Genomic DNA, 55,339 nt, shown 5'->3' with positions numbered 1-55,339 from the left:
CGAAAGGCGACCATAGGATGACCGACGACGACGGCAGGCGGCGCATCCGTCGCGCCCTGATCAGCGTGTACGACAAGACCGGCCTGGTGCCGCTGGCGCAGGGCCTGCACGAGGCCGGGGTCAGCATCGTGTCCACCGGTTCGACGGCGAAAACCATTGCCGGTGCCGGTGTTCCGGTCACGCCGGTGGAGGAGGTCACCGGGTTCCCGGAGGTGCTCGACGGCCGGGTCAAGACCCTGCACCCGCGGGTGCACGCCGGGCTGCTGGCCGATCAGCGCAAGCCCGAGCATGTCTCGGCGCTCGCCGATCTCGGGGTCGAACCCTTCGAACTCGTTGTGGTGAACCTCTACCCGTTCACCCAGACCGTGAACTCCGGCGCCGGGGTCGACGAGTGCGTGGAGCAGATCGACATCGGTGGTCCGTCGATGGTGCGGGCTGCGGCGAAGAACCATCCGAGCGTCGCGGTGGTCGTCGAACCGCTCGGCTACGATGGCGTGCTGGCCGCGGTGCGCGCCGGCGGTTTCACCCTCACCGAGCGGAAGAAGCTGGCGGCGTTGGCTTTCCGGCACACCGCCGAGTACGACGTGGCAGTGGCGTCGTGGATGGAGTCCGTGCTGGCCCCCGAGGAGGGCGGCTCGGCCGCACTGGCGCCGTGGTTCGGCGCGACGTTCCGCCGCACGGCGGAGCTCCGGTACGGCGAGAACCCGCACCAGCAGGCGGCGCTCTACAGCGATGACGGTGGCTGGCCGGGGCTGGCGCAGGCCGAACAGCTGCACGGCAAGGAGATGTCCTACAACAACTACACGGACGCGGATGCGGCGTGGCGCGCCGCGTTCGACCACGAGGACATCTGCGTGGCGATCATCAAGCACGCCAACCCGTGTGGCATCGCGGTGTCGTCGGTGTCGGTGGCTGATGCCCACCGCAAGGCCCACGAATGCGATCCGCTGTCGGCGTTCGGCGGCGTCATCGCCACCAACACCGAGGTCAGCGTCGAGATGGCCGAGACGGTGGCGGGCATCTTCACCGAGGTCATCGTCGCGCCCGCCTACGAGCCGGGCGCGGTCGAGGTGCTGCGGGGCAAGAAGAACATCCGCATCCTGGTGGCGTCCGAGCCGCAGCCCGGCGGCACCGAGTTCCGTCAGGTCAGCGGTGGCCTGCTGGTGCAGCAGCGCGACGCCGTGGACGCGCCGGGCGACGACCCCGCGAACTGGACACTGGCCACCGGCACGCCCGCCGACCCCGCCGTGCTGGCCGACCTGGTGTTCGCATGGCGCACCTGCCGGGCGGTCAAGTCCAACGCGATCGTCGTCGCCAAGGACGGCGCCACGGTCGGCGTCGGCATGGGTCAGGTCAACCGCGTCGATGCCGCGCGCTTGGCGGTCGAGCGCGCCGGGGATCGCACGCAGGGCGCCGTCGCGGCGTCCGACGCGTTCTTCCCGTTCCCCGACGGGCTCGAGACGCTGATGCGGGCCGGCGTGACGGCCGTGGTGCATCCCGGTGGTTCGGTGCGCGACGACGAGGTGACTGCGGCCGCGGCCGAGGCCGGGGTGACGCTGTACCTGACCGGGGCGCGTCACTTCGCGCACTAGGCGGGCCGACGTCGGCGGCGAGCGTGCGCAAAATGCCAGCGTGGCGCGGTGTGTTGCGGACAGACACGCCCGCTCGCGCAGAACAGTCGTAGCGTGGAGTGGTGACATCACCTAACGACCTTCCCCGTACCGTCGGTGAGCTGCGCGCCTCCGGGCATCGCGAGCGCAGCGTCAAGGCCGAGATCCGGGAGAACCTGCTGGCGGCGTTGAGTTCGGGCGCGACGGCAGAGCAGATCTGGCCGGGCATCCTCGGCTTCGACGACACCGTCATCCCTCAGCTGGAACGCGCGCTGATCGCCGGCCACGACATCGTCCTGCTCGGCGAGCGCGGCCAGGGCAAGACCCGGTTGCTGCGCGCACTGAGCGGTCTTCTCGATGAATGGACCCCGGTGATCGCGGGCGCCGAACTCGGCGAGCACCCCTACAGTCCGATCACGCCGGAGTCGATCCGGCGGGCCGCCGACTCGGGTGAGGACCTGCCGATCAGCTGGCGCCACCGCAGCGAGCGCTACACCGAGAAGCTCGCCACGCCCGACACCAGCGTCGCCGACCTGGTGGGCGACATCGACCCGATCAAGGTCGCCGAGGGCCGCAGCCTCGGTGACCCCGAGACCATCGCCTACGGGCTGATCCCGCGGGCACACCGCGGCATCGTCGCCGTCAACGAGTTGCCCGACCTGGCCGAGCGCATCCAGGTCGCGATGCTCAACGTGATGGAGGAGCGCGACATCCAGGTCCGCGGCTACACACTGCGGCTGCCGCTCGACGTCCTCGTCGTCGCCAGCGCCAACCCCGAGGACTACACGAACCGCGGCCGCATCATCACCCCGCTCAAAGACCGGTTCGGCGCGGAGATCCGCACGCACTACCCGCTCGAACTCGACGCCGAGGTCGGCGTGATCTCCCAGGAGGCGCACCTGGCTGCCGAGGTCCCGCCCTACCTGCTGGCCATCCTGGCCCGGTTCGCGCGGGCGCTGCGCGAATCCACCGCTATCGACCAACGTTCCGGCGTCTCGGCCCGCTTCGCCATCGCCGCAGCCGAGACCGTCGCCGCGTCCGCGCGGCACCGCGCCGCGCTACTCGGCGAACAAGACCCGGTGGCGCGCGTCGTCGACCTCGGCACCGTGATCGACGTGCTGCGCGGCAAGCTGGAATTCGAGTCCGGCGAGGAGGGCCGCGAGCAGGCGGTGCTCGAACATCTGCTGCGGCGCGCGACGGCCGAGACGGCCCAGCGGCTGCTCGGCGGCATCGACGTCGGCCCGATCGTCACCGCGGTGGAGAACGGCTCGCCCGTGACGACGGGGGAGCGGGTGTCCGCCCGCGAGGTGCTCGCCGCGCTGCCCGAGGTGCCCGCGGTGGCCGAGATCCAGCGCCGCCTCGAGGCGTCCTCGGAAGGTCAGCGGGCCGCCGCGATCGAGCTGGCGCTCGAGGCGCTCTACCTGGCCAAGCGGATCGACAAGGTGTCCGGAGAGGGCGAAACCGTCTATGGCTAAACGACTATCGCGTTACTCGCGATACACCGGCGGGCCGGATCCGCTGGCGCCGCCGGTCGATCTGCGCGAGGCGCTGGAGGCCATCGGCCAGGACGTGATGGAGGGCACGTCGCCACGGCGAGCGCTGTCGGAGTTGTTGCGGCGCGGGTCGAAGACCATGCCGGGCGCGGACAAGCTGGCTGCCGAGGCCAACCGGCGGCGACGGGAGTTGCTGCAGAACAACAACCTCGACGGCACGCTCGCCGACATCAAGAAGCTGCTCGACGAGGCCGTGCTCGCCGAACGCAAGGAGCTGGCCCGCGCGCTCGACGATGACGCCAGATTCGGAGAGCTGCAACTGGATTCGCTGTCGCCGTCGCCGGCCAAAGCGGTGCAGGAGCTCTCCGAATACGAGTGGCGTTCGCCCGAGGCGCGCGAGAAGTACGACCAGATCAAGGATCTGCTCGGACGCGAGATGCTCGACCAGCGGTTCGCCGGCATGAAGGAGGCGCTGGAGAACGCCACCGACGAGGACCGTCAGCGTGTCAACGACATGCTCGACGACCTCAACGAGCTGCTCGACAAGCACGCCATGGGTGAAGACAGCCAGCAGGACTTCGAGAACTTCATGGCCAAGCACGGCGAGTTCTTCCCGGAGAACCCGCGCAACATCGACGAGCTGCTCGATTCTCTGGCCAAGCGGGCGGCCGCCGCGCAGCGCTTCCGCAACAGCCTCTCCGAGCAGCAGCGTGCCGAGCTGGACTCGCTGGCGCAGCAGGCGTTCGGTTCACCCTCGCTGATGAACGCGCTGAACCGGTTGGACGCCCACCTGCAGGCGGCCCGGCCGGGGGAGGACTGGGACGGTTCGCAACGGTTCTCCGGCGACGATCCGCTGGGCATGGGGCAGGGCGCGCAGGCGCTGGCCGACATCGCCGAGCTCGAGGAGCTCGCCGAGCAGCTCTCCCAGAGCTATTCGGGCGCCACGATGGACGATGTCGACCTCGACATGCTCGCCCGTCAGCTCGGCGACGAGGCCGCCGTGAACGCACGTACACTGGCCGACCTGGAACGCGCGCTGATGAATCAGGGTTTCCTGGACCGCGGCGCCGACGGGCAGTGGCGGCTGTCACCCAAGGCCATGCGGCAGCTCGGTCAGACCGCGCTACGCGATGTGGCGCAGCAACTCTCGGGTCGGCACGGCGAACGCGACACGCGGCGGGCCGGCGCGGCGGGGGAGCTCACCGGTGCGACGCGGCCCTGGCAGTTCGGCGACACCGAGCCGTGGAACGTCACCCGCACACTGACCAATGCGGTGCTGCGCGAAGCCGGTACGGGTACCCGCACGGGCAGCATCAGCCTCACCGTCGACGACGTGGAGATCTCCGAGACCGAGACCCGCACCCAGGCCGCGGTCGCGTTGCTGGTCGACACGTCGTTCTCGATGGTGATGGAGAACCGCTGGTTGCCGATGAAGCGCACCGCGCTGGCCCTCAACCACCTCGTCAGCACCCGGTTCCGGTCCGACGCGTTGCAGATCGTGGCGTTCGGCCGCTATGCGCGCACCGTGACCGCCGCCGAACTGACCGGTCTGGAAGGCGTCTACGAGCAGGGCACCAACTTGCACCACGCGCTGGCGCTGGCGAGCAGGCACCTGCGGCGGCACCCCAACGCGCAGCCGGTGGTCCTCGTCGTCACCGACGGTGAGCCGACCGCGCACCTCGAGGACTTCGACCGCAATGGAAGTCCTGCTGTGTTTTTCGATTACCCGCCGCACCCCCGCACGATCGCGCACACCGTGAAGGGTTTCGACGAGGTGGCGCGCCTCGGTGCGCAGGTGACGATCTTCCGGCTCGGCAGCGATCCGGGGCTCGCGCGGTTCATCGACCAGGTGGCCCGGCGGGTGGGCGGCCGTGTCGTGGTGCCCGATCTGGACGGTCTCGGCGCGGCGGTGGTCGGCGACTACCTGGGGTCGAAGCGACGCCGGTGACCGGATGGGCGCAGCTCAGGCGGTGGACTTGCGCTTCTTGCGCTTGACCGCGACGCTGCCCCACAGCGCGAAACCGGAGATCCGCACGCACGGCGCACCGGGTGACCCCTCGCCGTCGATGTTCTGGTCGAAGCTGCCCATCACCGCGATGCCGCGCAGATCGACGTTGACCTCCGGCGGCACCAGGATGGTCTGCCCGCCCATGATCGTGTAGCACCGGATCTCGACGTCGTGCGCGGTGAAGTCGGCGTACCGCAGGTCGATCACCCCGCCGCCCCACAGCGCGAAGGTGGTCAGCCGGTTCGGGACGTTCCAGCGGCCGCGGCGCTCGTAGCCGCTCAGGATCGCCAGCAGGGTGCTCGACGGCGCGGGCCGGCAGGTGCCGCCGCGACCGCGGGTGACCGCGCCCGGAAGGTCGGCCGACAGGCGGTCCAGCTCGTCGTAGGTCTGTGCCGCGTACGCCTTGGCCAGCCGGTTCTCGAATTCGGTCAGGCCGATCTTCCCGGTCGCTGCGGCATCGGTGAGCAGCTGCGCCACCTGGATACGGTCGGTGTCCGCAGCCCGCACCGACCTGCTCCGGGACGCAGGACTACTCATTGTGACCCTTTGCTGTTCGCGCATCCGCACATCGCCCACCAGGCTACGACGATCGTCGGCACATGCAAGCGCCTTGGCCAAACTGTGAGGTGTCAGCCGACCCAGCGCGGCGGACGCTTCTCCAGGAACGCGAGCATGCCCTCGCGGGCCTCGTCGGAGACGAACAGCGCGGCCGAACGCGCCGTCAGCTCGTCGGCCCGCCGGTCGAAGTCGGCCAGGATCGCCGCGGTGGTCAGCGCCTTCGATTCGGCCAGGCCCTGCGGAGAGCCCAGCGCGACAGCGGCGGCCAGGTCGGCCACCGCTGTGTCGACATCGTCGGCGGCGACGGTCACCAGCCCGATCTGCGCGGCGACGTCGGCGCCGAACTTCTCGCCGGTGAGGAAGTACCGCCCGGCGGCGCGCGCCGTCAGTTTCGGCAGCAGCGTCAGCGAGATGATCGACGGCGCCACCCCGATCCGAGCCTCGGTGAGCGCGAACGTGCTCGCCGGGCCCGCCACCACGATGTCGCACGCCCCGACCAAGCCGAACCCGCCGGCCCGCACGTGCCCGTCGATCGCGCCGATCACCGGCATCGGCGACTCGAGAAGGCGGCGCAGCAGCCGCGTCATCTCCCGGGCGCGGTCGACGGCGAGCTCGGACGGGTCGCGGCCCGCGGCCTCGCTGAGGTCGGCGCCGGCGCAGAACGTGCCGCCGGTGTGCCCGAGCACCACGACTCGCACGTTCGGGTCGGCGGTGGCCTGGTCGAGTCCGGCGTGCAGTTCCCCGACCAGGGCGGTGGACAGTGCGTTGCGGTTGTGCGGCGAGTCGAGGACCAGCCGCGCGACCGCACCGTCGCGCGAGTAGGCAATGAGTGGCATCAGTAGGACCGGGGCAGCCCGAGGGACGTCTGGGCGATGAAGTTGAGCACCATCTCGCGGCTGACGGGAGCGATGCGGGCCAGCCGCGACGCCACCAGCACCGACGCGATGCCGTACTCCTTGGTCAGCCCGTTGCCGCCGAAGCACTGCACGGCCTGGTCGACGGCGCGCACCGACGCCTCGCCCGCGGCGTACTTGGCCATGTTCGCCGCCTCGGCGGCACCCACGTCGTCGCCGGAGTCGTACAGGCCGGCGGCCTTCTGCATCATCAACTTCGCCAGCTCGATCTCGATATGGTTCTGCGCCAACGGATGCGACAGGCCCTGGTGCGCGCCGATCGGCGTCTTCCACACCTGCCGGGTCTTGACGTAGTCGACCGCCTTGTCGATCGCGAAGCGGCCCATGCCGACCGCGCTGGCGGCGCCCATGATCCGCTCGGGGTTCAACCCGGCGAACAGCTGGGCGATCGCCGCGTCCTCGGACCCGACCAGCGCGTCGGCGGGCAGCCGGACCTCGTCGAGGAACACCTGGAATTGGAACTCGGGGCTGACGATCTCCATCGGGATCTTGGTGTACGTGAACCCCGGGGTGTCGGTCGGCACCACGAACAGCGCCGGCTTCAGGTTGCCGGTCTTGTGGTCGGCCGTGCGGCCGACGACGAGCACCGCCTGGGCCTGGTCGACGCCGGAGATGTACACCTTCTGGCCGGACAGGATCCAGTCGCTGCCGTCGCGGCGCGCGGTGGTGGTGATGCGGTGGGAGTTGGAGCCGGCGTCGGGTTCGGTGATCGCGAACGCCATCGTGATCGTCCCGTCGGCGATGCCGGGAAGCCAGCGCTTCTTCTGGTCCTCGGTGCCGTACTTGGCGATGATCGTGCCGTTGATCGCGGGGGACACCACCATCATCAGCAGCGCCGACCCCGCCGCGGCCATCTCCTCCATGACCAGGCTGAGCTCGTACATGCCGGCGCCCCCACCGCCGTACTCCTCGGGCAGGTTCACCCCGATGAAGCCGAGCCGGCCCGCCTCGGCCCACAGCTCGTCGGTGTGCTGCCCGGCGCGTGCCTTCTCCAGGTAGTAGTCCTGCCCGTAGTTCGCGGCCATCGCCGCGACCGCCTTGCGCAGGGCCTGCTGTTCCTCGGTCTCGATGAATCCGGTCATGGAGCCTCTCCTGAATCGACGCGCGCCAGCACGGCGCCTACTTCCACCTGCGTTCCAGCGGTGACGTTGAGTTCGGCCAGCACCCCGTCGGCGGGCGCGGCGATGGTGTGTTCCATCTTCATCGCCTCGAGCCAGACCAGCGGCTGCCCCGCGGTGACCGTGTCGCCGACGGCGGCGCCGATCCGCAGCACCGAGCCGGGCATCGGGGCCAGCAGGGAGCCGTGCGCGACGGCGTCGGCGGGATCCGGGTACCTCGGCAGCGCGACCAGATGCACCGAGGAGCCCGGTGAGTCGACGAACACGTCGTCTCCGTATCGGGCGACGTGAAACGGCCGGTCGACCGCACCCACGGTCAGCACCACCTGCTCGGGTGTCGCCGACACCAGCGCGATGTCGTCGTGACCGGTGATCCGCACACCATCGCGGGTGAAGCGGTAGATCACCTCGCGGGTCTGGCCGTCGTCGTCGGCGTAGCTCTTGGCCTGCCCGGCCGACGCGAGATTGCGCCAGCCGCTGGGCACTCCGGCGAAAACTGTTGCGGTGGATCGGTTGTGCGCCGCATCGGCCAGTGCGGCCGCGACGGCCGACAGGCGCACCGTCGCGGCGTCGGTGACGGGCGCGGCGAGCGCGTCCAGCCCGTGGGTGTCGAAGAACGCCGTGTCGGTGGCGCCGGCGAGGAACGCCGGGTGGCGCAGCACATTGACCAGCAGGTCGCGGTTGGTGCGCACGCCGTGCAGCCGGGTGCGGGTCAGCGCGTCGGCCAGCAGCGCCGCCGCCTGGGCGCGGGTCGGCGCCCAGGAGATCACCTTGGCGATCATCGGGTCGTAGAACACCGAGATCACCGAGCCGTCGACGACCCCGGAATCCAGGCGCACCCCGACCCGGCCGGTCGAGCCGAACTGCGTGCTCGCCGTCGGGACGTCGAAGCGGTGCACGGTGCCCGCCTGCGGCTGCCAGTTCTTGGCGGGATCCTCGGCGTAGAGCCGCGCCTCGACCGACGCGCCGGTCGACACCGGCGGCTCCGGATCCAGTGGGGCGCCGTCGGCGACCGCCACCTGCAGTTCGACCAGGTCCAGACCCGAGGTGAGTTCGGTGACCGGATGCTCGACCTGCAGCCGGGTGTTCATCTCCAGGAAGAAGAACGCTCCCTCGTCATCAGCCATGAACTCGACCGTGCCCGCACCGGTGTAGCCGATCGCGGTGGCTGCCAGCCGCGCCGCTTCGAAGAGCTTGTCCCGCATGCCCGGAGTCCGCTCCACCAGGGGCGAGGGCGCCTCTTCGATGATCTTCTGGTGGCGGCGCTGGATCGAGCACTCCCGCTCGCCGACCGCCCAGACGGTGCCGTGCGCGTCGGCCATCACCTGTACCTCGACGTGATGGCCGGCGTCGAGGTAGCGCTCGCAGAACACCGTCGGGTCACCGAACGCCGACTGCGCCTCCCGCTGGGCGGCCTCGACCTGGGCGGGCAGGTCGGCGAGATCGCGCACGACGCGCATACCGCGGCCACCACCGCCCGCCGACGCCTTGATCAGCACCGGCAGCATGTCGGCAGTCACCGTGTCGGGGTCGAGCTCGTCGAGCACCGGTACGCCGGCGGCGGCCATCATCTTCTTGGCCTCGATCTTCGACCCCATGGCCGCGACCGCCGCGACCGGCGGGCCGATCCACGTCAGACCGGCGTCGATCACCGCGGCCGCGAAATCCGCGTTCTCCGAGAGGAATCCGTAGCCGGGATGGATGGCGTCGGCCCCGGCGACCTGCGCGGCCGCGATCAGCTGGCCGGCATCGAGATAGCCGCGGGTGCCTTCGAGTCGGACCCGGGCGTCGGCCTCGGCGACGTGCGGCGCAGTGGCGTCGGGATCGGTGTACACCGCGACGGTGCCGATCCCGAGGCGTCGGCAGGTGGCGAAGACGCGCCGCGCGATCTCCCCGCGGTTGGCGACCAGGACTCGGGTGATCATCGTGTTCCTCCCACGGCGATTTCGGCGTGCAGGGTTGCGCTCACCGCGACTCGCCACGCCGAAATCGCAACCATAGGGGCCCTCACATCCGGAAGACGCCGAAGTTCGACGTCCCCTCGACCGGACCGTTCGCGATGGCGGACAGGCACATTCCCAGCACGGTGCGGGTGTCTCGGGGATCGATGACACCGTCGTCGTAGAGCCGTCCGGACAGGAACATCGGCAGCGACTCGGCGTCGATCTGCGCTTCGACCGCGGCCCGCAGCGCGGCATCAGCGGCCTCGTCCACCTGCTGCCCGCGCGCCTCGGCGGCGGCCCGGCTGACGATCGACAGCACACCCGCCAACTGGGTGCCGCCCATGACCGCGGACTTGGCACTCGGCCAGGCGAACAGGAACCGGGGATCGTAGGCGCGCCCACACATGCCGTAGTGCCCCGCACCGTAGGACGCTCCGATGAGCAGGCTCAGGTGCGGGACGGTGGAGTTCGAGACGGCGTTGATCATCATCGAGCCGTGCTTGATCATGCCGCCTTCCTCGTAGTCCTTGCCCACCATGTAGCCGGTGGTGTTGTGCAGGAACAACAGTGGCATGTCGGAGCGGTTGGCGAGCTGGATGAACTGGGTGGCCTTCTGCGACTCCTCGGAGAACAGCACACCCCGGGCGTTGGCCAGGATGCCGAGCGGATACCCGTGCAGCGTCGCCCATCCGGTCACCAGCGAGCCGCCGTAGAGCGGCTTGAACTCGTCGAACTCCGAGCCGTCGACGATGCGCGCGATCACGTCGCGCGGGTCGAACGGGATGCGCAGATCCGGCGGCACGATGCCGAGCAGTTCTTCGTCGTCGAACAGCGGCGCGGTGAACGGCTTCGGGGCCGGGCCCTGCTTGCGCCAGTTCAGCCGTGCGACGATGCGGCGGCCGATGCGCATCGCGTCGAGTTCGTCGATGGCAAAGTAGTCCGCCAGACCCGATGTGCGGGCGTGCATCTCGGCCCCGCCGAGTGACTCGTCGTCGGACTCCTCCCCGGTGGCCATCTTGACCAGCGGCGGCCCGGCGAGGAACACCTTCGAGCGCTCCTTGATCATCACGACGTGGTCGGACATCCCGGGGATGTAGGCCCCGCCGGCCGTGGAGTTGCCGAACACCAGCGCGATGGTCGGGATGCCTGCGGCCGACAGTCGGGTGAGGTCGCGGAACATCTGTCCGCCCGGGATGAAGATCTCCTTCTGGGTGGGCAGGTCCGCGCCGCCCGACTCGACGAGGGAGATCACCGGCAGCCGGTTCTGCAGTGCGATCTGGTTGGCGCGCAGGATCTTCCGCAGCGTCCACGGGTTGCTGGTGCCGCCCTTGACGGTGGGATCGTTGGCGACGATCAGGCATTCGACGCCGCTGACGGCGCCGATGCCCACGACGACGCTCGCACCCACCGTGAAATCGGTGCCCCACGCGGCGAGCGGGCTGAGCTCCAGGAACGGCGAGTCGGGATCGACCAGGGCCTCGATGCGTTCGCGGGCGGTCATCTTGCCGCGGGCATGGTGACGGCTGACGTACTTCTCCCCGCCGCCGGCCAGTGCCTTGGCGTGTTCGGCCTCGAGTTCGGCGAGTTTGGCCGACATCGCCTCGGCCGCCTCGCGATAGGCGGGTGACCGGGTGTCGATCGCTGACGTCATGCCTGGAAGCCCAGCGTCTTGGCGGCCAGCCCGGTCAGGATCTCGGTGGTGCCGCCGCCGATGCCCAGGATGCGCATGTCGCGGTACTGCCGCTCGATCTCGGACTCGGCCATGTACCCCATGCCGCCAAACAGCTGCACCGCCTGATTGGCCACCCATTCGCCGGCCTCGACCGCGGTGTTCTTGGCGAAGCACACCTCGGTGATCAGATTGGTCTCGCCCGCGAGCTGTCGTTCGACGACGCTGCGGGTGTAGACGCGGGCCACGTCGATGCGGCGCGCCATCTCGGCGAGCGTGTTCTGCACCGACTGGCGCGCGATCAGCGGCTTGCCGAAGGTCTCGCGGTTGCGGCACCAGTCGACGGTCAGGTCCAGGCAGCGTTGCGCGCTCGAATACGCCTGCGCGGCAAGGCCGACCCGCTCGGAGACGAACGCCGCCGCGATCTGAAGGAAACCGGTGTTCTCGGGGCCGACGAGGTTGGCCACAGGCACCCGGACGTCGGTGTAGGACAGCTCGGCGGTGTCCGACGACCGCCAGCCCATCTTGTCGAGCTTGCGGCTGACCTCGAAACCGGGGGTGCCTTTGTCCACGACGATCAGCGAGACACCGGCCGCGCCCGGTCCGCCGGTGCGCGCCGCGGTGACGACGTAGTCGGCCCGTACGCCCGAGGTGATGTAGGTCTTGGCGCCGTTGAGCACATAGTCGTCACCGTCTCGGAGAGCCCGGGTGGTGAGGTGTCCGACGTCGGAGCCGCCGCCGGGTTCGGTGATCGCCAGCGAGCCGATCTTCTCGCCGCGCAGAGTGGGACGCACGTACTGGTCGATCAGCCGCTCGTCACCGGAGGCGATCATGTGCGGCACCGCGATGCCGCAGGTGAACAGCGACGCGAACACGCCGCCGGGCGCGCCCGACTGGTGCATCTCCTCGCAGATGACCACCGCGTCGGCGCCGTCGCCGCCCTCACCGCCGGCCGCCTCGGGGAAGCCGGCGCCGAGCAGGCCCGCCGCGGCGGCTTTGCGGTGCAGGTCGCGGGGGAGTTCGCCGACGCGCTCCCACTCCTCGACGTGGGGCAGCACCTCGCGTTCGGCGAAGGCGCGCACGGTCTTTCGCAGATCCTCCCGCTCCGGGGTGGTCCAGATGTTCACGGCAGCAACTCCTCGGGGATGTCGATCCTTCGGCTGCGCAGCCATTCGCCCAGCCCTTTGGCCTGCGGGTCGAAGCGCGCCTGATAGGCGACGCCCTGACCCAGGATGTCCTCGATGACGAAGTTGACGGCGCGCAGGTTGGGCAGCAGATGCCGGGTCACCGGCAGCTCGGCCGCCTCGGGTAGCAGCTCACGCAACCGGTCGACGGTCAGCGCCTGCGCCAGCCAGCGCCACTCGTCGTCGGTGCGCACCCACACCCCGACGTTCGCGCTGCCGCCCTTGTCCCCGCTGCGGGCCCCGGCGATGGTGCCGAGGGGGACGCGTCGGGTCGGGCCGAACGTGCCGGGCTCCGGCAGTGCGGCGTCGGGGAGCGGCTCGAGCTGCAGGGTCTCTGCCGCCGGCGCGATGTCGACCCTGGTGCCGTCGGCGTGCACGGCGACGTGGGGCACCTGCTCGGTGGGCACGTAGCCCGCGGTGAAGACTCCGTAGACCTGCCCGTCGCCGGGCGGCGCCGTGCTGGTGAAGCCGGGGTAGCTGGCGAGGGCCAGTTCGACTGCGGCCGAGGAGAACTGGCGGCCGACGGTGGCGGCGTCGGCGTCGCGGGCGACACACCGCAACAGCGCGCTGGCGGTCTGCTCGGTGTCGGCGTCGGGGTGGTCGGTGCGGGCCAGGGACCACTGCAGCTCCGCGGGTCGCTTTGTGAGGCTGTCCTCGAGCTGGCGGCGCACCAGCGCGGCCTTGGCGTCGATGTCGAGCCCGGTCAGCACGAACGTCATCTCGTTGCGGAACCCGCCGAGGCTGTTGAGGCTGACCTTGAGGGTGGGCGGCGGCGGCTCGCCGGTGACGCCGGCGATGCGGACTCGGTCCGGTCCGTCCTCGGACAGCTCGATGCTGTCGACACGCAGCGTGGCGTCGGGGTTGGCGTAGCGGGCGCCGCCGATCTCGTAGAGCAGTTGCGCGGTGACGGTGCCGATCGTGACGGCGCCACCGGTGCCGGGATGTTTGGTGATGACCGAGGAGCCGTCGGCGTGGATCTCCGCGATCGGGAAGCCCGGGCGGGTCATGTCGGCGATCTCGCCGAAGAAGGAGTAGTTGCCGCCGGTGGCCTGGGTGCCGCATTCGATGACGTGCCCGGCGGCGACGGCCCCGGCGATGCGGTTGTGGTCGGTGCGGCTCCATCCGAAGTGCGCCGCGGCAGGCCCGACGATGACCGATGCGTCGGTCACCCGGCCGGTCACCACGACATCGGCACCCGCGCCGAGGCAGTCCACGATGCCCCACGCACCCAGGTAGGCGTTGGCGGTCAGCGGCCGGCCCAGACCCAGCTCGTCGGCCCGCGGAAGAAGGTCGTCGCCCTCGACGTGCGCGACCGACACGGACAGACCCAGCCGGTCGGCCAGCGCACGCACGTCCCGGGCGAGGCCCGCCGGGTTGAGGCCGCCGGCATTCGCGACGATGCGCACCCCGCGCTCCTGGGCGATGCCGAGGCATTCCTCGAGTTGGCGCAGGAAGGTCTTGGCGTAGCCGCGGTCGGGGTTCTTCATGCGGTCGCGGCCGAGGATGAGCATCGTCAATTCGGCGAGATAGTCGCCGGTCAGGAAGTCGAGCTCACCACCGGTGAGCATCTCGCGCATCGCTGACAGCCGGTCGCCGTAGAAGCCGGAACAGTTGCCGATCCGCACCGGCACGCGATCCGACACCGTCGTCACGCACTCTCCCGTCGTCGAGCCCGACCTGGTCGACCAACCAGCTTGACCAACCAACCGGTAGGTTAGCGGGTACCGGCGGTAGCACGTCAACCCCTCACCGGTCTCGAGTGTGTCGCGTCCCCGGCGCTGCCGGCGGAGTTTGGAGCCCGTCCAGCTCACCGGCTATCCTGGTGACCAATTGCCAGGGTCCGGCAGGTCCGCCGCCCGCAGGCAGTGTCCCGGACACCCCGATAGATGGAGAGCTCGATCATGGCTGTGCCGAAGCGCAGGATGTCGCGCGCGAACACCCGTAGCCGGCGCGCGCAGTGGAAAGCCACCCGCACCGAACTCGTCGGCGTCACCGTCGCAGGTCAGCAGCACAAGGTGCCGCGGCGGCTGCTCAAGGCCGCCCGCCTCGGCCTGATCGATCTCGACCGCCGCTAACCGCGACGCCGAGTAGCGAAAACGCTCAGGTTCAACGCGGCGCGCCTCTCAGCACTCTCTCAGACACGGGGTTGAGACTGTGGCGGTGCGGATACTTGTCGTCGATGACGATCGCGCGGTGCGCGAATCCCTGCGCCGCTCCCTGTCCTTCAACGGATATTCGGTCGAACTGGCACAGGACGGCCGCGAGGCACTCGATCGGATAGCCAGCGACCGCCCCGACGCGGTTGTCCTCGATGTGATGATGCCGCGCCTCGACGGGCTCGAGGTGTGCCGTCAGCTACGCAGTACGGGCGATGACCTCCCGATCCTGGTGCTGACCGCCCGTGACTCGGTGTCCGAACGGGTCGCCGGGCTGGACGCCGGCGCCGACGATTACCTCCCCAAGCCGTTCGCGCTCGAGGAGTTACTGGCGCGCATGCGCGCGTTGTTGCGCCGCACCAGCCCCGAGGACTCGAGCGAGTCGGCCGCGATGACTTTCGCCGACCTGTCCCTCGACCCCGTCACCCGTGAGGTAACCCGTGGCGACCGGTCGATCAGTCTCACTCGCACCGAGTTCGCCCTTCTGGAGATGCTGATCGCCAACCCCCGCCGGGTGCTGACGCGCAGCCGCATCCTCGAAGAGGTATGGGGCTTCGACTTCCCGACCTCGGGTAACGCGCTCGAGGTCTATGTCGGCTACCTGCGGCGCAAGACCGAGGCCGAGGGGGAGCCGCGGCTCATCCACACCGTGCGCGGTGTGGGGTACGTGCTGCGCGAGACCCCGCCCTGATGCAGCCGCACCCGGATGCCGCGTGGCCGGGTCAGCCGCCACCCGTGCCGCAGTCGGCAGGGAGCTCGGTGTCGCTGCGATGGCGGGTGATGCTGCTCGCGATGTCGATGGTGCTGATGGCCGTCGTCCTGATGGGCGTGGCCGTCTACGCGGTGGTTTCTCGGGCGCTCTACGACGACATCGACACCCAGCTGATGAAGCGCGCGCAGCTGCTCATGGACAGCGGGGCGTTGGAGATCGATCCGGGCAAGGCCATCGAGGGAACGGCCTACTCGGACATGAACGCGATGCTGGTGATCCCCGATCGCGCCGGCTACCAGACCCCGGACAGGATCCCGCTCGGCGCCCCCGAGAAGGACGTGATCGCCGGCAATCTCGCGATGTCGCGGCGCACCGTCAGCCATCAGCGCGTGCTGGCGCTGCACTTCACGAACGGATCCTCGCTGCTGCTCTCGAAGAGCCTGGGCCCGACCGGGGAAGTGCTGAAACGCACCAGCAATGTCCTCCTCGTGGTCGGTGGCATCGGGGTGGCGATCGCCGCGATCGCCGGCGGGATGGTGGCCAGCGCCGGGCTACGCCCAGTCGGCCGGCTCACCCAGGCAGCCGAACGTGTCGCACGCACCGACGACCTCAGACCGATACCGGTGGTCGGGCACGACGAACTCGCCCGGCTCACCGAGGCTTTCAACATGATGCTGCGGGCCCTGGCCGAATCACGCGAGCGCCAGGCCCGATTGGTGACCGACGCCGGTCACGAACTCCGCACCCCGCTGACGTCGCTGCGCACCAACGTCGAACTGCTGATGGCCTCGATGAAGCCCGGCGCCCCCCGTATCCCGGAAGAGGAGATGGCCGACCTGCAGGCCGACGTGGTGGGGCAGATCGAGGAATTGTCCACTCTCGTCGGCGATCTCGTCGACCTGACCCGCGAGGACGCCGGCCGGGTGGTGCACGAGACGGTGGAGATGGCCGAGATCATCGACCGGTCGCTCGAGCGGGTTCGTCGGCGGCGCAACGACATCGAGTTCGACGTGTCGATCACGCCCTGGCAGGTGTACGGCGACGCCGGGGGGCTGGGCCGCGCGGTGCTCAACCTGCTCGACAACGCAGCCAAGTGGAGTCCCACCGGCGGGCGGGTCGGTGTGCGCCTCGCGCAGATCGACCCCGGACATGCCGCGCTCGTCGTCTCGGACATGGGACCCGGAATCCCGCCGCACGAACGCGATCTCGTGTTCGAACGGTTCTACCGGTCGGACACGGCGCGGGCGATGCCGGGCTCGGGCCTGGGCTTGGCGATCGTCGCGCAGGTGATCTCCAAGCACGGCGGCACGCTGGCGGTGACCGACACCGCTCCGGGCGGCCAGCCGCCGGGCACGTCGATGCACGTGGTGCTGCCCGGACGCCCGTCGGTGCCGAGCGCTGACGCGACACGCGGGGACCGATCCTCGCGGTGACGCGTGCCGCCAGCGACGATGGGAGATAGATGACCGGGCGGAGTTCTGTGCGTGTACCGATCGATCTCTCAGAGCATTCTCAGCGCGTCTGGGCACTGTAGGACCAACACCGTTCGTTGTAGAGACAACGCACCTACTCGAGGAAGACACCGCAGCGACATGACCAACCACCCGAGGTACTCACCGGCTCCGCAGCCGGGTCACCAGCCCGGAATGCAGGGCCAGGTGCCGCCCGGACAGGTCGGCCCGCAGCGCTCCGGATCCTATGAGCAGCAGGGCGGCTGGGACTGGCGGTACGCGACCGAGCAGCAACGGCAGGCCTACCGGTCCCCGTACGACCCCTACCCGGGTGCCCCGATGCCGGGCCAGTACCCGCAGCCCGGGATGCCGCCTGTCGCTCCGCAGCCCCGGAAGCGTTCGCGCGCAACGGGATTGGCGATCGGTGCGGTGGCCATCGCGGTCGTCTCCGCCGGTGTCGGTGGCGGTGTCGCGACCCTGGTGCACCCCGACCACAGGCTGGGCGGCATCAGCGCATCAGGCGCGGCGCCGAGCGTGCCCGCGGCCAGCGTGCCGGCGGGTTCGGTCGAGCAGGTCGCCGCGAAGGTGGTGCCCAGCGTCGTCAAGCTCGAAGTGAACGAGGGCCGGCAGTCCGAGGAGGGATCCGGGGTGATCCTGTCCACCGACGGGCTGATCCTGACCAACAACCACGTGGTCGCCGCGGCGGCCGGTACGCCCGGCGGTCCGGCCGGTCCGGAGACGAAGGTGACGTTCTCCGACGGCAAGACGGTGCCGTTCGACATCGTGGGCACAGATCCCGGCAGTGACATCGCGGTGGTGCGCGCCAAGAACGTGTCGGGGCTGACGCCGATCGCGATCGGCTCGTCGGCGAATCTCCGTGTCGGGCAGGACGTCGTCGCCGTCGGCTCGCCGCTCGGTCTGGAGGGCACCGTCACGACGGGCATCATCAGCGCCCTCAACCGTCCTGTCGCCGCCGGCGGTGACGCGCAGAACCAGAACACGGTGCTCGACGCCATCCAGACCGACGCCGCGATCAATCCCGGTAACTCCGGCGGCGCGCTGGTCAACATGAACGGCGAACTGGTCGGCATCAACTCAGCGATCGCCACCATGGGCGCCGACGCCGGCGCCGCGCAGGGCGGCTCGATCGGTCTGGGCTTCGCGATTCCGGTCGACCAGGCCAAGCGGATCGCCGACGAGCTGATCCAGACCGGCAGTGCGTCGCGCGCGTCGCTCGGCGTGCAGGTCGGTAACAACGCCGGCGGCGACGGCGCCAAGATCGTCGAGGTCACCCCCGGCGGGGCGGCGTCCTCGGCGGGGCTGCCCGCCGGTGTCGTGGTGACCAAGCTCGACGACCGGGTCATCGACAGCGCCGACGCGCTCGTCGCCGCCGTCCGCTCCAAGGCCCCGGGAGACAAGGTGTCGCTGACCTTCCTGGATCAGGCCGGAAAGCCGCAAACCGTCGACGTCACGCTCGGCAAGGCGGCCCAGTGACGACGGCACCCGGTCGCTCCCGCCCGACTCTGCTGGTGGCTGCGCCGTTGTCCGTGCCGGGTTATACGGTTGTGCCCATGGAACAGCCGCACACGTTGGTCGGCCGGGCACTCGTCGTCGTCGTCGACGACCGCACCGCCCACGGGGACGAAGAGGATCACAGCGGACCGCTGGTCAGCGAGTTGCTGGGGGAGGCCGGCTTCGTCGTCGACGGCGTGATCGTGGTGTCCTCCGACGAGGTCGAGATCCGCAATGCGCTCAACACCGCGGTGATCGGCGGTGTCGACCTGGTGGTGTCGGTCGGCGGCACCGGGGTCACACCGCGCGACGTCACCCCCGAGGCCACCCGCGATCTGCTCGACCGCGAACTCCTGGGGATCGCCGAGGCCGTCCGCGCGTCCGGGCTCGCGGCCGGCACGGCCGACGCCGGGCTGTCCCGCGGACTGGCCGGCGTGTCCGGCAGCACGCTGGTGGTGAACCTGGCGGGCTCGCGCGCCGCGGTACGCGACGGTATGGCCACCCTCGGGCCCCTCGCCGCGCACATCATCGCGCAGCTATCCAGTTTGGAGATCTAAGCGCCATGGACTGGCAGCGGCTAGTCCCCACGCGGGTCGGCAGGGCATTCCCGTCGGCCCGCGTTCGCGTGTCACCTTCGCTGCCGCGACCTGCACTGTTAACGGCAGGTGAACTGACATGGGCGCAAGAATGTGATCTTCGTCACACAGGATCGGTCCGATGACCGAACCGACCCGCCCGACGCCCGATGCAGTTAACAAGATCTTCGGGAATCCCCTGCCTGACACCCCGATTGAGGAACGCGATCCGCAATCGCCGGACGACGACTCCGAGCGCGATCGCTGGCTGCGGGACAACGTTCCGCCGCATCACGGCTGACCAGTAGGTTCGTCACAGCCCCATTTCAGGTAACTGCTGTAACGGCGGCCACACCAGACACGAAGAGGTTGGTGCGGGGTCAAGATCAGCGACGGTTTTCATCGGCCCATCCCCGTCGTCGCGAGGAGGGGGTGCTGGATCAGCGGGGAATCGCCAGCAAACGTCGCATGCGTTGTGCCCTTCATGACACCACCGGGGCGTACGCGTTGCCGGTCGGATGCCTCCTCGTTATGTTCCTCGTGTCATCGAGATGAGTGATTCGTAAGAACGGCATGTGGACTTTTTAATTCCACTCACATGAAGTTCTTGCGAGGTGTGTGGTGTAGCTGTTGGCCAGGCACGAACACCGGTACCCCGCCAGGGGGCCGTTCTATGGAGCAAGGGAGAACATGAAGGCAATCAGTCGGGTGCTGATCGCGATGGTTGCGGCCATCGCGGCGTTGTTCGTGAGCACTGGCACCTCTCACGCAGGGCTGGACAATGAGCTGAGCCTGGTCGACGGCCAGGGTCGGACGCTGACGATCCAGCAGTGGGACACGTTCCTCAACGGTGTGTTCCCGCTCGACCGCAACCGCCTCACTCGCGAGTGGTTCCACTCGGGCAAGGCGGTTTACAACGTGGCCGGCGAGGGCGCTGACGACTTCGAGGGGACGCTGGAGCTCGGCTACCAGATCGGCTTCCCGTGGTCGCTGGGCGTGGGCATCAACTTCAGCTACACGACTCCGAACATCGCTTTCGACGCGCAGGACTTCGTCAGCCCCGGCGCGATCGACCTGTTCCCCGGTATCTCGACTCCGCCGCTGTTCCCCGGCGTGTCGATCTCGGCTGACCTGGGCAACGGCCCGGGCATCCAGGAGGTCGCCACCTTCACCGTGGACGTGACCGGTCCCAACGGCGCCGTCGCGGTGTCCAATGCGCACGGCACGGTGACCGGCGCTGCCGGTGGTGTGCTGCTGCGTCCCTACGCGCGGCTCATCTCGTCGGCTGGTGACAGCGTCACCACCTACGGCGAACCCTGGAACATGAACTGACCCTGTAAGGCATCGCTCCACGGGGCGCGGCGAAGTGCCGGTCAATGAGACCGGCACTTCGTCGTCCTCACTCCACTCTTCGAAGGATGAACATGAAGGCAATCAGTCGGGTGCTGATCGCGATGGTTGCGGCCATCGCGGCGTTGTTCGTGAGCACTGGTACCTCTCACGCAGGTTTGGACAATGAGCTGAGCCTGGTCGACGGCCAGGGTCGGACGCTGACGATCCAGCAGTGGGACACGTTCCTCAACGGCGTGTTCCCGCTCGACCGCAACCGGCTGACCCGCGAGTGGTTCCACTCGGGCAAGGCGATGTACAACGTGGCCGGCGAGGGCGCCGACGACTTCGAGGGCACGCTGGAGCTGGGCTACCAGATCGGCTTCCCGTGGTCGCTGGGCGTGGGCATCAACTTCAGCTACACGACTCCGAACATCGCCTTCGACGGCCAGGACTTCGTGAGCCCCGGCTCGATCGACCTGTTCCCCGGTATCTCGACCCCGCCGCTGTTCCCCGGCGTGTCGATCTCGGCTGACCTCGGCAACGGCCCGGGCATCCAGGAGGTCGCCACCTTCACCGTGGACGTGACCGGTCCGAGCGGCGCTGTCGCGGTGTCCAACGCGCACGGCACGGTCACCGGCGCTGCCGGCGGTGTGCTGCTTCGCCCGTTCGCGCGGCTCATCTCGTCGGCTGGTGACAGCGTCACCACGTACGGCGAACCGTGGAACATGAACTGACCCACACCTTTTCAGTACGAGAGCGGCCTCTGACACTGTCAGGGGCCGCTTCTCGTTGTGTCGCACCGGTTGTGCATCGGACCATGGTGCGATCGCTCCCTGTGGCCAGCCTGGCAATCGGTTACCAAAGTGCTTGTGAGCCCGGCAGTGCGGTCGTATCCACCCCTATGTTTTCTTCTGTCAACGATGAACGAATCGTGAGAATGGCATGTGGGCTTCCTCATTTCCCCTCATGTCGCTCTTGCGAGGTGGTGACAGAACGCCAGGCATGGACAACTCGGAGCCCCGACCCGGGGTTTTCCGTTCACATGAGCAAGGGGAGACATGAAAGCAATCAGTCGGGTGCTGCTAGCGATGGTTGCGGCCGTCGCGGCGTTGTTCGTGAGCACTGGCACCTCTCACGCAGGGCTGGACAATGAGCTGAGCCTGGTCGACGGCAAGGGCCGCACCCTGACGATCCAGCAGTGGGACACCTTCCTCAACGGCGTGTTCCCGCTGGACCGTAACCGGCTGACCCGCGAGTGGTTCCATTCCGGTAAGGCGGTGTACAACGTCGTCGGTGACGGCGCCAAGGATTTCGCGGGCACCCTGGAACTCGGATACCAGATCGGCTTCCCGTGGTCGCTGGGCGTGGGCATCAACTTCAGCTACACCACCCCCAACATCGCGCTCGACGCACAGGATTTCGTCAGCCCCGGCAACATCGACCTGTTCCCCGGTATCTCGACGCCGCCGCTGTTCCCCGGTGTGTCGATCTCGGCCGATCTGGGCAACGGTCCCGGCATCCAGGAAGTCGCGACGTTCTCGGTGGACGTCGAGGGTGATCACGGCGCGGTGGCGGTGTCCAATGCGCACGGCACCGTGACGGGCGCTGCCGGTGGTGTGCTGCTGCGGCCCTACGCGCGGCTCATCTCGAAAGACGGCGACAGTGTCACCACCTACGGCGAGCCGTGGAACATGAACTGACGCTCTGCATCTGTCCACGAGGCGGCCCCCGGCATATGCCGGGGGCCGCCTTGCTCTGGGGCTCTCCACTCCGTCGATCATCCGCGGCGCAGCTGNCGGCCCCCGGCATATGCCGGGGGCCGCCTTGCTCTGGGGCTCTCCACTCCGTCGATCATCCGCGGCGCAGCTGTGGCCGCGCTGCCAGTTGGTTACCAAAAGGCCTGCGACGCAAGCGGTGTGCCCGTATCCCGCTTACGTTCGACTCCTCAACGGGGAGAGATCGATCAGCAGTCACCGTCGAAGGGCCAAGGAGAGCATGAAGACATTGATTCGGATACTGGCCGCTTTCGGCGTGAGCGTGGCTGCGCTGTTGGTGAATGCAGGCACGTCGCATGCGGGACTGGACAATCAGTTGAGCCTGGTGGACGGTCAGGGGCGCACGCTGACGATCCAACAGTGGGACACCTTCCTCAACGGGGTGTATCCGCTGGACCGCAACCGGTTGACCCGGGAGTGGTTCCATTCCGGCAAGGCCGTCTACACCGTCGTCGGCGACGGGGCCAAGGACTTCGCCGGCACATTGGAACTCGGGTACCAGATCGGTTTCCCGTGGTCGCTGGGCGTGGGCATCAACTTCAGCTACACCACCCCCAACATCGCGCTCGACCAGCAGGATTTCATCAGCCCGGGGCGCGTCGACCTCTTTCCGGCCATCTCGACGCCACCGCTGCTTCCCGGTGTTTCCTTCTCGGCCGACCTGGGTAATGGTCCCGGCATCCAAGAGGTCGCGACGTTCTCGGTGGACGTGAAGGGAGACCATGGGGCGGTGGCGGTGTCGAATGCGCACGGCACCGTGACGGGCGCAGCGGGCGGTGTGCTGCTGCGGCCGTATGCGAGGCTGATCTCGTCGGCAGGCGACAGCGTCACCACCTACGGGGACCCCTGGAACATGAACTGACGCAACGGCCCCTGCACAGGAAAACACAAGGTGAAACGGATGATTCTCAACATCGCACTAGCTGCGCGCGAGCGGTCGAACACTGGTAATCTTTCCCGAGAAAGCTTCATCCACATCAGAGAGAAGGGACGGCCGGTGGCCGATTACGGTACTTCCGTTTCCGCGCGGTTGGCGAAGCCGATCGCAATGGGGCTGAGCGGTCTTGCCGCTGCCGCCGCGCTCATGACCATCGGTGTGGGCACCGCCAGCGCCGATGACATGTCTGCTGATCCGTCGACCCCCGGCAACGGCCGCGAGGCCGACGGCGCCGTCCGGTCGCCCGACGTGTCGAACGGTTCGTCCGGCGTCTACGCACAGGGTGAGGTCCGCACCTCCGGCTTCGGCGAGGCGCTCGCCTCGCAGGGTGGCGAGGTCCGCACGTCCACCCGCGGCGTCCCCGGCACGAAGGCATGGGTGTTCTCCGGCGCCGCCGGTGACATCAGCGCCTGCGTCTACGACGGCCCGTGGTGCGCGAACTGGATGGCGATCCCGTTCGATATCAACAACCCCTGATCCACGTACAGCGAGAAGGCCCCCGGCGAGAGCCGGGGGCCTTCTTGTTGCGCTGGGCTGACCGTCACTCACGGTCGGCGCTGGTGTGCGCCGCGGTATCCGGGCTGGGGCCGGTTCCCGGACCGCTGACATGCTTGCCCGATGAATCGCCGTTGGTCTCGCGCAGCAGATCACGGATCTCGGTGAGAATGGCCAGCTCGGTGTCCTGCGCCTGCTCCACCTCTCCGCGTTCCCGCAGCTTCTTGTAGGGCAGCACGATCACGAAGTAGACGACCGCCGCGACGATGACGAAGTTGATGGCCGCCGAGAGCACCGCGTTGAAGTCCACGAATTGGTTTCCGCCGAGCGGGATCTTGAGAAGCCCGTACTCCTTGTCGGGGCTGGCGCCGATGCGGTCGATGAGGGGCTGGATGACGCTCTTGGTGAAGGCGGTCACCAGGGCCGTGAACGCGGTGCCGATGACCACCGCGACCGCTAGGTCGATCACGTTGCCGCGGGCGAGAAAGTCCTTAAAACCCTTCAGCATCGAAAGGTCCTCTCAGTCGAAGTGTCCCTGCTGTCTGGGAGCTACGTTAGCCGTTTCTGCCAGCCGCCGCTCAGATTCTGCCACCGGAATTATTGGCTTGACCTGCGGGTTTAACCGGTCAGAACGAACGAAGAAGTGAACATCGGGACCGGAGAGCAGGGGCAGCAACATGACGAACTACACCTTCACCGCCGCCGCGGCGGCCGCGCTGACCGCAGCCACACTCGGACTGGCCGCCCCCGCCCTGGCCGCACCGACGGCCGTCAGCGCCGAGGACACGATCAGTCAGCTCGAAGCCGAGGGGAACCGCGTCGTGGTGACGCGGCAGTCGAGCGCTCCGCTCGACGAGGCGACGGTGGTCAACCTGACGACGGGCCCCGATATCTGGAAGAGGGTGTGGGACGCCAACTTCGACGATCAACACCTGACCCGGACCGGCAACGTCATCTACCTCACGGTCAAATGAGCGCGCTCAGTGCAGCGTCAGAGTGACGGCTTGGACCAGGGCGGCGCCGGCCACCGTCTTGGCGGCCGCGGCCGGTAGGGCCACCAGCACAACGCGATTGCCGCCCGGCGCGCCGATCCCGGTGGCCTTCGCCGACACCAGCACCACGACGGCGTCGGTCGCCATCACCCGCGCCTGAGACTCGGCGTCGGCCGAGGTGGGCGCGGAGACCACATCCACGATGTCGCCGGGTCGGAGGAGATCGAGCAGCGCGGCATCGGCAAGCGGGAGCGCGACGATGCGCGCATCCGGGCCGGCGGCCGATTCCGCCAGCCGCGGGCCGAGTAGGCGGACGTCGGTCAGTGTCTCGCCCCGGCGGGCGGGGCCGGCCAGAGTGCTCCCGACGACCGCGTCGAGGTTGCGCTGGGCACCGTCGGGAATGGTTGCCGCCGAGAGGGTTTCGAGTCGGACGTCGGCGGCGGTCAGCTCGGCACCCGGTGAGAGATCCCGATCGGCGACCACCACCTCGACCCGATCGGCCCGCGGATCGTCACGCCACGCTGCTGCGGCCGCGAGGAGAACGAGCGCGCCGGCGAGGACGCGGCGGGCGGCCACCGTGCGCGACCAATCGGGCCGCAGGGCACGGGCCAGCCGGTGCAGCGGCGTGGGATTCAGCGAGGTGGCCACGCGGCCACGCTAGGACCGGAGCCGCGTCGCGGTCAGCAGCGTTCTTCGCCGCCTGTGGATAACGGCGTCAGCTGGAGGCGGCGGCGGCCGGTGTCGAGGAGGTGCTCGACGAACTGGACGAGCTCGAGCTGTCCGACGAGGAGGACGACGAAGAGGAGGACGACTCTGTCTTGGTGGTGGACGTGCCGTTCGAACTCGCGGACGTGCTCGAACTCTTGCCGGACTCGCGGCTGTCGGTGCGGTAGAAGCCGCTGCCCTTGAAGACGACGCCGACCTTGCCGAACACCTTGCGCAAGCGGCCGTTGCACTGCGGGCACTCGGTCAGCGAGTCATCGGTGAAGGCCTGCACCACGTCGAACTTGTTGTCGCACTCGGTGCACGCATACGAATAGGTGGGCACAGAAACCTCCGAGGTCGTCAAACTTCTTAGCACTCTACCGACTCAAGTGCTAGAACCGCCAGCGGGCACCGGTCATTCCCCTCGCGCTTCGAGCTCGACCACCCCGCGGTCCGGCGTGACGGCGTGCGTCATCGGGACATCGTGCGGGTCCGCGGGCAGCCGGTCGACGAACTCCTCGTCGCGCACGACCGCGATGAGCGCGGCGGCAGGACCCGCCAGCCGCAGCGTGCGGTCGTAGAAGCCGGCGCCGCGCCCCAGCCGGGCACCGCGACGGTCCACCGCGAGGGCGGGCACCAGCACCGCGGCCGCGTCGGCCACCGCCTCGGGCGGCAGATGTGGGGGTGGCGGTTCCCGCAGCCCGAACGGCGCCGCCACCAGCGTGCCGGGCCGGTAGCGCCCCCACCGCAACGGCCGTGGCCCCTCGACCGGGTCCTCGCGGGCGACCGGGAGCAGCACGACCGCGTCACGCCGCAGCAACTCGTCGAGCAGATCGGCCGATCCCGGTTCGGTGCCGATGGGGACGAAGGCGCACACCGTCGCGCCGCGCGGGATCCACGCCAGCAGATGGCGCGTCAGCGCCGCCGCCTCGGCGGCGCGCGACGCCGGCGTCGACACCCTGCGTGCGGCCAGGATTCTGGCACGTACCTGTGATTTCGTCTCTTGCACCGCGTAGCCTTCCGCGTGCCGGGTAAGGAGAGAACAACCGACCCCGAGAGGTTAGTGTGTGAACGATGAATCGGCCTGAAGTTCCCATTCCGCACACCGCGGTGGTTCCCGCCGCGGGGCTGGGAACCCGTTTCCTGCCTGCCACCAAGACGGTGCCCAAGGAGCTGCTGCCGGTCGTCGACACGCCCGGGATCGAACTGGTGGCCGCCGAGGCCGCGGAGGCCGGCGCCGAACGCTTGATCATCATCACCTCCGAAGGCAAGGACGGCGTCGTCGCCCACTTCGTCGAGGACCTCGTGCTCGAGGGCACCCTCGAGGCCCGCGGCAAGCAGACGATGCTGGAGAAGGTGCGTCGGGCTCCCGAGTTGATCAAGGTCGAATCGGTGGTACAGGCCGAGCCCCTCGGCCTGGGGCACGCGATCAGCTGCGTGGAGCCCAGCCTCGCTCCCGACGAGGACGCGATCGCGGTGCTGCTGCCCGACGATCTGGTCCTGCCCACCGGCGTGCTGGAGATCATGTCGAAGGTGCGCGCCAAGCGCGGCGGTTCGGTGCTGTGCGCGATCGAGGTCGACAGCGAGGACATCAGCGCCTACGGCGTGTTCGACGTCGAGACCGTGCCCGACGCCGCCAACCCCAACGTGTTGCGCGTCAAGGGCATGGTGGAAAAGCCCAAGGCAGAGGACGCGCCGTCGCCGTACGCCGCGGCCGGACGGTATGTGCTCGACCGGGCCATCTTCGATGCGTTGCGACGGACGCAGCGCGGTGCGGGCGGCGAGATCCAGCTGACCGACGCGATCGCCCTTCTGATCGAAGAGGGCCATCCCGTGCACGTGGTGGTCCACCGTGGATCTCGACACGATCTGGGAAATCCCGGAGGCTACCTGAAGGCTGCGGTTGACTTTGCCTTGGAGCGAGACGACTACGGGCCCGAATTACGCCGCTGGTTGGTCGAGCGGCTGGGGCTCGGTCCGGACAAGACCGAGCACTAGCGGCCACCGATCACGCGCGTCTTCTGCGGAGCGCGTAGGCGCTCAACAGAAGAAAGGCGTGCTGTGCGTTCGGTGGAGGAGCAGCAGGCTCGGGTCGCCGCGGCCGCGGTGGCTCCGCGGCCGGTGCGGGTGGCGATCGCCGAGGCCCAGGGTTTAATGTGCGCCGAGGAAGTGGTCACCGAGCGACCGCTTCCCGGCTTCGACCAGGCCGCGATCGACGGCTACGCGGTGCGCAGCGTCGACGTCCTGGGCATCAACGGTGGCGACGGCGAGGACGGCGAGGAGCCCGAGAACCGGGACATCAGCCTGCCCGTGATGGGCCTGATCGAGGCCGGCTCGCGGACCCCGAGCCGGCTGCAGCCCCGGCAGGCGGCGCGCGTGCAGACGGGCGCGCCGATGCCGACGCTGGCCGACGCCGTGCTGCCGCTGCGGTGGACCGACGGCGGGGAATCCCGGGTGCGCGTGCTGCGCGGGGTTCGGTCGGGTGCCTACGTGCGGCGCACCGGCGACGACGTACAGCCAGGTGACGTCGCCGTGCGGGCCGGCGCCATCATCGGGCCGGCACAGGTCGGTCTGCTCGCCGCGGTGGGTCGTGAGCGGGTGCTTGTCCACCCGCGCCCGCGGCTGTCGGTGATGTGCGTGGGTGGCGAGCTGGTCGACATCTCCCGCACGCCCGGCAACGGGCAGGTCTACGACGTGAACTCCTACGCGCTGGCCGCCGCCGGGCGCGATGCGGGCGCCGAGGTCAACCGCGTCGGCATCGTGCCCACCGATCCGGCACAGCTGCGCGAGGTCGTCGAGGGGCAACTCAGCCGGGCGGAGGCGGTCGTCATCGCCGGCGCGGTCGGGGGAGCGGCCGCCGAGGGGGTGCGCGCGGTGCTGTCGCAGCTGGGCGATATGGAGGTGACCCGCATCGCCATGCACCCCGGTTCGGTGCAGGGCTTCGGTCAGCTCGGCCCCGACGGGGTTCCGGTGTTCCTGCTGCCGGCCAATCCGGTCAGCGCGCTGGTGGTGTTCGAGGTGATGGTGCGTCCGCTGCTGCGCCTGTCCCTCGGTAAGCGGCAGCCCATGCGGCGCATCGTGCAGGCGCGCGCGCTCTCGCCGATCACCTCGGTGGTGGGCCGCAAGGGCTATCTGCGGGGGCAGCTGATGCGCGATCAGGACACCGGCGAGTACCTGGTGCAGGCGCTCGGTGGTGCGCCCGGCGCGTCGTCGCACCTGCTGGCGACGCTCGCCGAGGCAAACTGCCTGGTCGTCGTACCCGGTGACGCCGAACAGATCCGCACCGGCGAGGTCGTCGACGTCGCGTTCCTGGCGCAGCGCGGCTGAGCGCGAGCCGGCGCACCGTGATGAATCTCCTGGGTTCCCGTTCCCAGCACCCGGGCTGGCCGCAACCGGTCGGCCCCCTGCGGGTGGCCGCCGGAGTGGTCCGGTTACGTCCCGTCCGGCTGCGCGACGCCGCGCAGTGGAGCCGGATCCGGCTGGCCGACCGGAATCACCTCGAACCCTGGGAACCGTCGACGGATCTGGATTGGCAGCTGCGCCATGCGGTTTCGTCGTGGCCGTCGGTGTGCTCGGGGCTGCGTGCCGAGGCCCGCAAGGGCCGCATGCTGCCGTACGTCATCGAGGTCGACGGGCAGTTCGCCGGTCAACTCACGATCGGCAACGTGACCCACGGCGCGCTGCGATCGGCGTGGATCGGCTACTGGGTGGCCAGTGAGTTGATCGGCGGCGGTATCGCCACCGCGGCACTGGCGCTCGGCCTGGACCACTGCTTCGGTCCGGTGATGCTGCATCGTGTCGAAGCGACCGTGCGCCCGGAGAACGCACCCAGCCGCGCGGTGCTGGCAAAGGCCGGTTTCCGCGAGGAGGGGCTGTTGAAGCGCTACCTCGACGTCGACGGTGCGTGGCGCGATCACTTGCTGGTGGCGCTGACGATCGAGGAGATCAACGGGTCGGTGACCTCCGCGCTGGTGCGTGCGGGCCACGCGTCGTGGGCCTGATCGCCGCTTTGCGGCGGGCGCTGTTGCAGATGTGACACGTGTGACGTTTGGTGCTTGTACTCAGCGAATTACAGGTGTGTAATTGTCACGGCGCGCCGCTCACGGATGCGCTGGTCGAACAGACCTAGCCTGATGGGGAAAGGAGCAGGCGCCATGCCAAGCATCCCCCAATCTCTCCTCTGGATCTCCCTCGTCGTGCTCTGGCTGTTCGTGCTGGTGCCGATGCTGATCAGCAAGCGCGACGCGGTGCGCCGCACGAGCGACGTCGCATTGGCCACCCGCGTGCTCAACAGTGGCGCCGGGGCCCGCCTGCGCCGTCGCGGCGGCCCGGCTGCGGGCCACCGCAGCGATCCCGACTGGCAGCCCTCCGAGGCCGGCGACGATCTCGCCGACGAGGAGCCGGGTCGCTCGGTGGTGATGGTGGCCGCCGAGACCCGCGACGCGGACGAGCCCGACTACCTCGACGTGGACGTCGTCGAGGATTCCGGCGCCCTGCCCGCCGCCGGAGAGGCCGCTGACGAGCCGGTCGTGGTCGCCGAATCCGGCCAGCCCACACTCGATTTCGACACCGAGGACGACCTCGACGACGCCGAGGACCTCGCCTCGGCCGATGACGACGATGACGTCGGTGACGCCGATGACTACGCCTACGACGACGACCCCGCCGACGAGGAGGCACCGGCGGACGCCGATCTGCGCGTCGCGGACTCCCCGACGGAGTCGCGCCGGCGGCGTCGCGAGTCGGCCACCGCCGCCGCGGTGACGGCCCGTAAGTACCGCTTCCGGGCGCGCACGCTCGCGGTGATGGCGGTGCTGATCCTCGCCAGCGGCGTGGCCGCGTTCACCTGGTCGGCGACGATGTGGTGGACCTGCGGCGCCATCGCCGCCGTCACGCTGCTCTACCTCGCGTACCTGCGCCGGCAGACCCGCATCGAAGAGCAGGTCCGCCGCCGACGGGCACAGCGGCTCGCGCGTTCGCGCCTCGGCGTCGAGAACACCGGCGACCGCGAGTTCGATGTGGTCCCGGCCCGGCTGCGCCGGCCCGGCGCTGCGGTCCTCGAGATCGACGACGAGGACCCCGAGTTCGAGCACCTCGCTCGCGTCCGGTTCGCGCGCCATTACGACCTGCCGCGAGCGGCGGGACAGTAGCCGCCAGGCGATTTCGGCGGCCGACCCGGGGCTGGTAGCCTGCTACCGGTATCAGGGGCTATGGCGCAGTTGGTAGCGCGACTCGTTCGCATCGAGTAGGTCAGGGGTTCGATTCCCCTTAGCTCCACTTCCGGAAAGCCTCGGCCATCGGCCGGGGCTTTTCTGTCGATCGGCGGGTGGCGCATTCGGCGTGAGCCGGCGATGGCGGGGCAGGAATTCCAGCGTCAGCAGCACCGTCAGCGCAGGCAGCAGATGGCGCATCGACAGCACCGCGTAACGCTGCCCACCCAGGGTCCGGTACTTCCTCAGGTAGCGGTACAGCGACTCGAGCCGGATGAGGCCGTCGCCCAGATGGATCAGCCAGAAGAACAGGCTCTGCACCGGTCCGCGGTCCCGGTTGTCGAAGATCTCGGGGAAGGCGGCGAAGGCCAGCGAAACACGCCGCGCACCATGGGTTCTGGCCCAGTTGATCATGTCGACACTGAGGCGTTCGTCGATGCCGTTGGGCGCGTCCGGTGCCCGCCAGGACACGTCGAGCGAGACGTCGTTGCCGCCGCCGGCCGTCGCATAGCGCGCGAACGCCTGCACCCGACCCTGTCGGTCGCGCCCGATGATGATCTGCACGCCGGGATGGCGACCTTCCAGGGCGCCGTCGAGGATCATCGAGAACCCGCGCTCGCCGTGGGCTCGGCGGTGCGAGCTGTAGAGCACATCGGTCAACTCGGCACGCTGCACGTCGTCGAGGTCCTGTTCGCCCACCACCTCCGTGGTGATGCCGGCGTTGTGGGTGCGCTGCACCGCCTGGCGCAGATTCCGGCGCGCACGCCCGGCGAGGCTGAAGCTCGCCACGTTGATGACGACGTCGCGTCCGAACGGGACCGCCCGCATCGAGCGCCCGACGGCCGCCCACAGCGCCAACCGCCGCTCGCTGCACCCGAGTACTGCGATCCGCCAGCCGCGCATCCGGCACATCGAGACGAAACCCGCTATGACCGAACTGAACTCGCGCTCGTCGCCGATGGGGTCCCCGCTGGCCACGGCGAAACCCATCCGGGTCCGGTAGGCGATGGCCGCGCGCCTGCTGTCGCTGAAGTGGTAGCTCTTGAGCGAGTGCATCGCGAACGGGGCCAGCGCATCACCGTGGGTCGCGTCGACCAGCCGCCAGACCTCGGGCAAGGCCTCGGGCTGCGGCCGCGAGCGGGTGGGCCACATCAGCAGTAGCCCGGACGCCGCGATGACGACGTTGCCCAGGCCGGGAGAGAACAGCACGCGCAGCGCCGACCCTGCGAGCACCGCCGCACCGGCGAGCGCGGCGTGGCGGCCGGTCACCGGGCGGCCGAGGAAGATGCCGCGCGCGATGAACAACGTCGCCGCCAGCACGGTCACCGACCATGCCAGCCGGTCGTCCTCCCACCCGAGATGATGTCGGTCGTGTGCCACCGCGACGGCCAGCCAGGTGACAGCCGCGAGCAGGGCGCCCGTTCCGATGCTGCGCCCCACCGGCGTGTCCACGGCGACCTCAGCCGACATCCCGCCTCCTCCGTGCTCTCAGCGTCGGGTCTGCCCGTCGTCGACCGTAGGGCCGAACGTCCCACCCGCGCCGGATTCGGCCACCTGATCTCCAGTGCGCCGTGGGTACCCTGGACACCAATGGTCGTCTCCCATGTCCTCGCCCCGCTGTGGCGTGTGCGCATCACCGTCGCCTACGCGGCGGCGCTGTTCGCGATCGCGTCGCTGCTGGTGGCGCTGGGTCCCGGAGCGCAGCACCGCGTCGTCGCGCTGTGGAGCACGAACCTGCACAATCTGGCCGAGGGGCGGCTGGGCACGCTGCTCGCGAGTGCCTTCGTCACCGGCGAGGGACAGACCTACCTGCTGCTGCCCGGGCTGGTGTGTCTGCTCGCGCTGGCCGAGCTGCTCTGGCGGAGCCGACGGCTGGTCCAGGTGTTCCTGCTCGGACACGTCGGGGCGACGCTGATCGTCGCTGCCGGCCTGGCCTTCGCGATCAAGGTCGGCTGGGCGCCGATCACGGTCAGTCACGCCGACGATGTGGGTCTGAGCTACGGGGCCGTCGCGGTGCTGGGCACCCTGACGGCGGCGATCCCGGGCCGGTGGCGCCCGGCATGGATCACGGGCTGGCTGACCGTCGCCGCTGCGGTCGTCGTGCTGGGCGGCGGATTCACCGCCGCCGGACACACCGTCGCGCTGCTGCTCGGCATCGCGCTGTCGACGCGCGTGCGCTTGGGGTGGCCGGTCAGTGTGCACTGGACGGTGTTCCGCAGGGTGCTGCTGGCAGGAGGCGCCGCGTTCGGATTGCTGCTGCTCGTCGGTGTGGCCCTGCCCAGCGCGCTCGTCGCCGTCCCCGCCGGTGTCGCGACGGCGTTGCTGGCCTGGTCGGTCACGCTGAGAGCGTCGCGTACGCCGGCCCGGCGCACGTAACCTTCCGGTCTGTGCGCGCGATGCAGTGAGCGGGTTCTTCTCGAGGATGAGGTGACGCGATGAGAGCACGACTGCTACTCGTCCCGACCGTCGTGGCGATGCTGATGGGCATCCTGTGCCCGGCTGCGCAGGCCGACGTCGACGACGGCGCGGCGTCCGGCGCACGGGTCGCCGTGCTCGCCGGCGCGCTCGACAAGCCCGAGCGGACCATGCAGCAACTGCACGGCTCGTTGTGCGCGCCCCCGAACGTCTGCGAGCCGCTCAACTACATGAACGTCGGGCTTCTCGGGCCTGCCATCGGTCAGGCGAGTCTGGACGACGGGGTGACGAGGCTGGATCAATGGATTCGGAACACCCCGGGACCGAAGGTCGTGTTCGGGCACTCTCTGGGCGCCAACGTCATCTACCGGTGGCTGCGCCAGTTCTCGTTCGATCCGACGGCGCCGCCGCCGAGCGAGCTGCGGTTCGTCACCACCGGCGCTCCGGAGCGCCGCGGCACCGGTTTCGTCTACACCGACCCGGAGGGCAAGAACCGGTGGCGGGCCGCCCAGGGATTCGGGATCCCGGCCGACACCCCGTACCGCGTGGTCGACATCTGCCGCAAATGGGACGGGTTCTGCTACTACATCCCCGGCGACGAGCGCTCCATCGACGGACAGGCGAGCAAGCGGCACACCGACTACTCCGACATCAACATCGATGACCCGGCCAACGAGGTTTCCGTAGAAGGCAACATCACCGAGGTCCTGGTCCCGACCCCCGGTCTCGGCTGATCCGACTCAGAACGGGCTGCTGTTCTGCTGCCACTCGGCGGACTCCGGACGAGCGCCGAACCGGCGCGCATAATCCTCGTGCATCTGCGCCTGCTTCTTGCGCTTGATCACGTCGACCAGGTTCGGGTCCAGGCCGTGCACGGCGAGCCGATGCCGCCGCCAGGGCTTGTTCAGGGCCAGCGCCATCAGGACGGCCCAGAAGTAGATGGGTGCGGTCATTTCCAGGTGCATGTAGAGGTTGACCGGGATGAGCCAGAACGGCGCCAGCACGAAGATCGGCGGAATCGAGTAGCGGATCATGTGCCGGCGCACGGCGCCCTCGCCCGCGAGGTCCTCGGCCACCCAGCGTTGCATCGAGGCGGGCAGGCGCCGCCCGTAGATGTAGGTGAAGTACTGCCAGAGATTCGGCTTGTCGGCGGACATGGACGGCTCCTTGTGGGTGGGTTCAGGACTGGAGGGCGCCGGCCGCGAGCGCGGCGCTGTTGACGCGGGTCAGCGCTTCGCGCAGCTGGCGCAGTTCGTCGAGGTCGACGCCCAGGCGTGCGACGACCGCGGGCGGGATCTCGAGGGCCCGTTCGCGTAGTGCGACGCCGCGGTCGGTGAGCTCGACGTCGGTCGCGCGCTCGTCGGTGGCACTGCGGGTACGGGTGATCAGGCCGAGCGCCTCGAGGCGTTTGAGCATCGGGGAGAGGGTGGCCGATTCCATCTGCAGCGCGGTGGCGATCTGCTTCACCGACAGGGGTGCCCGGCCGTCGCCGGGCTGCTTGCGGTGATCCCACAGCGCCAGCATCACCAGATACTGGGGGTGGGTCAGGCCCAGCGGCTCGAGCAGCGGCCGGTAGATCGCCAGCACCGCGCGGTTGGTGGCCGCCAGCGCGAAACAGACCTGCTGTTCCAGGGCCAGGGGATCCAGATCGGCGGGAGCGGTCACGAACCTATAGTGCACTAATAGTTAGTGCCCTAGCAATATGGCTGTGGTCACAGCGCGACCGAGATCTCCTTGCCGGGACTCGGCGCGCGCCCGTAGCCTCGAAACGTGTCCGGTGTGACCGCCGTCCGTGCCGATGATCTCGCCACCCTCGACGTGTTCGCCGGTGTCCAGGTGGAAGCCCTGGTGCCGCTGGCCGAACAGCTGCGGCCGTTGTCGGCGGCCGCCGGTCAGGTGCTCATGCAGCAGGGTGAGCTCGCGGTCAGCTTCCTGTTGATCGGGTCCGGCCACGCCGAGGTCAGCCATGTCGGCGCCGACGGTCACGACACCGTCGTCGATCTCACGCCGGGGCTCATCGTCGGTGAGATCGCCCTGCTGCGCGACGCCCCGCGTACCGCCACCGTGGTGGCCACCGTCCCCCTGACCGGCTGGGTCGGCGGCCGGGAAGCGTTCGCCACCATGCTCGAGATCCCGGGCATGATGGACAAGCTGGTGCGCACCGCACGTCAGCGGCTCGCCGCGTTCATCACCCCCATCCCGGTGATCATGCGCGACGGCAGCGTTCTGTACCTGCGTCCTGTGCTGCCGGGCGACAGCGAACGCACCACCGAGGGTCCGGTGGAGTTCTCCAGCGAGACCCTCTACCGCCGCTTCCAGTCCGTCCGATCACCGACGAAGTCGCTGATGGCCTATCTGTTCGAGGTCGACTATCTGGATCACTTCGTCTTCGTGCTGACCGACGGCGTGGACGGACCCGTGGTGGCGGACGCCCGGTTCGTGCGCGACGCGAACCATCCCGAGGAGGCCGAGATCGCGTTCATCGTGGGTGACGCCTACCAGGGGCGCGGCATCGGCACGTTCCTGATGCGGGCGATGGTGGCCGACCGTCCCGCGGTCGCGGTGGGCCCCGAGGGCGGGNCCTGATGCGGGCCATCTCGGTGGCCGCCCACGACGACGGCGTGCAGCGCTTCACCGCGCGGGTGCTGTCGGACAACCATCCGATGCGTGCGATCCTCGACCATTTCGGGGCGAGCTGGATTCGCGACGATCTGGGCGTCGTCACCACCGAGATCGACGTCCCGAAACCCTCGGAGCTACCGTTCGATTCGGAGTTGGTGCGACAGATCCGCGATGTCGCGCGACAGGTGATCCGGGCCGTCGGATGACACAGGCGCACCGCAGACCGCCGCTCAACAAGGACACCCGCGTGTGTATCTCGTTGGCCGGGCGGCCGAGCAACATCGGCACCCGGTTCCACAATCACCTCTACGAGGTACTCGGTCTGGACTTCCTCTACAAGGCATTCACCACCACCGACATCGTTGCCGCGATCGGCGGTGTGCGTGCGCTCGGCATCCGCGGGTGCTCGGTGTCGATGCCGTTCAAGGAGGACGTGCTGAGCCTCGTCGACGAGGTCGAGCCGTCCGCGCGGACGCTGCGGTCGGTGAACACGATCGTCAACGACCTCTCGGTGCCGGGTGGCAGGCTGACCGCGTCGAATACGGATTACCTTGCCGTGCAACAGCTCATCGATGACAACGGGCTCTCGTCGGAGCAGTCGGTGCTGATCCGGGGCAGCGGCGGCATGGCCAGCGCGGTCGGTGCGGCCTTCGCCGACCGTGGCTTCGCCGGCGGCACCATCTTCGCCCGCAACGCCCAGGCCGGTCACGCGCTGGCGCAGCGGCTGGGATACGAGTACCTGCCCGACACCGGCGGTCCGTGCACGCGCACTGCCGACATCGTCGTCAACGTCACGCCGATCGGGATGGCCGGCGGCGCCGAGGAGCGCGACGTCGCGTTCGACGACGCCACAATTCGCCACGCGCACACCGTCTTCGACGTGGTGGCACTGCCCTCGGAGACGCCGCTGATCGCCGCTGCGCGCGCCGCGGGGGTGGACGTCATCACCGGTGCGCAGGTGATCGCGCTGCAGGCCGCCGAACAGTTCGAGCGCTATACCGGGGTGCGCCCGACCGCCGAGCAGATCGACGAGGCGTCGGCGATCTCGCGGGCCTGAGCGGTCACGGCGTGATCGTGGTCTGCTCGTCGATCTGGGCGGTCGCGTCCATCAACGGACCCGCCTGCTCCTCGGTGCCCTCGGCGTTCAGCTGCAGGACGTAGAGCGCGTCCTGGCCGGGGATCACCACCGTCTTCTGCGCCACCAGCTGCGTGACGCCGTCCTTGACGTACGTTCCACCGATCTGAGTCGCGTCGAATCCGCTGAGTTTGCTGCTCTTTCCCGTCTCCGGTCCCTCGAAACCGGGCATCTTGCGGAGTTCGTTCGGTGCGTACTCCAGGATCTTGGCCGGGTCGACGTTGCCCGTGAGCTTGGAAACGATCGCGGTGACAGTCGGCGGCTTCTCGGCCATCGCCGGGTCGGCGGTGAACGCGATTCCGCCGTAAGCCCATTCAGGGGTGTTGGCCCCCATGTCTTCCCAGCCCTCCGGGAAGGGCAGATCGATCGTGGGGGCCCCCGGATCGCCGCGCTTCACGGGGTTCTCGACGATGTTGTTCTGTCTGATGTAGTCCGGGATGGTGGTCAGCGAGTCCGCGGCCTGAGCCGACGTGGTCGGGGCGGCGCTCGAGCTAGGTGCGGCACTTGTCTCCGCGGCCGCGGATGGTGACGTCGTCGCTTCACCTGACGTCGTGCCGGACCCGCAGGCCGACAACCCGATTCCGAGCGCGACGGCAGCGATGGCGATGCTGCCGGCCCGTGTGGCCATGGTCATGTCGTCTCCTATTCGCCGGATCGCAGCAGATAATAGCCGCCGCAGCCGCTTTTGCCGCGGTTTGCCCAAAAGGCCCCGCGCCGCCGCGTCGAGGAGCAGGATCCGCAGCACCGGCGCAAAGGTTGGGGGTCGGGCCATGAACATCGTCGTTCGCTCGCTGTCCGCGCTCGTTCTGGTGACGGGTGCCGCGGTGCTGGCCGTGTGGTCGACACTGGCGTCCGCGGCGGTGACGCTGGCAGCCACGACGACCGCGCTCGTGATGGGCGGCACCTTTCATCCGCTGATGGAACCCCGGGACTCGCCCGACTTCGTCGCGGCCTACCTCGACAATGCGGTCGACGGTCATCTGAACCCGGCGTTCCCGGCCGGCGGCCCGGTGAGGAACGCGCTCGCCGTGTACGGCCCCGAGGACTTCTTCCCGCTCGGCCGGCTCACCTTCGACAGATCCGTCGCGGCGGGGCGGGCCAATCTGAGCCGGTGCCTCGCGGCGGCGCCGGACTGCGTGTTCAACCCCGACGTCGGGTCGGTGGCCCCGCGGCCCGATGATGCGGTCCTGGTGTTCGGATACTCGCAGAGCGCCGTGATCGCCTCGCTGGCCAAGCGGGACCTGATATCGGTGTACCAGCCGGGCGATCCGGCCGTGTCCATGATGCTGATCGCCAACCCGATGCGGCCCAACGGCGGCATTCTCGAGCGCTTCGCGGGCTGGCCCACCATCCCGATCCTGGGGGTGTCCTTCGACGGCGCCTCGCCCACCGACAGCGCCGATCTGGGGGACGGCCGGCACGCGTACCCCACCGTGGACGTCGTCCGGCAGTACGACGCCCTGGGCGGCGACTTCCCGCTGCGTCCGCTCAATCTGCTCGCGACGCTGAACGCGCTGATGGGCTATGGGCTGCAGCACGGTGAGGCGGTCGACGTGCCGTTCGGTGACGCCACCTATCAGGGCCGCGAGGGTGACACCACCTACTACATGATCACCGCCGACATCGTGCCCCTGCTCGAACCGCTGGCACCGTTCGTTCCGGCACCGATCCTGCGTGCCGTCGACGCGCCCCTTCGGGTCCTGATCGAGAACGCCTACGACCGCGACATCGGACCCGGCACTCCGGTCCGCGCGCGGTGGTGGCCGGTGCACCACGTGGCCCGCCTCGCCCGCGACCTGCTGCGGTCGGTCCCGGTGGCCGTGGACAACCTCGTCGAGGGCTTCGGCGGACGCCGCATCCTCGGCACCGACGCGCCCGGCCCGTTCGGCGTCGGGGGTCCCGACCTGCCCGCCGCCGAGGGGCCGTCCGAGGCCGCGTCCGAGACGTCGGACACCGAAAGCTCACCGCAGCACAAACGCCAGCTGCACCAACGACTTTCGCGACACGAGAACACTGAGAAGCCCCACCGTGCCGAGGTGTCCGACGATGTGCCGGCAGCCTCGACGGAGTCCGACACCCGGCACGACGAGACGGCCGACGCCACCGAACCGCGGACGGCGGCCGACGCCGGGCACAGCGACCCGGCACCGGCGGCGGACACGGCCGACGCCGCCTGAGTGTTGGTCGGCCGAGCCGCCCCACCATCGTGATATCAACAGCGCGTGAGGCTCCTCGCCCTCGGTGCGGTGGCCGTGTGGTGCACGGCCTGCGGCTCACCCGGCCCGCCGCCGTCCACGACCACCCCGGCCGCGCCGACGGTGACCGCCGTCAACCCCGCCAGGGTCGACCGCAGCCGGGCAGCGTTGCCGGAGGGCTACGAGGTGAGCGCCTACACCGGGCGTCCCGCCCCCGTCGCACTGTGGGGACTGCGCGATCCCGCTGACGCCGATCCGCCGCAGTGTGCGGCGCTGGCCTCGCCGGCCGCCGACACCGCGACGGCCAGGGGATGGTCGGCGTCCGGGGCGGGCGGCATCGCCTATGCCGTGGTCGCCGCCGCTCCCGGCGGGCCGGGAGCGCCGCCAGCGGACTGCGCGCGGTGGACGGTGTCCTCGGGTCCGACGACGGCCACCGTGCGCGAGGTGCCCGCCCCGGCCGTCGACGCGGCCCGGACCGTCGGTCTGCGGACCGACGCCACCACGGTGGTCGAGGGCGGTACCGAAACCCGTTCGCACGCCGACACCTTCATCGCCTACCTGGGTGACTACATCTGCGTCGTCGCGCTCGTCACCGATCCCGGCTCGCCCCACCCCGCCCTCGGGCCGGACTTCGCCTCGCACCTGCTGACCGAAACGGTGTCGGCGGTGCGCGGGTGACCGCCGGCGCGCGGGTACATTGGCGGCGATGTCGAACACGAAGCGGTGGGTGCTCCTGTTCTGCGCGGGGCTGCTGGCGTCCTGCGGCAGCCAGCCATCGGACGACTTCTCGCACGCCGACATCACCCGGGTGAAGAACCTCTCGACGGAGTTCTCGGCGCCCTACGCGGTGAAGACCGCAGGTCCGGCCGCCATCGATCCGAGACTCCTCGGACCCCAAAAGTTGCCTCCCGGAGTGACTTTCGATCCCGCCGAGTGCGGCGAGACCGCTCAGCAGCAGAACGTGCCCGCCGACGTCAAGGGCAACATGGCGGCGCTGACCGCCGAGGGCGACGGGGTGCGCTACGTCGCGATCGCCCTCGAGACCTCCGAGCGGGTGCCCGTGTCCACGCCGACGGATGAATGCACGAAGGTGACGTTCACCGGGGCCGGGGTCCGGGGCCTCGTCGAGGTCGTGGAGGCGCCGCAGATCGAGGGCGTGCACACGGTGGGCACCCACCGGGTTCTGCAGACGGTCACCGCCGAAGGCCCGCGCACCGGTGAGATCTACAACTACGTCGCCGACTTCGGGACCTTCATCGTGATCGTCACCGCCAATCCGCTCGTCCAGGCCGACCGGCCCGTCGCCCACATCGACACCGGGCGCGCCCGCGATCTCGTCACCCGCGCCGTCGACCTCGTCAAGGGTTAGCGCACGTCGTACGGGCGGAACTGGATGCTGATCCGCGGCCCGACGGCCCGGGTGGTTTTGGGGATCGCGTGCTCCCAGGTGCGCTGGCATGAACCGCCCATCACCAGCAGGTCGCCGTGGCCGTGCCGCAGCCTCAGCGACGGGCCGCCGCCGCGCGGGCGCAACGCGAAAACCCTTGTGGCGCCCAGCCCGACGATCGCCACCATGGTGTCCTCGGTCCGGCTGCGGCCGACGTTGTCGCCGTGCCAGGCGACACTGTCCGAACCGTCGCGGTACAGGCACAGGCCTGCGGTGACGAAGGGCTCGCCCAGCTCGCCGGCGTAGGCGTCGTTGAGGCGGCGACGCAGCTGCTTGAGCCGCGGGTGCGGGGGCGGCTCGTCGACCAGGTGGTGGAAGCTGACCAGGCGGGGGACGTCGAGCACCCGGTCGTACATCTGCCGGCGCTCGGAGCGCCACGGGATGCTGTCGCGCAGTTCGGCGAACAGGGTGTCGTCGGCCACGCCGTCCTGGGACAACCAGCCCGACCGCACTTCCAGCCACGCGCCGTCGCCCAGCTCCCGCCGGTCCGCCTGGTCGAACAGAGAGCTCTGCACCGCCTGCTCCATGGCGGGCAGTCTATCGCACAGACGTTCGATGACGTCAGAGGCGGGCGGCGCCGGGGCCGTGCTGGGCGAGCACGTCGTCCGGGTTGGCCAGCGCGCACGTCTTCAGGCTGAGGCACCCGCACCCGATGCACCCGGTGAGATTGTCGCGGAGCCTCTCGAGGTGCACGATGCGCTCGTCGAGGTCCTCGCGCCAGCCCGCCGACAGCCGCGCCCAGTCCTTGCTGGTGGGTATCCGATCGTCGGGCAGCGTCGCCAGTGCGTCGCGGATACGGGACAGCGGGATGCCCAGGCGCTGGGACATCCGGATGAACGCGACGCGGCGCAGGGTCTCACGCGCGTACCGGCGCTGGTTCCCGCTCGTGCGTCTGCTTGCGATGAGACCCTCGCGCTCGTAGAAGTGCAGCGCCGACACCGCCACGCCGCTGCGGACCGACATCTCGCCAGGAGTGAGCTCGTGCGCCCTGTCCATGACCTCAACCCTAGTTGAGGTGGGTTTTGGCGCTACGGTGCTAGATGTGACGGACGTGGCGCTGGGATGCAACTCGGAGGTCGGCACGCTGCGGACGGTGATCCTGCACCGTCCGGGGGCCGAGCTGAAGAGATTGACGCCGCGCAACAACGACACGCTGCTGTTCGACGGGCTGCCGTGGGTCAGCAGGGCGCAGGAGGAACACGACGCGTTCGCCGCGCTGCTGCGCTCCCGCGGAGTCGAGGTGCTGCTGCTCGGTGACCTGCTGACCGAGGCGCTCGCCCACAGCGGGGCCGCGCGCATGCACGGGATCTCGGCCGCAGTCGACGCGCGACGGCTGGGTGTACCGCTGGCGCAGGAACTCTCGACTTATCTGCGCACCCTGGATGCGGGCGCGCTCGCGCACGTGCTGATGGCCGGGATGACGTTCGACGAGTTGCCGTTCGGCGAGCACGAACTGTCGCTGGTGCGGCGCATGCACCACGGCGGCGACTTCGTCATCGACCCGCTGCCCAACCTGCTGTTCACCCGCGACTCGTCGTTCTGGATCGGGCCGCGAGTGGCCATCACGTCGCTGGCCATGCATGCGCGGGTGCGCGAGACGTCACTGACCGACTTGATCTATGCCCACCATCCCCGGTTCCGCGGGGTGCGCCGCGCGTACGAGTCGCGGTCGGCGCCCGTCGAGGGCGGGGACGTGCTGCTGCTGGCGCCCGGCGTGGTCGCGGTCGGCGTGGGGGAGCGGACGACGCCGGCGGGTGCGGAGGCGCTGGCGCGCAGCCTCTTCGACGACGGCCTCGCGCACACCGTGCTGGCGGTGCCGATCGCGCAGGAGCGCGCGCAGATGCATCTGGACACCGTGTGCACGATGGTCGACACCGACGCGGTGGTGATGTATCCCAACATCGTCGACTCGCTGACCGCGTTCCCGATCCGCCGTTCCGCGGGCGGGGTCCGCATCGACCGGGCCGCCCCGTTCGTCGACGCCGCGGCCGACGCGATGGGCATCGGCAAGCTGCGGGTCATCGACACCGGCCTCGACCCGGTGACCGCCGAGCGTGAGCAGTGGGACGACGGCAACAACACGCTGGCTGTCGCGCCGGGTGTGGTGGTGGCCTATGAGCGCAACACCGAAACCAATGCGCGCCTGCAGGATTCGGGCATCGAGGTGCTCGCGATCTCGGCCTCGGAACTGGGCACCGGCCGCGGCGGACCACGCTGCATGTCGTGCCCCGCCGCCCGCGACCCGCTCTGACCCCCCCGCCGCGGAAGCGCATTCCGGGCTGCGATTTTCGCGTGGGAGCGACCAGGAATGCTATTCCGCGGGCAAGCCGACTAGCGCCAGGACGGTAGCCAGATCTGCATGTTCCACGTGCTCTGCGAGATCGGCAGCCCGGTCAGGATCGGATACATCCACGCGAAGTTCGTGATCACCAGCGCCACATAGCAACTCACCACCAGCAGGCCGAGCGTTCGGCGTTCGGCGGTCTGTCTCGGGGCGTGCAGGATGTCGCCGAGGATCATCGCGATCATCATCACCAGGAACGGCGCCATCGTCGCGGCGTAGAAGAAGTACATCTGCCGGTCGATGTCGGCGAACCACGGCAGGAAGCCTGCGCTGTAGCCGACCAGCAGCACCGCATACCGCCAGTCGCGTTTGACGAAGGCCTTCCACAGCACCCAGCCCAGCACCGGCACCGCGATGAACCACATCGCGGGGGTGCCGACCAGCATCACCGCTTTGACGCAGGACTGCGCGCCGCAGCCGGGCACGTTCTGGTTGTCGATCGCATACAGCACCGGCCGCAACGACATCGGCCACGTCCACGGCTTGGACTCCCACGGGTGGTGGTTGCCGTCCGCGTTGGTCAGCCCGGAGTGGAACCGGTACGCCGCGTAGGTGTAGTGCCACAGCGAGCGCAGCGCATCGGGGATCGGCAGCACGCTGTCCGGTCCGATCGAGCGGCCGACCTCGTAGCGGTTCACCCCGGTCTCCGAGGCGAACCACATCGTGTACGAGCCCAGGTACACCCCGAACGGAATCAGCACCATCGCGTACAGCGACGGCCCGACGTCGCGGCGCACCGCGCCCAGCCACGGCCGCGGCACCCGGTACTGCTTGCGCGCCGCCACGTCGAACGCGACGCTCATCGCCCCGAAGAACAGCACGAAGTACAGGCCCGACCACTTGGTGGCGCAGGCCAGCCCGAGCAGCACGCCGGCCCCGAAGCGCCACCAGCGCACGCCCAGCCGCGGGCCCCACGGCGTCTCGGCGATCCGGCCGTCCAGCAGCGCGACGTGCATGCGCTCCCGCACCTGGTCCCGGTCGACGATCAGGCAGCCGAACGCCGCGACCACGAAGAACACGAGGAAGATGTCCAGCAGCGCGGTCCGCGCGATCACGAAGCTGACGCCGTCGGCGATCAGCAGCAGCCCGGCGATCCCGCCGACCAGCGTGGACCGGCTGATGCGACGGGTGATCCGCACGACGAGCAGCACCAGCACGACGCCGCAGAGCGCGCCGGTGAAGCGCCAGCCCACGCCGTTGTAGCCGAACAGCGCCTCGCCCAGCGCGATCATCTGTTTCCCGACCGGCGGGTGCACCACCAGGCCATATCCCGGGTTGTCCTCGACGCCGTGGTTGTGCAGCATCTGCCAGGCCTGCGGCGCGTAGTGCTTCTCGTCGAAGATCGGCGTGCCCGCATCGGTGGGCGACCCGAGGTTGAGGAAGCGGGTCACCGCGGCGAGCGCGGTGATGACGGCGGTCATCGCCCAGCCGCGTAACCGGTCGAGCGGGCCGAAGTCGGCGACCGGCACCAGGGGCCCCGGAGAGATGACGGGGACCGCGCGCTGGTCGACGACGAGCTCGTCGGGCGGGGCGGTCACGCCTGCGATCGTAGGCTGTGGGGCATGGCCGCTGGACGACTGCTCATCGGCGCCACGCCGCTGGGTCAGCCGTCGGACGCGTCGACCCGCCTGATCCGGGCGCTGGCCACCGCTGATGTGATCGCCGCCGAGGACACCCGCCGGGTGCGCACGCTGGCCAACGCCCTGGAGGTGCGCCCGGTCGGCAGGATCGTCAGCCTCTTCGACCAGAACGAGGCGTCACGGGTGCCGGCGCTGCTCGACGACATCCGCGGCGGGGCGACGGTGCTGCTGGTCAGCGACGCCGGGATGCCGCTGATCAGCGACCCCGGCTACCGGATGGTCGCGGCGTGCGTGGAGGCGGGCCTGCCGGTGCAGTGCCTGCCGGGCCCGTCGGCGGTGACGACGGCGCTGGCCGTCGCCGGGCTGCCGTCGGAGAGGTTCTGCTTCGAGGGCTTCGCGCCGCGCAAGCAGTCGGCGCGCACCACCTGGTTGCAGACGCTGGCCGCCGAGCTCCGCACGTGTGTGTTCTTCGAATCGCCGCGCCGGCTCGGTGACTGTCTGCGTGACGCGGTGACGGTGCTGCGAGCCGACCGTCGCGCGGTGGTGTGCCGGGAGCTGACCAAGACGCACGAGGAGATCGTGCGCGGGACACTCGGGGAGCTGGCGGAGTGGGCCACCGGCCCGGTGCTGGGGGAGATCACCGTGGTGCTCGCGGGGGCGACGCCGGTCGCGGACCCGGACAGCCTGGTGGCGGAGGTGAACCGGCTGGTCGCCGACGGGCTGCGGGTCAAGGACGCGTGCGCCCAGGTGGTCGCGGCGCATCCCGGTGCGCCGTCACGCCGGGAGCTCTACGACGCGGTGCTGCGGGCCAGGGACTGACGACGCGAGGATCGGGGCCGCCTTGTGCAGGCACTCCTCCCATTCGCGCACCGGATCGGAGTCCGCGGTGATGCCGCCGCCGACACCGAGGACCGCGCTGCCCGACGGGGTGAACTCGACGGTGCGGATCGCGACGTTGAGTTCGCAGCCGGCGGCGGGCGACGCCAGACCGACGGTGCCGCAGTACACGCCGCGGCGGCGCGGCTCCCACTGCCGGAGCAGCTCGCGCGCCCGCTGCTTGGGGGTGCCGGTCACCGACGCGGGCGGGAACGTCGCCTCCAGCAGCGCGCGGGTGGGGACGCCGGTGGCCACCCGCGCCGCCACCGTCGACACCAGGTGCCACACCCCGGGGGCCGGACGGACCGCGAGCAGTTCGGGCACCGTCACCGACCCCGTCTGCGCGACGCGGCCGAGGTCGTTGCGCACCAGATCCACGATCATGATGTTCTCGGCGACGTCCTTGACCGACGCGCGCAGCGCGGCCGGATCCGCATGCCGGGGCAGGGTGCCCTTGATCGGGCTCGACGTGACGGCCTCTCCGTGGCGGCGCAGGAACAACTCGGGGGACAGCGACGCCACTGCGCCCCAGGCGCCGGCGAGGAACGCCGCCCGGGCCGGCGCCGTCCGTGTCACCGCCTCGACGAAGAAGTCGACAGGGGCGCCGTCGAGCGTGCCGGTGAACTGGGTGCAGACGCACGCCTGGTAGACCTCGCCGGCGGCGATGGCCTCGAGGCAGTCGCGCACGCCGCGCTGGTGCGCCGAGCGATCGGCGTCACCCCAGGCGATGGTGGCGTCCCGGGCGGAGGGCCGCTCCCGCAGCGCCTCGACGACCCAGCCGGAAAGCGGTGCCCCGGAGAGGCTTTCATGCCACCAGGTGCCGTCGGCGGCGCACCGCAGCACACAGTTCGACCAGCCGCCGGCCGCCTCGGGGAGCCGCGGTCCTTGCCCGTCGGCTCCCGGGTCGGGGTAGGACAGATAGCCGAACCACCCGCCGCCGACCGCGCCGTCCGCGCGCGCCCCGACGGGAACGTCGAACACCTCGCCGGGTGCGACGTCGGACAGCGTCACCGACGGGGCGATGACCGCCCGCGAACCGAACCACTCGCCGGTCAGTGCCGCCGGTGGGGCGAGGCCGCGCCGCGACGCCGCGGCGGCCAGCGCAGCGAGGACCGTCGGGGCGCTGCCCAGCTCGCCGAGTCGGTCGATGCGCACCGGGTCATTATCGGCCGATGCGTCGGGGCACGGTCACCGTGGCGAGTTTCTCCGGATTGCGCATCGCGTAGAAGTTCGCGATCTTGCCGTCGACCACCTCGATGAGCACCACGCCCTCGAGGTGCTCGCCGGTGTAGAGGACCAGCGCGGGCGCGCTGTTGTAGATCGCGGGCTCCACCCGGCCGCCGGCGCCGCCCAGCCGCACCAGGCCCATGACCAGCCGGGCCACCCGCTCCGCGCCCGCCACCGGGCGGCGGGCCGCGCTGGCCTTGCCGTCGCTGTCGGCGGTCCACACCACGTCCGGGGCGAGCATCGCCATCAGGCCGTCGAGGTCACCGGTCGCGGCGGCGGTGAAGAACCGGGTGGTGAGTTCGGTGGAGAACTGCGGGTCGACGGGCTCGAACCGCTTGCGCCGGGACTGCACGTGCTCGCGGGCGCGGTGGGCCATCTGCCGGACGGCCGAGGTGGACTTCCCGATCGTCGCGGCGATCTCGTCGTGGTCGAACCCGAACACCTCGCGCAGCACGAAGACCGCACGCTCGTCGGGGCTCAGCGTCTCCAGGACCACCAGCATCGCCATCGACACCGACTCGGCGAGCACCACGTCGGCCGACGGGTCGACATCGGTGAGCAGCGGTTCGGGCAGCCACGGCCCGACGTAGGTCTCTTTGCGCCGCGACTGTGCCCGCAGCGCATTGAGTGCCTGCCTGGTGACGAGCTGGGCGAGATAGGCCTTGGTGTCGCAGACGGTGGCCAGCTCGACGTGTGCCCACCGCAGATAGCTCTCCTGCAGCACATCGTCGGATTCGGTTGCGCTGCCGAGGATTTCGTAGGCGATCGTGAACAGCAGCGGCCGCAGTGCGGTGAACTGCTCGGCGTGTTCGTCGCTCATCGGACGCCGATCGCCTCATCGGCGGCCGGTGCGGTGCTGCGGTCGGGGCCCTTGCGCGTGCGGTAGGAGCCGGGCTCGGCGGCCTCGCCGGCCATCCACTTCACCGTCCACCGGCACACCTGCTCCTTGATCAGCGCGCCGGCACGGCCGCCGACGTAGAGCGCGATCGGGGTGTCGTCGGCGCGCTGGATCTGCAGGGTGCCCGCGTGTCGGCCGACGCTGATGCACTGCGCGGTCATCGGCACCGACACCGTGGCAGGAGACTCGCCGGCGATGCGGGCGAGCACGGTGTCGGCCGCCAGCACGCCCATCGGCAGGCTGGCCTGGCAGCTCATCCGGTAGGCCCGCCGCGACGGCGCCGCGGAGTCGCCGGCGGCGACGATGCGGTCGTCGTCGACGCTGGTGTACGTCTCGTCGGTGACGACGCGACCCATCCCGTCGGTGGTCAGTCCGCTGGCGGAGGCCAGGCCGGGCACGCCGAACCCGGCGGCCCAGACCGTCACGGCGCTCGCGACGATCCGGCCGTCGGCCAGCGCGACGTGGTCGGGGCCGACCGCGGTGACCGTGGCGGCGTCCCCTTCGACGAGCACCACGCCGAGCTTGTGCAGGCGCTTGGTCACCGAGCGGCGGCCCGGCCTGCTCAGCGACGGCCCGACGACCGTGCTCACCAGTGTCACCGGGCGGCCGGCCTCGGCCAGTTCGGCTGCGGCTTCGATGCCGGTCAGGCCACCGCCGACGACGACGATCGGCGCGGGCAGCGCGAGGTCGGCCAGCCGGGCCTTCAGGCGTTCCGCCGGCTCCCACTCGCTGAGCGAGAATCCGAACTCGGCGGCGCCCGGCACCGACGCCGGCACGGCCCCGGTGCTGCCCGCCGCGTAGACGAGGTAGTCGTAGTCCAGCGTCGCGCCCGAGGCCAGCGCGATCCGGCGCGCGGCGGTGTCGATCCGCTCGACAGAGTCGACGACCAGCCGTACCCGATCGTTGAGCACCCGGTCGTAATCGACCGCCGCATCGCCGGTTTCGGCGACCAGCTGGTGCAGCCGGATCCGCTCCACGAAGTGTGGGCGGGGGTTCACCAGGGTCACCGCCAGATCGTCACGTGACGTCAGCCGGTTGGCGGCCATCACGCCGGCGTAACCGCCGCCGATCACGAGAACGCGAAACTGTCGTGCGGTCATGAGGTCTCCTTTGTCCGAAGGCGTGTGACCTCAAGACACCGGCGACCGTCCGGGTGTGACACGACGTGATGCGTATCACACCGCAGGCTGGTAGCGCGGAAAGATCCCGGTGGGTGCCGGCAACGCCACGCCGGTCGTCAGGCGAACCGGCACGGCGGTGAAGTCCCGCTGGTCGGCGGGCTGGCCGAGCAGGTCGAGCAGCCGGGCCGTCGATTCGGGCATCACGGGTTGGCTCAGCAGCGCGGCGATGCGCACCACCTCGAGCGTCGTGTACAGCACGGTCGCGAACCGTTGTGGATCGGTCTTGCGCAGCACCCACGGCTCCTGCGCCGAGAAGTAGCGGTTGGCCGCGCCGAGCACCGACCAGATCGCCTCGAGGGCCAGGTGCATCGCCGTCGCCGCGTAATGCCCGCGCACCCGCTCGAGAAGCTCGTCGGCGACCGCGAGCATCTCGAGGTCCTCCGGCGTGAAGTCGCCGGGCTGCGGGACCACGCCGTCGAGGTTCTTGGCGACCATCGACAGCGAGCGCTGCGCCAGGTTGCCGAACTCGTTGGCCAGATCGGCGTTGATCCGGGCGATGATGCCGTCCTCGCTGTAGCTGCCGTCCTGGCCGAACGGGACCTCGCGCAGCAGGAAATAGCGCACCTGATCGACGCCGAATGTGTCGACGAGGTCGTTGGGGTCGACCACGTTGCCGACGGACTTGCTCATCTTCTCGCCGCGGTTGAACAGGAAGCCGTGCGCGAACACCTTCTTCGGCAGCGGGATGCCGGCCGACATCAGGAAGGCCGGCCAGTACACCGTGTGGAACCGGATGATGTCCTTGCCGATCATGTGCAGGTCGGCGGGCCAGTAACGCCGGTACAGCTCGGAATCGGTGTCGGGGAAACCGACACCGGTCAGGTAGTTGGTCAACGCGTCGACCCAGACGTACATGACGTGGTCGGGGTGGCCGGGTACCGGGACGCCCCAGTCGAACGTGGTCCGGGAGATCGACAGGTCGCGCAGCCCGCCGGAGACGAAGCTGACCACCTCGTTGCGCCGCACCTCCGGCTCGATGAACTCCGGGTGCTCGGCGTAGAGCGCGAGCAGCCGGTCGGCGTAGGCGGACAGCCGGAAGAAGTACGTCTGTTCCTCGGTCCAGGTCACCGGGGTGCCGGTCTCGATGGAGACGCGGACCCCGTCCTCGCCCAGGACGGTCTCGTTCTCGGCGAAGAACCGCTCGTCGCGCACCGAGTACCAGCCCGAGTAGTTGTCGAGGTACACGTCGCCCGCGTCGACCATCCGCCGCCAGATTTCCTCCGACGCCGTGAAGTGGTCCGCGTCGCTGGTCCGGATGAAGCGGTCGAACGACACGTTCAGCTTGCGCTGCAGCCGCTCGAAGACGTCGGAGTTGCGCCGCGCCAGCTCGATGGTCGGCACCCCCTCGCGGGCGGCCGTCTCGGCCATCTTCAGCCCGTGCACGTCGGTGCCGGTCAGGAAGCGGACGTCGAAACCGTCCAGCCGCTTGAAGCGCGCGATCGCGTCGGTGGCGATGTATTCGTAGGCATGGCCGACGTGCGGGTCGCCGTTGGGATAGGCGATCGCCGTGGTGATGTAGTAGGGCTCGCTCATTTGTGCTTCACCCTAAGGTGTGGACGGTGAGCTCCTCCTCCCGACAGCGGCGCGAGCCGCCCCCCGTCCCCGAGCCGCTGACGCCTCTGATCGACGCTCACACCCACCTCGACGCCTGTGGGACCCGCACCGCCGACGATGTGGCGGCCGTTCTGGACCGCGCCAACTCGGCAGGGGTGCAGGCCGTGGTCACCATCGCCGACGACCTCGACGCCGCCCGGTGGGCGGCCGGCGCGGCCGAGTGGGATCCGCGCGTGTACGCCGCGGTGGCGCTGCACCCCACCCGGGCCGATGCGCTCACCGACGATGCCCGCGCCGAGCTGGAGCGGCTGGCCGCGCACCCGCGGGTCGTCGCGATCGGGGAGACCGGCCTGGACCTGTACTGGCCGGGGCGGCTGGAGGGGTGCGCGGAGCCGGCCGTCCAGCGCGAGGCGTTCGCGTGGCACATCGACCTGGCCAAGCGCAGCGGGAAGCCGTTGATGATCCACAACCGCGACGCCGACGACGAGGTGCTGGACGTGCTGCGCGCCGAGGGCGCCCCGGAGACTGTGATCTTCCACTGTTTTTCCTCCGGCCCGGCGATGGCACGCTCCTGCGTCGACGCGGGCTGGCTGCTCAGCCTGTCGGGCACGGTCAGCTTCAAGAACGCCCGTGAGCTGCGGGAAGCGGCCACGCTGATCCCCGTCGACCAGCTGTTGGTCGAGACCGACGCGCCATTTCTGACACCGCACCCCTTCCGCGGCGCGCCGAACGAGCCCTATTGCCTCCCTTACACTGTTCGAGCGTTGGCCGACGTGGTCGGCCGGGCGCCGGAAGAGATCGCCGAGCAGACCTCGGTGACGGCGGAGCGAGCGTACGGCCTGCAGAGTTGCCGCCCGTAGGCCTTTTCGTTACCGTCTTGTGATAATCCACGCGCGTACAGAAGCTGCGCGCGTCCTGAAGTTGGGGTCGACGACATCGTGAGTGCCATCACCAGACTTCATCAGACGCGTTCGCCGATCCTGCGGGCCCTCGTCGCGGCGACTTTGCTGGCGCTGATCTTCGCGGGCGGAACGGCCGTGCTGTCCCACAAAACGGTGACACTGACTGTGGACGGCGCGTCGATGACGGTGCCGACGATGAAGAGCCGCGTGATCGACGTCGTCAAGGAGAACGGCTTCGACGTCACCGACCGCGACGACCTCTTCCCGGCCGCCGACACCCCCGTGCACCAGTCCGACACGATCATGCTGCGCCGCAGCCGGCCGCTCGAGATCTCCACCGACGGTGGCGGGACCGAGCAGGTCTGGACAACCGCGTCGACCGTGCAGGAGGCGCTCGCCCAGCTCCGGATGACCGACAAAGCGCCGCTCGCGGCAAGCCGCGGCAGCCGTGTCCCGCTGGGCGGAATGGCGCTACCTGTGGTGAGTCCCAGGACCGTTCAGCTCGACGACGCGGGTGTGACGCGGTCGGTTCGACTGGCCGCACCGAACGTCGCAGCCCTGCTCGATGCCGCAGGCGCCCCCCTTCAGCAAAGTGACACGGTAAATCCAGCACCCTCGGCTCCCATCGTGGATGGCATGCGGATCACCGTCACCCGGGTGCGAATCGACAAGGTCACCGAGCGGCTCCCGCTCGCCCCGAACAACCAGCGCATCACTGACGTGTCGCTGAACATGAGCCGCCAGATCGTCGAAGACCCCGGAATGCCGGGCACCCAGGACGTCACTTTCGCGATCGCGCGGGTCAATGGCGTCGAGACAGGCAGGCTGCCAGTAGCCAATGTCGTTGTTGTTCCGGCCAGGGACGGGGTGTTGCGCATCGGTGCCAAGCCGGGCACCGAGGTGCCCCCGGTGTCCAACCCGGGCCAGTGGGACGCGTTGGCGCGTTGCGAAGCCGGAGGTAATTGGGGCATCAACACCGGTAACGGTTTTTTCGGTGGAGTCCAATTTGATCAAAACACCTGGGAGCGCAACGGTGGTCTGAGGTATGCTCAGCGGGCAGATCTGGCAACGAGAGAAGAGCAGATCGCAATAGCTGAAGTGACCAGGGCGCGCCAAGGGTGGGGAGCGTGGCCGGTCTGTAGCGGGAGGATCGGTGCGTCGTGACAATTCGACTGCTCGGGCGAACTGAGATTCGTCACCTGGCAAAGTCCATCGACTTCCGGCCGCGCAAGTCTTTCGGCCAGAACTTCGTGCACGACGCCAACACCGTGCGCCGCATCGTGTCCGCATCGGGGGTGAACCGGAACGATCACGTGCTCGAGGTCGGCCCCGGCCTCGGGTCGCTGACGCTGGCGCTGCTCGATCGCGGCTCCCGCGTGACGGCCGTCGAGATCGACCCGGTGCTGGCCGAGCAGCTACCCACCACGGTCGCCGACCACTCGCACAGCGAGATCAACCGGCTGCACGTGCTCAACCGCGACATCCTCACCTTCCAGCGTGAGGACCTCACCGACGAGCCGACCGCCCTGGTCGCGAACCTGCCCTACAACGTTGCTGTACCTGCGCTTCTGCACCTTCTCGCCGAGTTTCCCTCCATCCGCACCGTGATGGTGATGGTGCAGGCCGAGGTCGCCGAGCGGCTGGCCGCCGAGCCGGGCGGCAAGGACTACGGAGTGCCCAGCGTCAAGGTGCGGTTCTTCGGCAACGTGCGCCGATACGGCATGGTGTCCCCGACGGTGTTCTGGCCTATCCCGCGCGTCTACTCCGGGCTGGTGCGGATCGACCGCTACGAGACCTCGCCGTGGCCGACCGATCCGGAATTCCGGCAGCAGGTCTTCGAGCTCATCGACGTGGCGTTCGCGCAGCGCCGTAAGACCGCGCGCAACGCGTTCGCCGAGTGGGCGGGCTCGGGCAACGAGTCCGCAAGCCGGCTTCTCGCAGCCAGCATCGACCCGTCCCGCCGCGGCGAGACGCTCGGCATCGCGGACTTCGTCCGGCTGCTGCAGCGCAACGCCGATTGGCACGTCGTCCCCAAGCCGGCGCCGGCGGTGACCGCGGAGCCCACCGCCGACGGGCTCGACTCCCACATCACGTCGTCGTAGGCCCCGGCCTGTCGCTGTCCTTCGTGCCGTCGGCACGCAGGTACTCGTCCATCAACGGCGTCTCCGCGACGATCGGGTAGTTGCCGGTGATGCCGACCCGCTCGCGGGCCATCTCCATCACCCTGGTGCGCACCGCGAACCAGCCGATCACCAGCGCCGGCACCAGCACCACCAGCGCGACCAGATTCCAGTAGTTCTCGTAACACATCAACGCCGTCACCCCGACGAGGAACACCAGGGTGGCGTAGCTGGTGTACGGCGTGCCCCAGAGCCGGAAGCTCGGACGGGACAGGATCCCCTTCTTCGACCAGCGGTACAGCTGGATCTGGCAGATGACGATGGTGCCCCAGGACGCGATGATGCCCAGAGCCGACAGGTCGAGTGCGATGTTGAACGCCTCGGCCGGAACCACCAGGTTCAGGAACACGCCGACCACGGTGAACACCGCCGTCAGCGCGATACCGGCGAACGGCACACCGCGCTTGGTCATGCGAGCGGTGAACTGCGGCGCGCTGCCGTTCAGCGCCATCGAGCGCAGGATCCGTCCCGTCGAGTACAGGCCCGCGTTCAGACTCGACATGGCGGCGGTCAGCACGACGAAGTTCATGATGTCGCCCGCCGCGGGCACGCCGATGCTGGAGAAGAACGTCACGAACGGGCTCTCGCCCTGCTTGTAGCTGGTGTAGGGCAGCATGAGCGCCAGCAGGATCAGTGAGCCCACATAGAACACCGCGATGCGGAACACCACGGAGTTGATCGCCTTGGGCATCACCTTGGCGGGGTTCTCGGTCTCACCCGCCGCGGTGCCCACCAATTCGACTGCGGCGTAGGCGAATATCACGCCGGAGGTGACGAGCACCAGCTGAAGCGCGCCGGTGGGGAGGATCCCGCCGTTGTCGGCGACCACCGACAGGCCGGTCGGCTGACCGTCGACGGTGAACCGGCCCGCGAGGAACACGATGCCGACGACCAGGAAGGTCACCAGCGCGACGACCTTGATCAGCGCGGCCCAGAACTCCATCTCCCCGAACAGCTTGACCGAGATCATGTTCACCGTCAGCACGATGATCAGCGCGATCAGCGCGATCGTCCACTGCGGGGCCGCCTTGAACGCGCCCCAGTAGTGCATGTACAGCGCGATCGCGGTGACGTCGACGATCGAAGTGCAGGCCCAGTTGAAGAAGTACATCCAGCCGGCCACGAAAGCCGCCTTCTCGCCGAGGAATTCGCGTGCATACGAGACGAACGATCCCGAGGACGGACGGTGCAGCACCAGCTCCCCGAGCGCGCGCAGAATGAAGAACACGAAGACGCCGCACACGGCGTAGACGATGAACAGTCCGGGGCCGGCGGTGTTCAAACGGCCGCCCGCGCCCATGAACAGACCGGTGCCGATCGCGCCGCCGATGGCGATCATCTGCAGCTGTCGCGGCTTGAGGCCCTTGTGATAGCCCTCTTCCTCGTGGGCCAGGGCCGAGTTGTCGTACTGCACGGCAGATTCCATGGGCGGGACGCTAGCCCCGTCGTGTCACGGCGGAATTCGCCGACGTTAACGCTGGGTTACAGAGTGGCAGAACGCGATTGACGTTTCAGTCCCGCAGAATACGGGTAATCAACGCCATCAACTGCGTGCAGTTCTGATAGCGATCGGCGGGCCTCTTCGCCAGGGCTTTGGCCATCACGGAGTCGAACGCGCTTGGCAGCCAGGCGATTCGACGGGACAGCCGGGGTGGAACGCTGTTCAACTGCGCGGCGGTCAGGCCCATGCGGGTGGCCGCGGTGAACGGCGGAGCTCCGGTGACCATCTCCACGACCGTGCACGCCAGCGCATACTCGTCGGTGGCGCCGCTGACCGGCCCGCCGGTCAGCAGTTCCGGCGGCGAGTAGGGCAGCGACGCGGTCACCTCGCCTGCGTGCGGCCGCGGCTTCTCGTCGCGGGTGTGCGCGGTGCCGAAGTCGACCAGCACCGCGCCGTCGGCGTAGAAGTCCGCGTGGCACAGGATGTTGGCGGGTTTGACGTCGCAGTGCACGACGCCGCGACCGTGGATGTCGTCGAGGGCGCCGGCGATCTGGGTCAGCGCCGCGAGGCGGTTGGGGATGGTGGCCAGCCCGGCGACCGGCCCGCCGGCGAGGTGTTCCATGGTCAGCCATCCCGGGCCGTGGTCGAAGACCTCGATGACGTGCGGCTGCGCCATGGCCCGGGCGACGGCGAACTCGCGATCCAGCCGGGCCTGTGCCTCGGCGGATTGGGCTCGGTCGGCGAGCACCTTCAGCGCGACGGTGCGCTCGGGTGGCCGGGTGTCACGGGCCCGGTAGACGGTCGACGAACCGCCGCGGCCGATGACGGCCTCCACGGCGTAGCGGCCTTCGAAGCGGTCGCCCGGCGAAAGCACGCTTCCAGAGTAGGGTTCGCCCGCGTCACATCGCGGCGTTAGGGTCGTGCGATGTCCGCGCGCGACGGAAATACGGCTACGGAGTGGGTTCCCACCGGTTCGGTGACGGTCCGCGTGCC

The 55,339-nt window shown here is 69.5% G+C and carries 55 protein-coding genes, 1 tRNA gene and 3 pseudogenes (2 of these 59 running past the window's edge); 35 read left to right on the top strand and 24 right to left on the bottom strand.

Annotated features, from left to right (window positions below; genetic code table 11):
- The 4 genes from purN to MCHUDSM44219_RS19820 form a co-directional block, all read left to right on the top strand.
- Nucleotides 1-21: the 3' portion of a phosphoribosylglycinamide formyltransferase gene (gene purN / locus MCHUDSM44219_RS19835; protein ID WP_048419939.1), read on the top strand. 609 nt of this gene lie to the left of the window's left edge; 21 of the gene's 630 nt are visible here — the last part of the coding sequence; its start codon lies off the left edge, out of view; it ends in the stop codon at nucleotides 19-21.
- Entirely contained in the window at nucleotides 18-1,592 is a 1,575-nt protein-coding gene (gene purH / locus MCHUDSM44219_RS19830; RefSeq protein ID WP_048419938.1) for a bifunctional phosphoribosylaminoimidazolecarboxamide formyltransferase/IMP cyclohydrolase, read from the top strand. Before purN ends, purH begins: the two co-directional genes overlap by 4 nt.
- A gap of 101 nt (nucleotides 1,593-1,693) precedes the next feature.
- Complete coding sequence (locus MCHUDSM44219_RS19825) at nucleotides 1,694-3,085, top strand: sigma 54-interacting transcriptional regulator (RefSeq protein ID WP_048420024.1); 1,392 nt, start codon at nucleotides 1,694-1,696, stop codon at nucleotides 3,083-3,085.
- Nucleotides 3,078-5,051, top strand: coding sequence for a VWA domain-containing protein (locus MCHUDSM44219_RS19820; protein WP_048419937.1), 1,974 nt, complete (start codon nucleotides 3,078-3,080; stop codon nucleotides 5,049-5,051). The genes MCHUDSM44219_RS19825 and MCHUDSM44219_RS19820 overlap by 8 nt, the downstream gene beginning before the upstream one ends.
- A 15-nt stretch (nucleotides 5,052-5,066) precedes the next feature.
- Here MCHUDSM44219_RS19820 and MCHUDSM44219_RS19815 read toward each other — a convergent pair whose 3' ends face one another.
- From MCHUDSM44219_RS19815 to MCHUDSM44219_RS19785, 7 genes are all read right to left on the bottom strand, one after another.
- Entirely contained in the window at nucleotides 5,067-5,648 is a 582-nt protein-coding gene (locus MCHUDSM44219_RS19815) for a DUF1707 SHOCT-like domain-containing protein (RefSeq protein WP_048419936.1), read from the bottom strand.
- Nucleotides 5,649-5,740: 92 nt separating this feature from the next.
- On the bottom strand, nucleotides 5,741-6,505 hold the full coding sequence (locus MCHUDSM44219_RS19810) for an enoyl-CoA hydratase family protein (RefSeq protein ID WP_048419935.1): 765 nt from the start codon (nucleotides 6,503-6,505) through the stop codon (nucleotides 5,741-5,743).
- Nucleotides 6,505-7,665, bottom strand: coding sequence for an acyl-CoA dehydrogenase family protein (locus MCHUDSM44219_RS19805; protein ID WP_048419934.1), 1,161 nt, complete (start codon nucleotides 7,663-7,665; stop codon nucleotides 6,505-6,507). Before MCHUDSM44219_RS19805 ends, MCHUDSM44219_RS19810 begins: the two co-directional genes overlap by 1 nt.
- Nucleotides 7,662-9,626 carry an acetyl/propionyl/methylcrotonyl-CoA carboxylase subunit alpha gene (locus MCHUDSM44219_RS19800; protein ID WP_048419933.1) on the bottom strand — a complete coding sequence of 655 codons (1,965 nt, stop codon included), beginning with the start codon at nucleotides 9,624-9,626 and terminating at the stop codon, nucleotides 7,662-7,664. Before MCHUDSM44219_RS19800 ends, MCHUDSM44219_RS19805 begins: the two co-directional genes overlap by 4 nt.
- An 82-nt stretch (nucleotides 9,627-9,708) precedes the next feature.
- A complete protein-coding gene (locus MCHUDSM44219_RS19795) occupies nucleotides 9,709-11,295 on the bottom strand; it encodes an acyl-CoA carboxylase subunit beta (RefSeq protein WP_048419932.1) in 1,587 nt (528 codons plus the stop codon).
- A complete protein-coding gene (locus tag MCHUDSM44219_RS19790; protein WP_048419931.1) occupies nucleotides 11,292-12,440 on the bottom strand; it encodes an acyl-CoA dehydrogenase family protein in 1,149 nt (382 codons plus the stop codon). Before MCHUDSM44219_RS19790 ends, MCHUDSM44219_RS19795 begins: the two co-directional genes overlap by 4 nt.
- Nucleotides 12,437-14,122, bottom strand: coding sequence for an acyclic terpene utilization AtuA family protein (locus MCHUDSM44219_RS19785; protein WP_048420023.1), 1,686 nt, complete (start codon nucleotides 14,120-14,122; stop codon nucleotides 12,437-12,439). The genes MCHUDSM44219_RS19790 and MCHUDSM44219_RS19785 overlap by 4 nt, the downstream gene beginning before the upstream one ends.
- Nucleotides 14,123-14,398: 276 nt before the next feature.
- On the opposite strand from MCHUDSM44219_RS19785, the gene rpmF reads away from it, so the two are divergent.
- From rpmF to MCHUDSM44219_RS19735, 11 genes are all read left to right on the top strand, one after another.
- Nucleotides 14,399-14,572, top strand: coding sequence for a 50S ribosomal protein L32 (rpmF, locus tag MCHUDSM44219_RS19780; protein WP_048420022.1), 174 nt, complete (start codon nucleotides 14,399-14,401; stop codon nucleotides 14,570-14,572).
- A gap of 85 nt (nucleotides 14,573-14,657) precedes the next feature.
- Entirely contained in the window at nucleotides 14,658-15,344 is a 687-nt protein-coding gene (locus MCHUDSM44219_RS19775; RefSeq protein WP_048420021.1) for a response regulator transcription factor, read from the top strand.
- Nucleotides 15,344-16,798 carry a HAMP domain-containing sensor histidine kinase gene (locus MCHUDSM44219_RS19770; protein WP_048419930.1) on the top strand — a complete coding sequence of 485 codons (1,455 nt, stop codon included), beginning with the start codon at nucleotides 15,344-15,346 and terminating at the stop codon, nucleotides 16,796-16,798. Before MCHUDSM44219_RS19775 ends, MCHUDSM44219_RS19770 begins: the two co-directional genes overlap by 1 nt.
- A 159-nt stretch (nucleotides 16,799-16,957) precedes the next feature.
- Nucleotides 16,958-18,310 carry a S1C family serine protease gene (locus MCHUDSM44219_RS19765; protein WP_048419929.1) on the top strand — a complete coding sequence of 451 codons (1,353 nt, stop codon included), beginning with the start codon at nucleotides 16,958-16,960 and terminating at the stop codon, nucleotides 18,308-18,310.
- Between the two features lie 29 nt (nucleotides 18,311-18,339).
- The gene (locus tag MCHUDSM44219_RS19760) at nucleotides 18,340-18,885 is read left to right on the top strand and encodes a MogA/MoaB family molybdenum cofactor biosynthesis protein (RefSeq protein WP_178044639.1); all 546 of its coding nucleotides are present in this window, start codon (nucleotides 18,340-18,342) and stop codon (nucleotides 18,883-18,885) included.
- 160 nt (nucleotides 18,886-19,045) lie between these two features.
- Complete coding sequence (locus tag MCHUDSM44219_RS30385; RefSeq protein ID WP_165762030.1) at nucleotides 19,046-19,204, top strand: hypothetical protein; 159 nt, start codon at nucleotides 19,046-19,048, stop codon at nucleotides 19,202-19,204.
- Nucleotides 19,205-19,593: 389 nt separating this feature from the next.
- A complete protein-coding gene (locus MCHUDSM44219_RS19755; protein WP_048419928.1) occupies nucleotides 19,594-20,235 on the top strand; it encodes a porin MspA in 642 nt (213 codons plus the stop codon).
- A gap of 92 nt (nucleotides 20,236-20,327) precedes the next feature.
- Nucleotides 20,328-20,969, top strand: coding sequence for a porin MspA (locus MCHUDSM44219_RS19750; protein ID WP_048420020.1), 642 nt, complete (start codon nucleotides 20,328-20,330; stop codon nucleotides 20,967-20,969).
- Nucleotides 20,970-21,293: 324 nt separating this feature from the next.
- Entirely contained in the window at nucleotides 21,294-21,935 is a 642-nt protein-coding gene (locus MCHUDSM44219_RS19745; RefSeq protein ID WP_048419927.1) for a porin MspA, read from the top strand.
- Nucleotides 21,936-22,230: 295 nt separating this feature from the next.
- The gene (locus MCHUDSM44219_RS19740; RefSeq protein WP_048419926.1) at nucleotides 22,231-22,872 is read left to right on the top strand and encodes a porin MspA; all 642 of its coding nucleotides are present in this window, start codon (nucleotides 22,231-22,233) and stop codon (nucleotides 22,870-22,872) included.
- A gap of 39 nt (nucleotides 22,873-22,911) precedes the next feature.
- Nucleotides 22,912-23,424: a hypothetical protein gene (locus tag MCHUDSM44219_RS19735; RefSeq protein ID WP_236695523.1), complete on the top strand. Its 513-nt coding sequence runs from the start codon at nucleotides 22,912-22,914 to the stop codon at nucleotides 23,422-23,424.
- A gap of 64 nt (nucleotides 23,425-23,488) precedes the next feature.
- On the opposite strand, the gene mscL is transcribed toward MCHUDSM44219_RS19735, so the two are convergent.
- Nucleotides 23,489-23,950: a large-conductance mechanosensitive channel protein MscL gene (gene mscL / locus MCHUDSM44219_RS19730; protein ID WP_048419924.1), complete on the bottom strand. Its 462-nt coding sequence runs from the start codon at nucleotides 23,948-23,950 to the stop codon at nucleotides 23,489-23,491.
- Nucleotides 23,951-24,119: 169 nt separating this feature from the next.
- On the opposite strand from mscL, the gene MCHUDSM44219_RS19725 reads away from it, so the two are divergent.
- A complete protein-coding gene (locus tag MCHUDSM44219_RS19725; protein WP_048419923.1) occupies nucleotides 24,120-24,416 on the top strand; it encodes a hypothetical protein in 297 nt (98 codons plus the stop codon).
- A gap of 6 nt (nucleotides 24,417-24,422) precedes the next feature.
- Here the strand turns inward: MCHUDSM44219_RS19725 and MCHUDSM44219_RS19720 are convergent, their stop codons facing one another.
- From MCHUDSM44219_RS19720 to MCHUDSM44219_RS19710, 3 genes are all read right to left on the bottom strand, one after another.
- Nucleotides 24,423-25,082 (bottom strand): SAF domain-containing protein, encoded by a 660-nt coding sequence (locus MCHUDSM44219_RS19720; protein WP_048419922.1) that lies wholly within the window; start codon nucleotides 25,080-25,082, stop codon nucleotides 24,423-24,425.
- Nucleotides 25,083-25,149: 67 nt separating this feature from the next.
- Nucleotides 25,150-25,482, bottom strand: a complete 333-nt coding sequence (locus MCHUDSM44219_RS19715; RefSeq protein ID WP_048419921.1) for an FmdB family zinc ribbon protein — start codon at nucleotides 25,480-25,482, stop codon at nucleotides 25,150-25,152.
- Between the two features lie 72 nt (nucleotides 25,483-25,554).
- On the bottom strand, nucleotides 25,555-26,148 hold the full coding sequence (locus MCHUDSM44219_RS19710) for a 5-formyltetrahydrofolate cyclo-ligase (RefSeq protein ID WP_048419920.1): 594 nt from the start codon (nucleotides 26,146-26,148) through the stop codon (nucleotides 25,555-25,557).
- Nucleotides 26,149-26,213: 65 nt separating this feature from the next.
- Here MCHUDSM44219_RS19710 and MCHUDSM44219_RS19705 point away from each other — a divergent pair, with 65 nt between their 5' ends.
- The 5 genes from MCHUDSM44219_RS19705 to MCHUDSM44219_RS19685 all read left to right on the top strand — a co-directional run bounded on the left by MCHUDSM44219_RS19705 (nucleotide 26,214) and on the right by MCHUDSM44219_RS19685 (nucleotide 30,416).
- The gene (locus MCHUDSM44219_RS19705) at nucleotides 26,214-27,137 is read left to right on the top strand and encodes a UTP--glucose-1-phosphate uridylyltransferase (RefSeq protein WP_048419919.1); all 924 of its coding nucleotides are present in this window, start codon (nucleotides 26,214-26,216) and stop codon (nucleotides 27,135-27,137) included.
- A gap of 63 nt (nucleotides 27,138-27,200) precedes the next feature.
- Nucleotides 27,201-28,466, top strand: a complete 1,266-nt coding sequence (glp, locus tag MCHUDSM44219_RS19700; RefSeq protein ID WP_048419918.1) for a molybdotransferase-like divisome protein Glp — start codon at nucleotides 27,201-27,203, stop codon at nucleotides 28,464-28,466.
- Nucleotides 28,467-28,486: 20 nt separating this feature from the next.
- On the top strand, nucleotides 28,487-29,140 hold the full coding sequence (locus MCHUDSM44219_RS19695) for a GNAT family N-acetyltransferase (RefSeq protein WP_048420019.1): 654 nt from the start codon (nucleotides 28,487-28,489) through the stop codon (nucleotides 29,138-29,140).
- A gap of 153 nt (nucleotides 29,141-29,293) precedes the next feature.
- Entirely contained in the window at nucleotides 29,294-30,289 is a 996-nt protein-coding gene (gene sepX / locus MCHUDSM44219_RS19690; RefSeq protein ID WP_048419917.1) for a divisome protein SepX/GlpR, read from the top strand.
- A gap of 54 nt (nucleotides 30,290-30,343) precedes the next feature.
- Nucleotides 30,344-30,416: transfer RNA gene (locus tag MCHUDSM44219_RS19685), tRNA-Ala, on the top strand.
- A 65-nt stretch (nucleotides 30,417-30,481) separates the two neighbouring features.
- Here the strand turns inward: MCHUDSM44219_RS19685 and MCHUDSM44219_RS19680 are convergent.
- Nucleotides 30,482-31,819, bottom strand: a pseudogene (locus tag MCHUDSM44219_RS19680) (bifunctional lysylphosphatidylglycerol flippase/synthetase MprF); the annotation flags it as partial.
- Nucleotides 31,820-31,939: 120 nt separating this feature from the next.
- Here MCHUDSM44219_RS19680 and MCHUDSM44219_RS19675 point away from each other — a divergent pair.
- Nucleotides 31,940-32,725 (top strand): rhomboid-like protein, encoded by a 786-nt coding sequence (locus tag MCHUDSM44219_RS19675; protein ID WP_048419916.1) that lies wholly within the window; start codon nucleotides 31,940-31,942, stop codon nucleotides 32,723-32,725.
- A 59-nt stretch (nucleotides 32,726-32,784) separates the two neighbouring features.
- Nucleotides 32,785-33,498, top strand: coding sequence for a PE-PPE domain-containing protein (locus MCHUDSM44219_RS19670; protein ID WP_082162286.1), 714 nt, complete (start codon nucleotides 32,785-32,787; stop codon nucleotides 33,496-33,498).
- Between the two features lie 6 nt (nucleotides 33,499-33,504).
- Here the strand turns inward: MCHUDSM44219_RS19670 and MCHUDSM44219_RS19665 are convergent, their stop codons facing one another.
- The gene (locus MCHUDSM44219_RS19665) at nucleotides 33,505-33,921 is read right to left on the bottom strand and encodes a DUF5313 domain-containing protein (RefSeq protein WP_048419914.1); all 417 of its coding nucleotides are present in this window, start codon (nucleotides 33,919-33,921) and stop codon (nucleotides 33,505-33,507) included.
- A gap of 22 nt (nucleotides 33,922-33,943) precedes the next feature.
- Nucleotides 33,944-34,429: a MarR family winged helix-turn-helix transcriptional regulator gene (locus MCHUDSM44219_RS19660; protein ID WP_048420017.1), complete on the bottom strand. Its 486-nt coding sequence runs from the start codon at nucleotides 34,427-34,429 to the stop codon at nucleotides 33,944-33,946.
- A gap of 105 nt (nucleotides 34,430-34,534) precedes the next feature.
- On the opposite strand from MCHUDSM44219_RS19660, the pseudogene MCHUDSM44219_RS19655 reads away from it, so the two are divergent.
- The 3 genes and pseudogenes from MCHUDSM44219_RS19655 to MCHUDSM44219_RS19650 all read left to right on the top strand — a co-directional run.
- A pseudogene (locus MCHUDSM44219_RS19655) lies at nucleotides 34,535-35,344 on the top strand (GNAT family N-acetyltransferase); the annotation flags it as partial.
- Between the two features lies 1 nt (nucleotide 35,345).
- Nucleotides 35,346-35,592, top strand: a pseudogene (locus tag MCHUDSM44219_RS31230) (GNAT family N-acetyltransferase); the annotation flags it as partial.
- Nucleotides 35,589-36,443 (top strand): shikimate 5-dehydrogenase, encoded by an 855-nt coding sequence (locus MCHUDSM44219_RS19650; protein WP_048419913.1) that lies wholly within the window; start codon nucleotides 35,589-35,591, stop codon nucleotides 36,441-36,443. The pseudogene MCHUDSM44219_RS31230 and the gene MCHUDSM44219_RS19650, both read left to right, overlap by 4 nt.
- Before the next feature lie 4 nt (nucleotides 36,444-36,447).
- Here the strand turns inward: MCHUDSM44219_RS19650 and lpqN are convergent, their stop codons facing one another.
- Nucleotides 36,448-37,155, bottom strand: coding sequence for an envelope biogenesis lipoprotein LpqN (gene lpqN / locus MCHUDSM44219_RS19645; RefSeq protein WP_048419912.1), 708 nt, complete (start codon nucleotides 37,153-37,155; stop codon nucleotides 36,448-36,450).
- Nucleotides 37,156-37,291: 136 nt separating this feature from the next.
- Between lpqN and MCHUDSM44219_RS19640 the strand changes: the two genes are divergently transcribed.
- The 3 genes from MCHUDSM44219_RS19640 to MCHUDSM44219_RS19630 are packed head-to-tail and all read left to right on the top strand — an operon-like array spanning nucleotide 37,292 to nucleotide 40,085.
- Nucleotides 37,292-38,698, top strand: coding sequence for a PE-PPE domain-containing protein (locus MCHUDSM44219_RS19640; RefSeq protein WP_053081303.1), 1,407 nt, complete (start codon nucleotides 37,292-37,294; stop codon nucleotides 38,696-38,698).
- Between the two features lie 45 nt (nucleotides 38,699-38,743).
- Entirely contained in the window at nucleotides 38,744-39,394 is a 651-nt protein-coding gene (locus MCHUDSM44219_RS19635) for a DUF5642 family protein (protein ID WP_048419911.1), read from the top strand.
- A 28-nt stretch (nucleotides 39,395-39,422) separates the two neighbouring features.
- Complete coding sequence (locus MCHUDSM44219_RS19630; RefSeq protein WP_048419910.1) at nucleotides 39,423-40,085, top strand: DUF5642 family protein; 663 nt, start codon at nucleotides 39,423-39,425, stop codon at nucleotides 40,083-40,085.
- Here MCHUDSM44219_RS19630 and MCHUDSM44219_RS19625 read toward each other — a convergent pair.
- Together MCHUDSM44219_RS19625 and soxR are read right to left on the bottom strand one after the other, a co-directional pair.
- Entirely contained in the window at nucleotides 40,082-40,690 is a 609-nt protein-coding gene (locus MCHUDSM44219_RS19625) for an alpha-ketoglutarate-dependent dioxygenase AlkB (RefSeq protein ID WP_048419909.1), read from the bottom strand. The genes MCHUDSM44219_RS19630 and MCHUDSM44219_RS19625 overlap by 4 nt on opposite strands.
- Before the next feature lie 34 nt (nucleotides 40,691-40,724).
- A complete protein-coding gene (gene soxR, locus MCHUDSM44219_RS19620; protein WP_048419908.1) occupies nucleotides 40,725-41,159 on the bottom strand; it encodes a redox-sensitive transcriptional activator SoxR in 435 nt (144 codons plus the stop codon).
- 46 nt (nucleotides 41,160-41,205) lie between these two features.
- Here soxR and arcA point away from each other — a divergent pair, with 46 nt between their 5' ends.
- Nucleotides 41,206-42,414, top strand: coding sequence for an arginine deiminase (gene arcA / locus MCHUDSM44219_RS19615; protein WP_048419907.1), 1,209 nt, complete (start codon nucleotides 41,206-41,208; stop codon nucleotides 42,412-42,414).
- An 80-nt stretch (nucleotides 42,415-42,494) separates the two neighbouring features.
- Here arcA and MCHUDSM44219_RS19610 read toward each other — a convergent pair whose 3' ends face one another.
- Nucleotides 42,495-44,045 (bottom strand): dolichyl-phosphate-mannose--protein mannosyltransferase, encoded by a 1,551-nt coding sequence (locus MCHUDSM44219_RS19610; protein WP_048419906.1) that lies wholly within the window; start codon nucleotides 44,043-44,045, stop codon nucleotides 42,495-42,497.
- A gap of 24 nt (nucleotides 44,046-44,069) precedes the next feature.
- Between MCHUDSM44219_RS19610 and rsmI the strand changes: the two genes are divergently transcribed.
- Complete coding sequence (rsmI, locus tag MCHUDSM44219_RS19605; RefSeq protein ID WP_048419905.1) at nucleotides 44,070-44,906, top strand: 16S rRNA (cytidine(1402)-2'-O)-methyltransferase; 837 nt, start codon at nucleotides 44,070-44,072, stop codon at nucleotides 44,904-44,906.
- On the opposite strand, the gene MCHUDSM44219_RS19600 is transcribed toward rsmI, so the two are convergent.
- From MCHUDSM44219_RS19600 to metG, 4 genes are all read right to left on the bottom strand, one after another.
- Nucleotides 44,862-46,118: an aminodeoxychorismate synthase component I gene (locus MCHUDSM44219_RS19600; protein ID WP_048419904.1), complete on the bottom strand. Its 1,257-nt coding sequence runs from the start codon at nucleotides 46,116-46,118 to the stop codon at nucleotides 44,862-44,864. The genes rsmI and MCHUDSM44219_RS19600 overlap by 45 nt on opposite strands.
- A gap of 7 nt (nucleotides 46,119-46,125) precedes the next feature.
- On the bottom strand, nucleotides 46,126-47,010 hold the full coding sequence (locus tag MCHUDSM44219_RS19595; RefSeq protein ID WP_048419903.1) for an RNA polymerase sigma-70 factor: 885 nt from the start codon (nucleotides 47,008-47,010) through the stop codon (nucleotides 46,126-46,128).
- Nucleotides 47,007-48,188: an NAD(P)/FAD-dependent oxidoreductase gene (locus MCHUDSM44219_RS19590; RefSeq protein WP_048419902.1), complete on the bottom strand. Its 1,182-nt coding sequence runs from the start codon at nucleotides 48,186-48,188 to the stop codon at nucleotides 47,007-47,009. The genes MCHUDSM44219_RS19595 and MCHUDSM44219_RS19590 overlap by 4 nt, the downstream gene beginning before the upstream one ends.
- 75 nt (nucleotides 48,189-48,263) lie before the next feature.
- On the bottom strand, nucleotides 48,264-49,802 hold the full coding sequence (gene metG, locus MCHUDSM44219_RS19585; protein ID WP_048419901.1) for a methionine--tRNA ligase: 1,539 nt from the start codon (nucleotides 49,800-49,802) through the stop codon (nucleotides 48,264-48,266).
- A gap of 17 nt (nucleotides 49,803-49,819) precedes the next feature.
- Between metG and MCHUDSM44219_RS19580 the strand changes: the two genes are divergently transcribed.
- From MCHUDSM44219_RS19580 to rsmA, 3 genes are all read left to right on the top strand, one after another.
- On the top strand, nucleotides 49,820-50,683 hold the full coding sequence (locus MCHUDSM44219_RS19580; RefSeq protein WP_048419900.1) for a TatD family hydrolase: 864 nt from the start codon (nucleotides 49,820-49,822) through the stop codon (nucleotides 50,681-50,683).
- A gap of 78 nt (nucleotides 50,684-50,761) precedes the next feature.
- Nucleotides 50,762-51,889, top strand: coding sequence for a resuscitation-promoting factor (locus MCHUDSM44219_RS19575; RefSeq protein ID WP_048419899.1), 1,128 nt, complete (start codon nucleotides 50,762-50,764; stop codon nucleotides 51,887-51,889).
- Nucleotides 51,886-52,827: a 16S rRNA (adenine(1518)-N(6)/adenine(1519)-N(6))-dimethyltransferase RsmA gene (gene rsmA / locus MCHUDSM44219_RS19570; protein ID WP_048419898.1), complete on the top strand. Its 942-nt coding sequence runs from the start codon at nucleotides 51,886-51,888 to the stop codon at nucleotides 52,825-52,827. Before MCHUDSM44219_RS19575 ends, rsmA begins: the two co-directional genes overlap by 4 nt.
- Here the strand turns inward: rsmA and MCHUDSM44219_RS19565 are convergent.
- Both MCHUDSM44219_RS19565 and MCHUDSM44219_RS19560 read right to left on the bottom strand, forming a co-directional pair.
- Nucleotides 52,814-54,331, bottom strand: a complete 1,518-nt coding sequence (locus tag MCHUDSM44219_RS19565; protein WP_048419897.1) for an amino acid permease — start codon at nucleotides 54,329-54,331, stop codon at nucleotides 52,814-52,816. The genes rsmA and MCHUDSM44219_RS19565 overlap by 14 nt on opposite strands.
- A gap of 85 nt (nucleotides 54,332-54,416) precedes the next feature.
- Nucleotides 54,417-55,220, bottom strand: coding sequence for a serine/threonine-protein kinase (locus tag MCHUDSM44219_RS19560; RefSeq protein WP_048419896.1), 804 nt, complete (start codon nucleotides 55,218-55,220; stop codon nucleotides 54,417-54,419).
- A gap of 51 nt (nucleotides 55,221-55,271) precedes the next feature.
- Here MCHUDSM44219_RS19560 and MCHUDSM44219_RS19555 point away from each other — a divergent pair, with 51 nt between their 5' ends.
- Nucleotides 55,272-55,339, top strand: the beginning of a protein-coding gene (locus MCHUDSM44219_RS19555; protein WP_048419895.1) for a 4-(cytidine 5'-diphospho)-2-C-methyl-D-erythritol kinase. Its footprint extends 901 nt past the window's final position; 68 of the gene's 969 nt are visible here — the first part of the coding sequence; it begins with the start codon at nucleotides 55,272-55,274; its stop codon lies beyond the right edge, outside the window.

The sequence above is a fragment of the Mycolicibacterium chubuense genome (genome assembly GCF_001044255.1).
GTDB lineage: Bacteria > Actinomycetota > Actinomycetes > Mycobacteriales > Mycobacteriaceae > Mycobacterium > Mycobacterium chubuense.
This window is presented reverse-complemented; position numbering and strand designations above follow the sequence as displayed.

Coding starts and splice junctions, on each gene's coding strand:
- purH (WP_048419938.1), top strand. CDS start 18: ATGACCGACGACGACGGCAGGCGGCGCATCCGTCGCGCCCTGATCAGC.
- MCHUDSM44219_RS19820 (WP_048419937.1), top strand. CDS start 3,078: ATGGCTAAACGACTATCGCGTTACTCGCGATACACCGGCGGGCCGGAT.
- MCHUDSM44219_RS19815 (WP_048419936.1), bottom strand. CDS start 5,648: ATGAGTAGTCCTGCGTCCCGGAGCAGGTCGGTGCGGGCTGCGGACACC.
- MCHUDSM44219_RS19810 (WP_048419935.1), bottom strand. CDS start 6,505: ATGCCACTCATTGCCTACTCGCGCGACGGTGCGGTCGCGCGGCTGGTC.
- MCHUDSM44219_RS19805 (WP_048419934.1), bottom strand. CDS start 7,665: ATGACCGGATTCATCGAGACCGAGGAACAGCAGGCCCTGCGCAAGGCG.
- MCHUDSM44219_RS19800 (WP_048419933.1), bottom strand. CDS start 9,626: ATGATCACCCGAGTCCTGGTCGCCAACCGCGGGGAGATCGCGCGGCGC.
- MCHUDSM44219_RS19795 (WP_048419932.1), bottom strand. CDS start 11,295: ATGACGTCAGCGATCGACACCCGGTCACCCGCCTATCGCGAGGCGGCC.
- rpmF (WP_048420022.1), top strand. CDS start 14,399: ATGGCTGTGCCGAAGCGCAGGATGTCGCGCGCGAACACCCGTAGCCGG.
- MCHUDSM44219_RS19770 (WP_048419930.1), top strand. CDS start 15,344: ATGCAGCCGCACCCGGATGCCGCGTGGCCGGGTCAGCCGCCACCCGTG.
- MCHUDSM44219_RS19765 (WP_048419929.1), top strand. CDS start 16,958: ATGACCAACCACCCGAGGTACTCACCGGCTCCGCAGCCGGGTCACCAG.
- MCHUDSM44219_RS30385 (WP_165762030.1), top strand. CDS start 19,046: ATGACCGAACCGACCCGCCCGACGCCCGATGCAGTTAACAAGATCTTC.
- MCHUDSM44219_RS19755 (WP_048419928.1), top strand. CDS start 19,594: ATGAAGGCAATCAGTCGGGTGCTGATCGCGATGGTTGCGGCCATCGCG.
- MCHUDSM44219_RS19750 (WP_048420020.1), top strand. CDS start 20,328: ATGAAGGCAATCAGTCGGGTGCTGATCGCGATGGTTGCGGCCATCGCG.
- MCHUDSM44219_RS19745 (WP_048419927.1), top strand. CDS start 21,294: ATGAAAGCAATCAGTCGGGTGCTGCTAGCGATGGTTGCGGCCGTCGCG.
- MCHUDSM44219_RS19740 (WP_048419926.1), top strand. CDS start 22,231: ATGAAGACATTGATTCGGATACTGGCCGCTTTCGGCGTGAGCGTGGCT.
- MCHUDSM44219_RS19735 (WP_236695523.1), top strand. CDS start 22,912: ATGATTCTCAACATCGCACTAGCTGCGCGCGAGCGGTCGAACACTGGT.
- mscL (WP_048419924.1), bottom strand. CDS start 23,950: ATGCTGAAGGGTTTTAAGGACTTTCTCGCCCGCGGCAACGTGATCGAC.
- MCHUDSM44219_RS19725 (WP_048419923.1), top strand. CDS start 24,120: ATGACGAACTACACCTTCACCGCCGCCGCGGCGGCCGCGCTGACCGCA.
- MCHUDSM44219_RS19705 (WP_048419919.1), top strand. CDS start 26,214: ATGAATCGGCCTGAAGTTCCCATTCCGCACACCGCGGTGGTTCCCGCC.
- MCHUDSM44219_RS19695 (WP_048420019.1), top strand. CDS start 28,487: ATGAATCTCCTGGGTTCCCGTTCCCAGCACCCGGGCTGGCCGCAACCG.
- sepX (WP_048419917.1), top strand. CDS start 29,294: ATGCCAAGCATCCCCCAATCTCTCCTCTGGATCTCCCTCGTCGTGCTC.
- MCHUDSM44219_RS19675 (WP_048419916.1), top strand. CDS start 31,940: ATGGTCGTCTCCCATGTCCTCGCCCCGCTGTGGCGTGTGCGCATCACC.
- MCHUDSM44219_RS19670 (WP_082162286.1), top strand. CDS start 32,785: ATGAGAGCACGACTGCTACTCGTCCCGACCGTCGTGGCGATGCTGATG.
- MCHUDSM44219_RS19665 (WP_048419914.1), bottom strand. CDS start 33,921: ATGTCCGCCGACAAGCCGAATCTCTGGCAGTACTTCACCTACATCTAC.
- MCHUDSM44219_RS19650 (WP_048419913.1), top strand. CDS start 35,589: ATGACACAGGCGCACCGCAGACCGCCGCTCAACAAGGACACCCGCGTG.
- lpqN (WP_048419912.1), bottom strand. CDS start 37,155: ATGACCATGGCCACACGGGCCGGCAGCATCGCCATCGCTGCCGTCGCG.
- MCHUDSM44219_RS19640 (WP_053081303.1), top strand. CDS start 37,292: ATGAACATCGTCGTTCGCTCGCTGTCCGCGCTCGTTCTGGTGACGGGT.
- MCHUDSM44219_RS19630 (WP_048419910.1), top strand. CDS start 39,423: ATGTCGAACACGAAGCGGTGGGTGCTCCTGTTCTGCGCGGGGCTGCTG.
- MCHUDSM44219_RS19625 (WP_048419909.1), bottom strand. CDS start 40,690: ATGGAGCAGGCGGTGCAGAGCTCTCTGTTCGACCAGGCGGACCGGCGG.
- soxR (WP_048419908.1), bottom strand. CDS start 41,159: ATGGACAGGGCGCACGAGCTCACTCCTGGCGAGATGTCGGTCCGCAGC.
- rsmI (WP_048419905.1), top strand. CDS start 44,070: ATGGCCGCTGGACGACTGCTCATCGGCGCCACGCCGCTGGGTCAGCCG.
- MCHUDSM44219_RS19595 (WP_048419903.1), bottom strand. CDS start 47,010: ATGAGCGACGAACACGCCGAGCAGTTCACCGCACTGCGGCCGCTGCTG.
- MCHUDSM44219_RS19590 (WP_048419902.1), bottom strand. CDS start 48,188: ATGACCGCACGACAGTTTCGCGTTCTCGTGATCGGCGGCGGTTACGCC.
- metG (WP_048419901.1), bottom strand. CDS start 49,802: ATGAGCGAGCCCTACTACATCACCACGGCGATCGCCTATCCCAACGGC.
- MCHUDSM44219_RS19565 (WP_048419897.1), bottom strand. CDS start 54,331: ATGGAATCTGCCGTGCAGTACGACAACTCGGCCCTGGCCCACGAGGAA.